40 protein-coding genes, 3 tRNA genes and 1 pseudogene (1 of these 44 running past the window's edge) are annotated in these 42,106 nt (G+C 64.0%); 25 read left to right on the top strand and 19 right to left on the bottom strand.

Features of this window, described 5'->3' with window-relative positions; all coding sequences use genetic code 11:
* Window positions 1-63, bottom strand: a pseudogene (locus ASG03_RS21980) (GTP-binding protein); the annotation flags it as partial.
* 422 nt (window positions 64-485) lie between these two features.
* On the opposite strand from ASG03_RS21980, the gene ASG03_RS11280 reads away from it, so the two are divergent.
* Complete coding sequence (locus ASG03_RS11280; protein WP_062693608.1) at window positions 486-1,067, top strand: hypothetical protein; 582 nt, start codon at window positions 486-488, stop codon at window positions 1,065-1,067.
* A 77-nt stretch (window positions 1,068-1,144) separates the two neighbouring features.
* Window positions 1,145-1,354, top strand: a complete 210-nt coding sequence (locus tag ASG03_RS21470) for a hypothetical protein (RefSeq protein ID WP_156381809.1) — start codon at window positions 1,145-1,147, stop codon at window positions 1,352-1,354.
* A 135-nt stretch (window positions 1,355-1,489) separates the two neighbouring features.
* On the opposite strand, the gene ASG03_RS11275 is transcribed toward ASG03_RS21470, so the two are convergent.
* Both ASG03_RS11275 and ASG03_RS11270 read right to left on the bottom strand, forming a co-directional pair.
* Window positions 1,490-1,563, bottom strand: a tRNA-Gly gene (locus ASG03_RS11275).
* A 24-nt stretch (window positions 1,564-1,587) separates the two neighbouring features.
* Window positions 1,588-1,672 (bottom strand) — tRNA-Tyr (locus ASG03_RS11270).
* Between the two features lie 270 nt (window positions 1,673-1,942).
* Between ASG03_RS11270 and ASG03_RS11265 the strand changes: the two genes are divergently transcribed.
* The 7 genes from ASG03_RS11265 (at window position 1,943) to ASG03_RS11235 (ending at window position 6,676) form a co-directional block, all read left to right on the top strand.
* Window positions 1,943-2,845 (top strand): TrmH family RNA methyltransferase, encoded by a 903-nt coding sequence (locus ASG03_RS11265; protein ID WP_062471841.1) that lies wholly within the window; start codon window positions 1,943-1,945, stop codon window positions 2,843-2,845.
* Window positions 2,846-2,911: 66 nt separating this feature from the next.
* Window positions 2,912-2,987: transfer RNA gene (locus ASG03_RS11260), tRNA-Thr, on the top strand.
* 213 nt (window positions 2,988-3,200) lie between these two features.
* Window positions 3,201-3,467 carry a hypothetical protein gene (locus ASG03_RS11255; protein WP_062468301.1) on the top strand — a complete coding sequence of 89 codons (267 nt, stop codon included), beginning with the start codon at window positions 3,201-3,203 and terminating at the stop codon, window positions 3,465-3,467.
* 197 nt (window positions 3,468-3,664) lie between these two features.
* Window positions 3,665-4,006 (top strand): hypothetical protein, encoded by a 342-nt coding sequence (locus ASG03_RS11250; protein ID WP_062468303.1) that lies wholly within the window; start codon window positions 3,665-3,667, stop codon window positions 4,004-4,006.
* A gap of 189 nt (window positions 4,007-4,195) precedes the next feature.
* The gene (locus tag ASG03_RS11245) at window positions 4,196-5,059 is read left to right on the top strand and encodes an SDR family oxidoreductase (protein WP_164490743.1); all 864 of its coding nucleotides are present in this window, start codon (window positions 4,196-4,198) and stop codon (window positions 5,057-5,059) included.
* 268 nt (window positions 5,060-5,327) lie between these two features.
* Entirely contained in the window at window positions 5,328-6,101 is a 774-nt protein-coding gene (locus tag ASG03_RS11240) for an NAD kinase (RefSeq protein ID WP_062693606.1), read from the top strand.
* An 80-nt stretch (window positions 6,102-6,181) separates the two neighbouring features.
* Window positions 6,182-6,676: a hypothetical protein gene (locus ASG03_RS11235; protein WP_062693636.1), complete on the top strand. Its 495-nt coding sequence runs from the start codon at window positions 6,182-6,184 to the stop codon at window positions 6,674-6,676.
* Between the two features lie 164 nt (window positions 6,677-6,840).
* Here ASG03_RS11235 and prfB read toward each other — a convergent pair.
* The 3 genes from prfB to ASG03_RS11220 all read right to left on the bottom strand — a co-directional run bounded on the left by prfB (window position 6,841) and on the right by ASG03_RS11220 (window position 12,246).
* Window positions 6,841-7,972 (bottom strand): peptide chain release factor 2 gene (gene prfB, locus ASG03_RS11230; RefSeq protein ID WP_162241378.1). Its coding sequence is split into 2 segments (ribosomal slippage): window positions 6,841-7,902 and window positions 7,904-7,972, totalling 1,131 coding nucleotides; the frame shifts between segments, so codons are not numbered across the junction.
* 109 nt (window positions 7,973-8,081) lie between these two features.
* Window positions 8,082-10,535 (bottom strand): penicillin-binding protein 1A, encoded by a 2,454-nt coding sequence (locus tag ASG03_RS11225; protein ID WP_062468309.1) that lies wholly within the window; start codon window positions 10,533-10,535, stop codon window positions 8,082-8,084.
* 475 nt (window positions 10,536-11,010) lie between these two features.
* A complete protein-coding gene (locus tag ASG03_RS11220) occupies window positions 11,011-12,246 on the bottom strand; it encodes an N-acetylmuramoyl-L-alanine amidase (RefSeq protein ID WP_062471852.1) in 1,236 nt (411 codons plus the stop codon).
* An 802-nt stretch (window positions 12,247-13,048) separates the two neighbouring features.
* Between ASG03_RS11220 and ASG03_RS11215 the strand changes: the two genes are divergently transcribed.
* Window positions 13,049-16,195 (top strand): ribonuclease E/G, encoded by a 3,147-nt coding sequence (locus ASG03_RS11215; protein ID WP_062693605.1) that lies wholly within the window; start codon window positions 13,049-13,051, stop codon window positions 16,193-16,195.
* Between the two features lie 169 nt (window positions 16,196-16,364).
* On the opposite strand, the gene ASG03_RS11210 is transcribed toward ASG03_RS11215, so the two are convergent.
* Entirely contained in the window at window positions 16,365-17,525 is a 1,161-nt protein-coding gene (locus ASG03_RS11210; protein ID WP_062693604.1) for a pyridoxal phosphate-dependent aminotransferase, read from the bottom strand.
* Window positions 17,526-17,796: 271 nt separating this feature from the next.
* On the opposite strand from ASG03_RS11210, the gene ASG03_RS11205 reads away from it, so the two are divergent.
* The 5 genes from ASG03_RS11205 to aat all read left to right on the top strand — a co-directional run bounded on the left by ASG03_RS11205 (window position 17,797) and on the right by aat (window position 21,657).
* Complete coding sequence (locus tag ASG03_RS11205; RefSeq protein WP_443216602.1) at window positions 17,797-18,525, top strand: DsbA family protein; 729 nt, start codon at window positions 17,797-17,799, stop codon at window positions 18,523-18,525.
* A gap of 127 nt (window positions 18,526-18,652) precedes the next feature.
* On the top strand, window positions 18,653-19,096 hold the full coding sequence (gene aroQ, locus ASG03_RS11200; protein ID WP_062468317.1) for a type II 3-dehydroquinate dehydratase: 444 nt from the start codon (window positions 18,653-18,655) through the stop codon (window positions 19,094-19,096).
* 18 nt (window positions 19,097-19,114) lie between these two features.
* Window positions 19,115-19,570, top strand: a complete 456-nt coding sequence (accB, locus tag ASG03_RS11195) for an acetyl-CoA carboxylase biotin carboxyl carrier protein (RefSeq protein WP_062693602.1) — start codon at window positions 19,115-19,117, stop codon at window positions 19,568-19,570.
* Between the two features lie 4 nt (window positions 19,571-19,574).
* Window positions 19,575-20,924 (top strand): acetyl-CoA carboxylase biotin carboxylase subunit, encoded by a 1,350-nt coding sequence (accC, locus tag ASG03_RS11190; RefSeq protein ID WP_062468320.1) that lies wholly within the window; start codon window positions 19,575-19,577, stop codon window positions 20,922-20,924.
* Window positions 20,925-21,042: 118 nt separating this feature from the next.
* Window positions 21,043-21,657, top strand: a complete 615-nt coding sequence (gene aat, locus ASG03_RS11185) for a leucyl/phenylalanyl-tRNA--protein transferase (protein ID WP_062693601.1) — start codon at window positions 21,043-21,045, stop codon at window positions 21,655-21,657.
* A 72-nt stretch (window positions 21,658-21,729) separates the two neighbouring features.
* On the opposite strand, the gene ASG03_RS11180 is transcribed toward aat, so the two are convergent.
* The 5 genes from ASG03_RS11180 to ASG03_RS11160 form a co-directional block, all read right to left on the bottom strand.
* Entirely contained in the window at window positions 21,730-22,182 is a 453-nt protein-coding gene (locus tag ASG03_RS11180; protein WP_062693635.1) for a DUF2155 domain-containing protein, read from the bottom strand.
* A gap of 280 nt (window positions 22,183-22,462) precedes the next feature.
* A complete protein-coding gene (locus ASG03_RS11175; protein WP_062468324.1) occupies window positions 22,463-22,858 on the bottom strand; it encodes an NADH:ubiquinone oxidoreductase subunit NDUFA12 in 396 nt (131 codons plus the stop codon).
* A gap of 136 nt (window positions 22,859-22,994) precedes the next feature.
* Window positions 22,995-23,489 carry a GNAT family N-acetyltransferase gene (locus tag ASG03_RS11170; RefSeq protein WP_062693600.1) on the bottom strand — a complete coding sequence of 165 codons (495 nt, stop codon included), beginning with the start codon at window positions 23,487-23,489 and terminating at the stop codon, window positions 22,995-22,997.
* A gap of 3 nt (window positions 23,490-23,492) precedes the next feature.
* Window positions 23,493-24,995, bottom strand: a complete 1,503-nt coding sequence (gatB, locus tag ASG03_RS11165) for an Asp-tRNA(Asn)/Glu-tRNA(Gln) amidotransferase subunit GatB (protein ID WP_062693599.1) — start codon at window positions 24,993-24,995, stop codon at window positions 23,493-23,495.
* 113 nt (window positions 24,996-25,108) lie between these two features.
* The gene (locus ASG03_RS11160) at window positions 25,109-25,687 is read right to left on the bottom strand and encodes a GNAT family N-acetyltransferase (protein ID WP_062693598.1); all 579 of its coding nucleotides are present in this window, start codon (window positions 25,685-25,687) and stop codon (window positions 25,109-25,111) included.
* Between the two features lie 180 nt (window positions 25,688-25,867).
* Between ASG03_RS11160 and ASG03_RS11155 the strand changes: the two genes are divergently transcribed.
* The 3 genes from ASG03_RS11155 to ASG03_RS11145 are packed head-to-tail and all read left to right on the top strand — an operon-like array spanning window position 25,868 to window position 28,510.
* Window positions 25,868-26,680, top strand: coding sequence for a glycosyltransferase family 2 protein (locus tag ASG03_RS11155; RefSeq protein ID WP_156381807.1), 813 nt, complete (start codon window positions 25,868-25,870; stop codon window positions 26,678-26,680).
* Window positions 26,623-26,961, top strand: a complete 339-nt coding sequence (locus tag ASG03_RS11150; protein ID WP_062693597.1) for a lipid-A-disaccharide synthase N-terminal domain-containing protein — start codon at window positions 26,623-26,625, stop codon at window positions 26,959-26,961. The genes ASG03_RS11155 and ASG03_RS11150 overlap by 58 nt, the downstream gene beginning before the upstream one ends.
* 13 nt (window positions 26,962-26,974) lie before the next feature.
* Window positions 26,975-28,510, top strand: coding sequence for an ArnT family glycosyltransferase (locus ASG03_RS11145; protein ID WP_062693596.1), 1,536 nt, complete (start codon window positions 26,975-26,977; stop codon window positions 28,508-28,510).
* 19 nt (window positions 28,511-28,529) lie between these two features.
* Here ASG03_RS11145 and gatA read toward each other — a convergent pair whose 3' ends face one another.
* The 3 genes from gatA to ASG03_RS11130 form a co-directional block, all read right to left on the bottom strand.
* Window positions 28,530-30,011, bottom strand: coding sequence for an Asp-tRNA(Asn)/Glu-tRNA(Gln) amidotransferase subunit GatA (gene gatA / locus ASG03_RS11140; RefSeq protein ID WP_062693595.1), 1,482 nt, complete (start codon window positions 30,009-30,011; stop codon window positions 28,530-28,532).
* Window positions 30,012-30,077: 66 nt separating this feature from the next.
* Complete coding sequence (gene gatC, locus ASG03_RS11135; protein WP_062468338.1) at window positions 30,078-30,365, bottom strand: Asp-tRNA(Asn)/Glu-tRNA(Gln) amidotransferase subunit GatC; 288 nt, start codon at window positions 30,363-30,365, stop codon at window positions 30,078-30,080.
* A gap of 99 nt (window positions 30,366-30,464) precedes the next feature.
* Window positions 30,465-31,169 carry a metal-dependent hydrolase gene (locus ASG03_RS11130; protein ID WP_062468339.1) on the bottom strand — a complete coding sequence of 235 codons (705 nt, stop codon included), beginning with the start codon at window positions 31,167-31,169 and terminating at the stop codon, window positions 30,465-30,467.
* A gap of 131 nt (window positions 31,170-31,300) precedes the next feature.
* Between ASG03_RS11130 and ruvX the strand changes: the two genes are divergently transcribed.
* Window positions 31,301-31,792 (top strand): Holliday junction resolvase RuvX, encoded by a 492-nt coding sequence (gene ruvX / locus ASG03_RS11125; protein ID WP_062693594.1) that lies wholly within the window; start codon window positions 31,301-31,303, stop codon window positions 31,790-31,792.
* On the opposite strand, the gene ASG03_RS11120 is transcribed toward ruvX, so the two are convergent.
* The 3 genes from ASG03_RS11120 to ASG03_RS11115 form a co-directional block, all read right to left on the bottom strand.
* Window positions 31,732-32,067 carry a DUF6105 family protein gene (locus tag ASG03_RS11120; RefSeq protein WP_062693593.1) on the bottom strand — a complete coding sequence of 112 codons (336 nt, stop codon included), beginning with the start codon at window positions 32,065-32,067 and terminating at the stop codon, window positions 31,732-31,734. The genes ruvX and ASG03_RS11120 overlap by 61 nt on opposite strands.
* Window positions 32,068-32,116: 49 nt before the next feature.
* The gene (locus ASG03_RS21465; RefSeq protein WP_156381806.1) at window positions 32,117-32,269 is read right to left on the bottom strand and encodes a hypothetical protein; all 153 of its coding nucleotides are present in this window, start codon (window positions 32,267-32,269) and stop codon (window positions 32,117-32,119) included.
* 171 nt (window positions 32,270-32,440) lie between these two features.
* On the bottom strand, window positions 32,441-34,090 hold the full coding sequence (locus ASG03_RS11115) for an acyl-CoA dehydrogenase family protein (RefSeq protein ID WP_062693592.1): 1,650 nt from the start codon (window positions 34,088-34,090) through the stop codon (window positions 32,441-32,443).
* 221 nt (window positions 34,091-34,311) lie between these two features.
* Here ASG03_RS11115 and ASG03_RS11110 point away from each other — a divergent pair, with 221 nt between their 5' ends.
* Genes ASG03_RS11110 through dprA form a run of 4 tightly spaced genes read left to right on the top strand, consistent with a single transcriptional unit; the run spans window position 34,312 to window position 38,368 of the window.
* Window positions 34,312-35,271, top strand: coding sequence for an aspartate carbamoyltransferase catalytic subunit (locus ASG03_RS11110; RefSeq protein WP_062468347.1), 960 nt, complete (start codon window positions 34,312-34,314; stop codon window positions 35,269-35,271).
* On the top strand, window positions 35,268-36,554 hold the full coding sequence (locus ASG03_RS11105; protein WP_062693591.1) for a dihydroorotase: 1,287 nt from the start codon (window positions 35,268-35,270) through the stop codon (window positions 36,552-36,554). Before ASG03_RS11110 ends, ASG03_RS11105 begins: the two co-directional genes overlap by 4 nt.
* A 23-nt stretch (window positions 36,555-36,577) precedes the next feature.
* Window positions 36,578-37,192, top strand: coding sequence for a glycerol-3-phosphate 1-O-acyltransferase PlsY (gene plsY, locus ASG03_RS11100; protein WP_062693590.1), 615 nt, complete (start codon window positions 36,578-36,580; stop codon window positions 37,190-37,192).
* Window positions 37,193-37,198: 6 nt separating this feature from the next.
* A complete protein-coding gene (gene dprA / locus ASG03_RS11095) occupies window positions 37,199-38,368 on the top strand; it encodes a DNA-processing protein DprA (protein WP_062693589.1) in 1,170 nt (389 codons plus the stop codon).
* Here dprA and ASG03_RS11090 read toward each other — a convergent pair.
* Window positions 38,297-38,554: a hypothetical protein gene (locus tag ASG03_RS11090; RefSeq protein WP_062693588.1), complete on the bottom strand. Its 258-nt coding sequence runs from the start codon at window positions 38,552-38,554 to the stop codon at window positions 38,297-38,299. The two genes, dprA and ASG03_RS11090, sit on opposite strands and share 72 nt — an antisense overlap.
* A 407-nt stretch (window positions 38,555-38,961) precedes the next feature.
* Between ASG03_RS11090 and topA the strand changes: the two genes are divergently transcribed.
* On the top strand, window positions 38,962-41,670 hold the full coding sequence (gene topA, locus ASG03_RS11085) for a type I DNA topoisomerase (protein ID WP_062693634.1): 2,709 nt from the start codon (window positions 38,962-38,964) through the stop codon (window positions 41,668-41,670).
* Between the two features lie 27 nt (window positions 41,671-41,697).
* Window positions 41,698-42,106, top strand: partial view of a ribonuclease R gene (gene rnr / locus ASG03_RS11080; RefSeq protein WP_082475701.1) — the start only. The gene runs 1,940 nt beyond the window's last position; only the first 409 of its 2,349 coding nucleotides appear in the window; its start codon is at window positions 41,698-41,700; its stop codon lies off the right edge, out of view.

The following is a 42,106-nucleotide window of genomic DNA, read 5'->3' as shown; positions in this document are numbered from 1 at the left end:
GACGTGACCGATCGTTCCGATGTTCACGTGCGGCTTGTTGCGTTCAAACTTGCTCTTTGCCATGGGTATGTTTTCCTGTGATCAATGAGATACGGCCCGGCAGGCCAGTGTGCCGCCGGCCGGTTTGGGGAGGCGTTTAAGGGTTTCGCAAGAATTGCGCAAGGCCTATTTGCGCGGGAGGGACAGGCCGTCGTCTCACCCGCGAGATGCGGGCTTTCGACGCTGCAAATGGGAGTGCCCCGCGGCAATTGCAAGACGGTCGCGCATGCCGGACGATCGCCTCAAACGCGCGGCTGAGCGTGGAGGTAGCCGCGACACGCATCACCCGCTGCCGGATCTCAACCCCAGCCTTGAAAAGCTTGCGGTCATGCTCGATCACCATTTCCAAAAGTTCTTAGCCTGTCGTTCTTCCGCCATCACGCAGAAGTCCCAGTTGCTCTTTTGTGACGTGGTCATAACACACGTCTCCACCGAGGAGACCATCAATGCCGAAGCCACCGCATCCCGCCGACATCGCCGATTGCGCCAAGGTCGAGACCGTAATCTACTTCAACGTCCATCTTCGCACCGGCCCGACCGAGAAGGTAAACCGCGAGGCGCCGACGCTGCGAGGCGCGATCAAGATCGCCGATGAGATCGTCGCTGGATCGAACAAGCCCGCGATGATCTACGCAATCACCCCCGAACGCTTCACGGTCCTTGTCCCGAAGGACATGATCGAGGCTGCACGGAATGAAAGCACGATAGAAAGCGATACTGCCAGACCGGCAGCGAAAGCGCAGGAAGCCGATCCGGCCGTCCCGGCGGTACCGAGGCCCAAGGGGAAGCGTGCGGCGACCGTAGAAGCCGCACAGCGCGGCGAGCTGCCGGCGGCCCCTGATTCCTCGGCCGAGACGCACAAGCGCTTCCGCGCGAAGCTCGCCCGCCTCGTCGATATGGCCGAAGCCGGGGATATCGCCGGTCTCAAGGATGAGCCGATTAATCCGGTATCGAGCAGCCCGAAAGCCATGCTGCGCTATCGTGAGCTCTGCCTTGGGGCGTTGCTTGCGTGGTCGCCGTCGCAATAGTCAAAAATTCCCGTTTCCTTCAATGCGGTCCAGGCTGACTTGTGCGAGGATTGGCTTCTTTGACCGTGAGGAAACCAATGAGTGCTGTCGAGCTATTAAAATCGGAACATTTTCCCGACCGCCGCCTGTACCGCCGTATCGGCAAATCGCTGCCATCGCGTGTCGAGACGCGAGGATGGACCAGTGTCGGTATCTTCGAGGAAGCCGCCCTGCCCGCCTGGGTGCGTACAAATCTCGACGGTCGAGACTTCGCTGCTTTCGAGTGGTCTGTAGAAACCATTGAATGAGGAGGCCCAACCGACAAGTGCCTTCGCCATGTCGCATTGGATCGCATCCTATGTCGGGCACGCTGGCCAGCCGGTTGGCTAGCGCGTAACCTACAAAGTATTTCGGCTATGGAGACACAGACTTAGCGAGGAAAATGGAGCGGGTAGCGGGAATCGAACCCGCGTATTCAGCTTGGAAGGCTGCTGCTCTACCATTGAGCTATACCCGCGGGGTCTTGATCCGTGCGACAGAATGGTGGAGGGAGTTGGATTTGAACCAACGTAGGCTGAGCCAACGGATTTACAGTCCGTCCCCTTTAACCACTCGGGCATCCCTCCAGTATTCCGTCGGGATCAAGCGACCAGTCCGATCTTCGGAAGCGGCTGTTTGTGCCGCCCCTTGATCTGCGCCGGGTATATGACCGCCCCGTTTCCTCCTGTCAACACAACGTTGGCAGTTTTTTCAAAAGTGGGAAATCGTCCACAGCAAGGCGCATCGTCTACCGATGCATGCGCAGGCATTCCTCATGCGAGGTCTCCACTGACGCGCCGCGGGCGCTGGCGGGGAAAATGGTTTCCCTGCCGGCCCGCGCTCGATATAAGGCCCGCATGAGCAAAGATCCTTCCGGCGACAAGAGCGCCAAAGACACCCATTACGCAACCCTGCGCCGCGCCCATCGCGACCAGAAGCGCGAGCGCGGAGAAATCCCGACGCCGCCGGAGGACCGTCGCCGACAGATGGCGGATGCCAAGGGCGCAAAGGGCGGGAAGGCCGCATGGCAGGCGCCGCCGCTTGCGCCCGACCAGGTCCAGCTCTACGGCATCCATACGGTCAAGGCTGCACTTGCCAATCCGGAGCGCAAGATCGTCAGCCTTTCGGCGACCCTCAACGCGCTCGTCCGTCTTGAGATCGAGAACACCGATGCCCTGCCCTTCCCGGTGGACATCGTCTCTCCCCAGATGCTCGACAAGATCCTCGGGCCGGACGCCATCCACCAGGGCGTCATGCTGGAAACAAAGCCTTTGCCGGTCCGCCGCCTGTCCGCGCTGAAGGACAGCCCGCTGATTCTCGTCCTCGACCAGGTGACCGACCCGCACAATGTCGGCGCCGTGCTCCGTTCGGCGGTGGCATTCGACGCGGGTGCCGTCATCACGACGATGCGGCATAGCCCGACAGAGTCGGGCGTCATGGCCAAATCGGCGTCCGGCGCGATGGAGCTGATCCCCTACATCCAGATCACCAACCTCGCCGACGCGCTGGAAGAACTGCACGGCCTCGGCTTTCACTCGATCGGCCTTGATTCGGAAGGCCCGGCGCCGCTTGAAGAAACCTTCGTCGGCGACCGCGTTGCGCTGGTGCTGGGAGCCGAAGGCAAGGGCCTGCGCCAGAAGACCCGCGATACCGTCTCCGCGCTCGCACGCCTCGACATGCCCGGCGCCATCAAATCCCTCAATGTCTCCAACGCGGCAGCCATCGCGCTCTATGCCGCGCGCGCGCATCTCAAACGCTAGCCCGGGCCTCGCGCCCGCGCATTTCCGCTTTACACGCCGGAGGAATCTGCTAATTCCTCCGCTGCTGCCCTTATAGCTCAGTTGGTAGAGCACCTGATTTGTAATCAGGGGGTCCCGGGTTCGAGTCCTGGTGGGGGCACCAACACACCGTCAGATTTGTCACCACTACAGCCGCTGAGCAGCCGAGAGCCCTCTCGTGCCGGCGTTTACTCACGTCGTCGCCATTGCCGGCATGGTGGGCCACAGGGCCAAACTTCTATCTCGCTTCTGCCTTACAGAAGGCATCCTTCCGGTTGTCCGCAAGCTTCGCTTCAGCCAGAGCGCTTAAGCTCACCTGCACAATCGGGAGAGACGGGTGGCATCGGACGATATCTGGCGGACAGCTTGGGCCATTGTTGCCGAGCACATGACACGGGGCGAGACGGATCCGACCAAGATGGTCGCGGACGGCATCCGGCGCGAGCGTGCGCACTGGCTCGGGACAGGCAATCTTGGAATCCATGTGCCCGAGGCGGACCATGCGCAGGATAAGGCGGCGCAAGACGACCTTACGATCGATCGTCCGGCCCGCGATGGCAGGGTGTACGACGAGAGAGCGGAATGCGGGATCGGCAGCAACTGAGCATCGGCACCCTCCCCGGCTCAACGTCCCCTTCTGGATCCTGTCGGCACGTGCAGGCTGCGCGAGCGTCCCGGCGACATCGTGGATCCCGTTGACCCTTACACCCGCCCCTGTGCTCTTGCGCCTCCGTCGACCCCTGTTAGGTTGTCGCGGTTGCGGTGCTGCAGACTCACTGTTCTGACATCTCTGGGAGGCAAATGATGAAAAACGGGTATCGCATCGGTGCGGTGTTGCTGGCTGCGGTGCTGATGGCCGGCTGCGGACCGACAAAGCCGCAGTTTCAGGTTGCCGTCGAGACGATGAAGGGCAGCAAGCGGGCACGGGACAAGGTCACGGCCGACTGCATCGCCGGGTTTACGCAGACGGGCGTCCAGGGCGCCGCGTTGGTTCTCGACGTGCCGGAGAAGGATGCCAAGCGGGTTGCGTGCCAGCGCATGGTCGCTGCCATCACGGCCGGTCGCCTGGATTACGAGGATCTCCAGTCGATGATTGCCAAGCGGCCGACGGCGAAGGTCGTGCGGGTGATGCAGAACCGCTGACGCCGGCAGCAGGAGCAGACGTAGCGGCGCAGAGGTGCCGGCACTCGTCGATGCCGCTCTGCCCGCCGCATCGACCGGACCGAGGAACGGGTCTCCCGGCCCGGCGTCCGGCCGCCGCGCAAGCGCACGCCGGTCGGGAACGATGTGGGGATGTCGTCGTTAGCGTCGGAACGCTTGAAGGAGACCTCCATGTCCGATGCCCACCGACCGACCCCGCCCCATCCCGAACAGCAACAGGCACCGCCCGGGCTGACGCGCCTGATGGATCCCCTGCCGGACCACGGCGAGAAGACCTACAAGGGCAATCATCTTCTCAAGGATAAGGTTGCTCTCATTACGGGCGGCGATTCGGGCATCGGACGGGCGGTGGCCATTGCCTACGCCCGTGAAGGCGCCGACATCGTCATTTCCTATCTCAATGAAGACGAGGATGCGGAAGAGACCGCCAAATGGGTTCGCGAGGCCGGGCGCAAATGCGTGGTGGTCCGCGGCGATATCCAGTCGGAAGAACACTGCATCGCTCTGGTCGACCAGACCGTCCGCGATCTCGGCCGCATCGACATCCTCGTCAACAATGCCGCATTCCAGCGAACCTATGCGGATATTGCCGATATCACGGCTGACGAGTGGGATACGACCTTCCGCACCAACATTTACGCGTCGTTCTTTCTCTCGAAAGCCGCCGTTCCGCATATGAAGCCCGGCAGCTCGATCGTGAACACGACGTCGATCCAGTCCAAACAGCCCTCGCCGCAGCTTCTGGCCTATGCCTCCACCAAGGGCGCGATCCTGAATTTCACGGCCGGTCTTGCCGAAATGCTGGCCGAGAAGGGAATCCGCGTCAATGCGGTGGCGCCGGGTCCCATCTGGACACCTCTCATTCCCTCGACGATGCCTCCGGAAAAGGCGGCGCAGTTTGGCAAACAGACCCTGATCGGTCGCGCCGGACAGCCGGCGGAGCTCGCGGGCGCGTATGTGCTCCTTGCGTCCGAACTCGGCAGCTACATGACGGGCGCGGTCGTGCCGGTGACCGGCGGCGAGATCATGATCTAGTCGGTCGCCGACGATCGAGATAAGAACAAGCGCTCGCCGTTTCTCGAAGCGCTTGAGACAAGACGCCGCGTGCCCCAAGGCGCGCGGCGTTTTCGATGAGGTGTCAGCACGACCTTTTCAACACGAGTGTCGTTTGATTCCGGCGGTCGTAAGCGCCGGTTTCTTTTCGCTATCTCTTTCATACAGCGGGATTTTATGCATGATGACGCTCGGCCGGCCTCGGCCCCGGCCGCCTCGGCGGCGTGTCCAGACAATGGCAAGGCACCCTATGCTACGCACCTTCGAGACGATCGCCTTTGCCCCATCGCAGGCAGAGGAAGCGCAGAGAGCGGCGGCAGAACTGACGGCTATCTATGGCAATGCGGATCTGGAAGCGGCCGACGTGATCGTGGCGCTCGGGGGCGACGGCTTCATGCTCCAGACGCTTCACCAGACCATGAACACCGGCAAGCTCGTCTACGGCATGAACCGTGGCTCCGTCGGGTTTCTGATGAACCGCTACAGCACGGCAAATCTGCGGGAGCGGCTGGAAAATGCCGTGGAAAACGCCTTTCGTCCGCTCGAAATGCAGACGCGCGACAGCGAGGGCCGCAGCTTCAGTGCCCTTGCGATCAACGAGGTCTATCTGTTCCGGCAATCCTATCAGGCCGCCAAGCTGAAGATCACCGTCGACGGACGGGTGCGTCTGGAAGAGCTGATCTGCGACGGCATTCTTCTTTCCACACCTGCCGGATCCACGGCCTACAATCTCTCCGCCCACGGCCCCATCCTGCCGCTCGAGGCGCCGCTTCTGGCCCTGACGCCGGTCAGTCCGTTCCGCCCGCGGCGCTGGCGCGGGGCTCTGCTGCCCAACAAGGTGACGGTGGAAATCGAGATCCTGGAAACGGACAAGCGGCCGGTCAATGCCGTGGCCGATCATGTCGAAGTCAAATCGGTCGTGTCGGTTCGTATCGCCGAGTCCGAGGAAATGACGGCACGCATCCTTTCGGATCCCGACTACTCCTGGTCCGACCGCATTCTGGCCGAGCAGTTTTCCAACTGATTCGATTCGCGAAGAATTTTATGGCAGGCTTACGCAGTGGGAGGGAATCAGGTGCAGGACACGATGGTCGTATGATGCAGGTGTGGAGGATCGGTCTTGTTGCCGCCGCTGTCACGGTTGGTTCGCTCAACGCACATGCCGAGGACGTGCTTCCCGCCAATGTGACCTTCGTCACGAGCTCCGGCTTTTGGGAGGACAGTGGTGAGGGATCGGGTAGCTCCAATCCCGCTGAGAACGCGAAGCCGCCAGCAGCGGCGGCCGCGACCGCACAAAAAGGCTATTATAAGCTGATCGCCCTTCGCCAGACGGACGGCACGGCGCATGTCGTGCTGCAACAGGTCGCCCTCGATCCGGCAGGGCCGCGAATCGTCTCGTCGACGGAGCTGGACGAATTTTCCCGGATGAAGGCGTTCGTGACCGACATCCGGCCGGAAACCTCCGATGGCGTGACCCAGCAGCCCGGATTGTTCGCGACCGTCTATCTGCGCACGGATCCGGCCGCGACCGATATCGAAACCTGGACGGTGCTGATCGACGAATTCGGCGATATCCGCATCGAGCGCGAATCGAATTAGTGCAGGTCGCCCGAAAGGGTGCAGTGGGTTCGGGAAACGACACGCATAAGAACAAGACCTTAAAGCAAGTTGCGTAAAACCTTTTTCGCGCAACGCTTTAGGCGCGCTGTCTGCTCCTCGGCTCGGCCGAGAAGACGCGGCTGCGCTTTCGCGCAGCCGTCCGTTCAGTTCAGATCATCGACCGCCGCATCCGCGCCGCCGTTCACGCGATGGGCAAGCGCTGCTTCCATGAAATCGTTGAGTGCGCCGTCCAGAACGTCGGACGGTGCCGTGCTTTCGACGCCCGTTCGCAGATCCTTCACCAGCTGATATGGCTGGAGAACATAGGAGCGGATCTGGTGGCCCCAGCCGATCTCGGTCTTCGACGCGGCTTCGGCATTGGCTGCCTCCTCGCGCTTCTTCAGCTCGGACTCGTAGAGCCGGGCGCGCAGCATGTCCCAGGCCTTCGCCTTGTTCTTGTGCTGCGAGCGCTCCTGCTGGCACTGCACCACGATGCCCGAGGGCATATGGGTGATCCGGACAGCCGAGTCGGTCGTGTTGACGTGCTGTCCACCAGCGCCGGACGAGCGATAGGTATCGATGCGGCAATCGCTCTCGTTGATGTCGATCTGGATCGAGTCGTCGACCACCGGGTAGACCCACACGGACGAGAACGATGTGTGTCGGCGGGCGTTGCTGTCGTAGGGCGAGATGCGGACGAGGCGGTGAACGCCGGACTCGGTCTTCATCCAGCCATAGGCGTTGTGACCCTTGACGAGAAGCGTTGCGGACTTGATGCCCGCTTCTTCCCCATCATGGATTTCCATGAGTTCGACCTTGTAGCCCTGACGTTCCGCCCAGCGCGTGTACATGCGCAAGAGCATGTTCGCCCAATCCTGGCTCTCGGTTCCACCGGCGCCCGAGTGCACCTCGAGATAGGTATCGTTGCTGTCGGCTTCGCCCGACAGCATGGCCTCGACCTGGCGGCGCGCGGCTTCCGTGCGCAGGCCCTTCAGCGTTTCCTCGGCATCGCGGATGATGTCGGCATCACCCTCTTCCTCGCCGAGTTCGATGAGTTCGATGCTGTCCTTCAGCTGCTGCTCGAAGGCGCGAACGCTGTTGATGCCTTCATCGAGGCTCTGCCGCTCGCGCATCAGCTTCTGGGCTTCGGCCGCATCGTTCCACAAGCTCGGATCTTCCGCCTTGTTGTTCAACCAGTCCAGTCGTCTTACCGCCTGATCCCAGTCAAAGATGCCTCCTCAGCAGGCTTACGGCCTGCTTGATCTCGTCGACGATGTTCTCGATTTCGTTACGCATTGTCTCTTTTCTTCAATGTCTTGGTCTTGATCGTGCGGAAGTGCCTGCTCGTGAAATAGCGACGCCCGCCGCCGATGTAAAGGCAGCGGGCGCATCGCAATCGGGGATGCTAGAACAGGCCGTTCGAGCCGGACGTGACGGCCTGGTTCGCCTGGGGCGAGGTCCGCAGGATCTCTTCCGGCGGCACATAGGCATCGGCACCGCCGATGACGGAGAAGGTATCGGCCGGGCCCGTGCCCGGCTTGAAGGCTTCGATGATCGTGTCGGGATCGCCTTCGGCCGCGGCCATGCCGGTCTTGCGGTTGACGGGCACCAGGCTCATGCCTTCCGGCGGAATGAACTTGGTCGGACGCGTGCCTGCAAGCGCGGCCTGCATGAACTCGTTGAAGACAGGAGCTGCGAGGCTGCCGCCTGTGCCGCCGCGCCCGAGGGGCGCAGGGTTGTCGAAGCCGAGATAGAGGCCGGCCACCAGATCGGGCGTAAAGCCGACAAACCAAGCATCCTTCTCGTCGTTCGTCGTTCCGGTCTTGCCGGCCACGGGGCGGTCGAGCGTGACCTTGCCGGCGGCGGTTCCCCGCTGCACGACGCCCTCCATCATCGACGTGATCTGGTAGGCCGTCATCGGATCGAGCACCTGCTCGCGGTTGTCGGTCAGGGTCGGCTCGTCCTGCTCCTGCCAGTCCGCGGCATTGCAGGTTTCGCAGGTCCGTTCCTCATGGCGGAAGATGGTCTTGCCGTAACGGTCCTGAATGCGGTCGATCAACGACGGCTTGATCTGCTTGCCGCCATTGGCAATGACCGAATAGGCCGACACCATGCGCATGACGGTGGTCTCGCCCGAGCCGAGCGACATGGCGAGCACAGGCAGCATCTTGTCGTAGATGCCGAAACGCTCGGCATATTCGGCGACGATGTTCATGCCCATGTCGTTGGCCAGCCGCACGGTCATCAGGTTGCGCGATTTCTCGATGCCGAGGCGCAGCGTCGACGGACCGGCCGAGCCGCCGCCGTAGTTTTCCGGACGCCAGACCTGGCCGCCCGTCACGAGCTCGAAGGGTGCGTCGAGAATAACGGACGCAGGCGTATAGCCATTGTCGAGTGCCGCCGCATAGACGAACGGCTTGAACGACGAGCCTGGCTGGCGCATGGCCTGCGTTGCGCGGTTGAACTCCGACTGGCCGTAGGAGAAGCCGCCGACCATGGCGAGAACGCGGCCGGTCTGCGGGTCCATGGCCACAAGGCCGCCCTGCACCTTCGGCGGCTGGCGCAGGCGGTAGTCGCCGTCCGTTTCCAGGGGTTCGACATAGATGACATCGCCCGGGCCGACCACGCCTTCCGGCGAACGCGCCGTGCGGCGATTGCCGTCGGACGAGCGATAGGCCCACTGCATGTTCTTGGCCGAGATGCGCCCGGTCACACGGTCCGGGCCGACCTTGCCGGCGCCGTCCTTAGAGGGCTGAATGCCGATCTCGGCGCCCTTTTCGTCCACCGCGAGCACCACGGCGAGCTTCCACTCCGGTACGTCGGAGAGCGCGTCGAGCTTGCCGAGCGCAATGCCCCAATCGCCGCCGATCTCGATGCTCTTCAGCGGGCCGTGAAAGCCGCGACGTTCATCGTAATTGACCAGACCATCCTGCAGGGCCTTGCGCGCCTCGACCTGGATCTTGGGGTCGAGAGACGTGCGAACGGACAGGCCACCTTCGTACAGCGCATTGTCGCCGTAGCGCTGAATGATCTGGCGCCGGACTTCTTCGGCAAAGTAGTCCGACGCGAACAGATGCGAGCCCCCGCGGCGCACGGCAACGCCGAGCGGCTGGGTCTTGGCCTCGTCGCCATCGGCCCGCGTGACGTAACCGTTCTCCACCATCCGGTCGATCACCCAGTTGCGGCGTTCGAGCGCGGCAGCCTCGTGGCGGAAGGGATGGTAGTTGGACGGGCCCTTGGGCAGCGCAGCGAGATAGGCGGTTTCGGCAATCGTCAGCTCGGTGACCGACTTGTCGAAGTAGGTCAGAGCCGCACCGGCGATGCCGTAGGAGTTCAGCCCGAAAAAGATCTCGTTCAGATACAGCTCGAGAATTCGGTCCTTCGAATAGGCCTGCTCGATGCGGAAAGAGAGAATGGCTTCCTTGATCTTGCGGTCGATCGTCTGGTCAGCCGAGAGAAGGAAGTTCTTGGCGACCTGCTGAGTGATCGTCGAGGCACCGACGGGACGGCGACCGGAGCCCATGTTCTGCACGTTGACAAGGATCGCGCGGCCGAGACCCATGAGGTCGACGCCGGGATGCTGGTAGAAGTTCTTGTCTTCGGCCGAAATGAAGGCCGCTTTGACGCGGTCGGGAATGGCCTGGATCGGCAGATAGAGACGACGTTCACGGGCATATTCCGCCATGAGCTCGCCATTGCCCGCATGGACGCGGGTTGTCACAGGGGGCGCGTAGGTCGCCAGCACCTCGTAATCCGGAAGATCCTTGTTCAGGTTTCCGAGATAGAGTGCCGCTGCCGCCGCCGCGATCAGCACGAGGAAGGCGCCGGCGCCGAAGAAGTATCCAATCAGTCTGATCATCGGTTGGCTACCGGTCCCTTCGTCGTCGCTATCAAATGAAAGGCAGCGTTCCCGCCGCACCTTTCTGCATGTCGTCCGTCACGGTGCAGGACACCGGTGACGATGTTGACGCCGTGACCTGTGCGCCCGCCTCACATCCGTCAGGAACGAAGGTCACGCCCGGCCTCAGATCCGAACCGAGACGGCGCGGGTACCGCCCGCTTTTCCGGCTTCGGGCGCGCGGCATGTCCAGCCCGCCCGGCGATTCCACATCGTCGCGTATGTATGAGGGATAGCGACGGGAATGTGAGGAAAATAGGGCTCTTGGCGCAGTTTAGCCTGTTGCCCACGTGGATGTCACCGCGCCTGTGGCCCGGGCGACACGAAAATATGTAAGTCATCCTGAATTTTAAGGGTACATCCGGTCGGTGCCTCGGCCTGGCCAGCGTCGGCTTTCCGAGATATCGCCTTGCTGCACACGGGTCTCAGGGGATATTCAGCCGCCGTCGGCACGTGCGCCGCCGCGATACTGTCGCACGGCGGCGGCGATGCGCTCGGAGACCTTTTTGCGCCAGACCGGATCGACCAGCAGCTTCTCGTCCTCCTTGTTGGACATGAAGCCGAGTTCGAGCAGGATGGACGGCACGTCCGCAGCCCGCAGAACCTGAAAGCCGGCAAAGCGGTGAGGGTTGTTGATCAGGTTGATCTGCCCCTCGAAGGACGAGACGATGGAGCGCGCAAGGTTGACCGAGAAGGCCTGCGTCTCGCGCCGCGTGAGGTCGATGAGGATATCGGCGACCTCAGCGGGCTCGTCCGCCAATGGCACACCGGCGAGCTGGTCCGACAGGTTCTCGCGTTCGGCAAGGCTTTGCGCCAGATGGTCCGACGCCTTGTCCGAGATCGTGTAGACGGTGGCGCCGCGGATGTCGTGCTGCTTCAACGTGTCGGCATGGAGCGAGATGAAGAGCTTCGCCTGCTTCTGGCGGGCAATCAGGACACGCTCGGAGAGCGAAAGGAATTCGTCGTCGTCGCGCGTCAGCACGGCTTTGATGCCGGGTTCGCGGTTGAGCGTATCGGCAAGCTCCCGCGCGAAGGCAAGCGTCACCGCCTTTTCCTCCATCTTGGTGTCGACGCCGACGGCACCGGTGTCGATGCCGCCGTGGCCTGCATCCACGGCGATGATGAAGTCGCTCGAGGGGGCCGGAGCCTCTTCGACACGCGCGGCCTTCGTCGCGGCGACGCTGCCCGTCCAGGTTTGCTCGGTCAGGAGTTGCGCAAAGCGTTTCCGGTCGATCCGCTCGGCATCCAGCACGAGGCGGAAGCTCTTGCCGCCGTCATCGGTCTTGACGTCCGCGACCGTAATCTCGACCGGTTTGATTGCGGTGAGGACGATACGGGCGCTGCTGGCACCCATGGCGCCGAACCGGATATCTTTGAACAGCCCTCGCGCCTGCGCGTCCTCCGGCTTCACCCCGAAGGAGGTTTCCGGGAGATCCACGATGACCCGGGGCGGATTGTCGACGTAGTGGACGAAGATATCGGGCTTGCGGTCGAAATCGACGACGACGCGGGTCCGCGCGTCATCACCGGCAATGCGCAGACCATAGGCCAGAAGCGGTCCCTGCCCGGTCGCCGGCTCCGCCTGAACGGGCCCCGCCAACCACAGGGTCGCGGCGACAGCACTCAGCAGCGACAGGACCCTGCCGGCGCGGCGCTGCCGATCCGAGGCGATCTTGCGCGTCTTCGCCCTCGTTGCCGTTTCCTGCCGCGCCGTCTCCGTCAAAACCGTCCCCTCGTGATAACCTCTTGCGCCCCTGCATCGGTACGCGTCCTGAACTGCGCTTTGCCAAGGCGGGCGGACGAAGCGGATCGATGGGTCTCGACCGATCCGCATCCTTGCCGCACGGAGGTTAACCAAAACTTACCGCCAAAAAGGCAGACAGGCCCACGCGTTAGGATCAGCGGCGCCGCCGCGTCAAAACGAGACAAGCAAATCCATCAATATTAAGGCGGAAGGGCTTTTCTCTTGCCATTGTGACATGAAAACCATAAACGTTGCACAGGTAAAAAGTGTTGACGGGATAGATTCCACGACCGGGCAGCCAAGGGAGTAACCCTGGCGCCAGAGCATGATTGGACAGCGGACTACGCGCTTCCAGCGATCATGTCCTCGCAGCAAGCGTGTCTCATCCGCCGTCGCTTCACTTTTCACCGCATTCCGAATCGAGAACAGTCCGGCGGTGGCCGGAAGATACGGTGTCTGACACCACGCCCTGCAAAGGGCACACTCATCGGGCCACACGGCCTATGACTTTGGCATTCCTTGTTTGGTATCTCATGTCGACGCAGCAGGATCGGTCAGAAGCGAAAAGCGCCGGAAACGGAACGCTTGCCTCTGCCGTCCGGCTGTTTGCCCATGTCTGGTATCCATCGGGAATTTATCTATCCGGCGAACGCCGTGACCTGCGTGGGGAACCGCCTCCGGGACGTCCTTTTCCTGCCCTGTCACGCTCACGCCGAGGAGCACAACCTACATGGCAGAGAAAATGCTTATCGACGCGTCTCACGCTGAGGAGACGCGGGTCGTTGTCGTACGTGGCAACCGCATAGAAGAGTTCGACTTCGAGTCGGAACACAAGAAACAGATCCGCGGCAACATCTACCTGGCGAAGGTAACGCGCGTCGAACCCTCGCTTCAGGCCGCCTTTGTCGATTATGGCGGCAATCGCCACGGCTTCCTGGCTTTCGCCGAAATCCACCCGGACTATTACCAGATCCCGTTGGCCGACCGCCAGGCGCTGCTGCGCGCCGAGGCGGAAGAAGCGCGCCGCGACGACGATATCGAGCATGTCGAAACCGGGACGGATCTCGACTCGGACGATGATGCGTCGGACGACGAGACCGCAGGCGCCGCGGACGATCTCTCGCCCGCAACGGCCGTTGAAGCCGTCGCTTCCGAAGCTGAAGCGCCGGTCGAGACTGTCGCTGTGACGTCGTCGCCGGACGTGGCCGACGGCGCTGCCGCCGAGGCTATCGAAGGTGGCGCTGCAAGCGAGATCTCCGAAGAAGCCGCGGCCGTCGAAGAGGCGCCCAAGGCCAAGCCGAAGCGCGCGCGCCGCTCCAAGAAGACAGTGGCCGCCGAAGCCGCCGAGGCGGAAGCCTCTGCCGCGACCGCCGACGACACGACCCCCGACGACACGGCCACCGACGACAGCGCAGCCGGCGAGACCGACGAGGGCCGCGGCCCCAACGGCGAAATGGCCGCGATGGTTGATACGGACACGATTTCCGAAGCGCCGAGCCGCCGCCGCGGTCACGACGACGATGATGACGACGGTCATCACGAGGAAAAGGAAGTCATCGAGTCGGTCGGTGCCGAAGATGCGATGGAAGAGGTTCCGGATCGCAAGGATCGTCGCCCGCGCAAGCAGTACCGGATCCAGGAAGTCATCAAGCGTCGCCAGATCCTGCTTGTCCAGGTCGCCAAGGAAGAACGCGGTAACAAGGGTGCAGCGCTCACGACCTACCTGTCGCTCGCCGGCCGCTACTCGGTTCTCATGCCGAACACGGCACGAGGCGGCGGCATTTCCCGCAAGATCACCAACCTGCCGGATCGCAAGCGCCTCAAGGAAATCGCCCGCGCGCTCGACGTTCCCCAGGGCATGGGCGTCATCCTGCGCACGGCCGGTGCCAACCGCACCAAGGTCGAGGTCAAGCGCGACTTCGAATATCTGATGCGTCTCTGGGAAAATGTCCGGACCCTGACGCTCGCGTCCACCGCCCCCTGCCTCGTCTATGAGGAAGGCTCCCTGATCAAGCGGTCGATCCGCGACCTCTACAACAAGGATATCAGCGAGATCGTCGTTTCCGGCGAGGAAGGCTATCGCGAAGCGAAGGCCTTCATGAAGATGCTCATGCCGAGCCACGCCAAGGTGGTTCAGCCGTATCGCGACGTGCATCCGATCTTCTCGCGCTCCGGCATCGAGGCACAGCTCGACCGCATGCTGCAGCCGCAGGTGACCCTGAAGTCGGGCGGCTACATCATCATCAACCAGACGGAAGCGCTGGTCGCGATCGACGTCAACTCGGGCCGTTCGACCCGCGAGCACTCGATCGAGGATACCGCGCTCCAGACCAACCTTGAAGCCGCCGAAGAGGTTGCCCGCCAGCTTCGCCTGCGCGACCTTGCCGGTCTCGTCGTCGTCGACTTCATCGACATGGAAGAGAAGCGCAACAACCGCGCCGTCGAGAAGCGCCTCAAGGACCATCTGAAGAACGACAGAGCCCGCATCCAGGTCGGTCGGATCTCGCATTTCGGCCTTCTGGAAATGTCGCGCCAGCGCATCCGCGCATCGGTTCTCGAATCAACCACCCAGGTCTGCCCGCACTGCGCGGGAACCGGCCATGTGCGGTCGCAGTCGTCGATCGCCCTTCATGTCCTGCGCGGCGTCGAGGAATATCTCCTCAAGAACACGACGCATGACATCACCGTGCGCGCGACGCCGGACATTGCGCTCTATCTGCTCAACTACAAGCGCTCGACGATCACCGACTACGAGGCGCGCTTCGGTGTCGCCATCGTGGTGGAAGCCGATGCGCATGTCGGCGGGCTGCACTTCGCCATCGATCGCGGCGAAGCTGTCGAGAACCCGGTGAAGATCGAACAGATCCTCCAGTTCGAAGCTCCGATCGAGGACGAGGACGATGATGTCATCATCGAAGACGATATCGAGGACGACGAAGAAATTCTGATCGAGGCGAAGCCCGAACGGGCCGAGCGTCCGGATCGTGCCGAGCGCGAGAACGGCGACGATCAGAACGGTCGCAAGCGCAAGCGTCGTCGTCGCCGTCGTGGCGGCCGTGACGGCGATGCCGAGGCATCGGCGGACGCTGCCGGCTCGGATGTCGCATCCGACGACGACGCCGACGAGGGGGACGACGAGGACGAGGCGGATGACGCCGTGTCTGCGGATCAGACCGAGGGCGCGAGCGGCGAAGATCGCCAGAAGCGCAAGCGTCGCCGTCGCGGCAAGCGCGGTGGTCGCCGCAACAAGGATGGCGAGATCGAAGCGGGTTCGGACGAGGCTGCAGCGGCGGATGCCGGTGATGCCGGTGCTGCTGGGGCCGACAGCCTCTCGCAGGTCGATGCCGTCGACAACGCCGACGCTTCGGAAGAGACCGCAGCCGAAGGCCAGGTGGTCGCAGCGCAAGCCGACGATCTTGCCGGCGACGCGGTTGCCGAGACCGAAGATCGGGCTCCGGCTCCCAAGCGCAGCCGGCGCCGTCGCTCGCCTCAGGACCTCGTGACGGATGTCGTCGTTCAGCCCGAGGCCGCAGGCGACGCTGTCTCGACCGACGACGCAGCCCAGGCTGCCGTCGAAGCCACGCCGGATGCCGTCGTGAGCGAACAGGCACCCGCCTCCGAAGAGGCTCGCACCGAAGAGGCATCCGCCTCGCTCGGCGAGAGCGACGAGGCCCATGTGGCTGTAGACACCGCTGGCGAGAGCCCGTCGGTTGCTGAGCCCGAGACGTCGGACGACAAGCCTGCGCGCAACAATCGGAACATCGAGACGATCGCCAGCGAGCCGCTGGTTCGCTCCTCCGCTGCGTCCCCTGACGAGACGACAGAAGAGGCAAAGCCCAAGAAGGGCGGCTGGTGGCAGAAGCGCGGCTTCCTTTGATCCGCTGACCGGACGAACAGACAGAAAGGCCAGCCGGAGCGATTCGGCTGGCCTTTTTCGTTGGGCATGATCGAAGCTTGCGTCCGGCAACGCGGCGCGACACGGCTCAGACATTGATTCAAGCCGCTCCCGATCTGAATCCGCCTATGCGCGGAAGGTGTTGATAGCCCTAGCTTTTCAGCCAGCCTGCCATGCGCTCGACCGCCGTCTCGATGTCGGCCGGAGCGCCGGCATAGGAAAAGCGCATGGCGCGATGGCCTTCGATCGGATCGAAATCGCGCCCGGGCGTGGCGGCTACGTTGATGTCCGCAAGCATGCGGTGAGCAAAGGCCATGCTGTCATTGGTAAAGCGGCTCGCGTCAACATAGGCATAGAAGGCCCCGTCCATCGGAGAGGCGATGGCGAACCCCAGTTCCGGGAGCCGCTTCAGGAGGAGCGCACGGTTGACCGCATAGCTTTCCTTGTAGACCTCCAGCTCGACGGAGGCGCCGAGCGCAGCTTCTGCGGCAATCTGCGAAAGTTCCGGCGGCGAGATGTAAAGGCTCTGGGCGATGCGCTCGAAACCGCGCACCTTGTCCTCCGGCAGAACCATCCAGCCGATCCGCCATCCGGTCATGCAATAGTATTTCGAAAAGGAGTTGATGACGATGGCATCCTCCGTCACGGCCAGCGCCGTCGTCTCCTCTCCGACGAAGGTCAAGCCGTGGTAAATTTCATCAGAAATGAACGCGATCTTCCGGTCCGCGCAGTAGTCGGCGAGCGCCTGCAACTGCGCTCGCCCTGTCACCGTTCCCGTCGGGTTTGCCGGGCTGGCGAGGAGCACGCCGTGGATCGGCCCCCCGATTCGCTTTTCGGCCTCGGCCAGCCCGTCCGGCGTCAGCGTAAAGCCGTTCGACGCATCGGCATCGACCTCGACGACGTCCAGCCCGAGAGCCGCGAGAATGTTGCGATAAGCCGGATAGCCTGGCCGCGCGATGGCCACGCGGTCGCCGGGATCGAACAAGGCGAGGAAGGCGAGATTGAATCCGGCTGACGAACCCGTCGTGACGGCGATGCGCCGCGGATCCACCGAGACGCCGTAGTGCCGCTGGTAGTGCCCGGCGATCGCCGCTCGCAGGGAGAGGGTACCGAGCGCGTCCGTGTAGCCCAGCCGCCCGTGCTCGAGCGCTGCGCGTGCCGCGTCCAGCGCCGCCTTGGGAGCGGGATGGCTCGGCTGCCCCACAGCCATGGAGATCACGGGGTAGCCTGCATCGCGGCGACGCGTCGCTTCCGCCAGAATATCCATGGCATGGAAGGGCTCCACGGCACTGCGGCGGGAAAGCGTTGTCATGGCGGGATCCTCATTGCAATCGCCGCCCCGGGATGCGTGATGCGCAGGTCGCAGGGCGGGTCGTTTCTTGTGGAAGGCATTGCCCCAACCGCGCCGGCTTCACAAGGGCCGGGCGTCACGAGGTCCCTGCTCTCGACCTTTTGTTGTCCCCTCGGCTGTCCCTGTGCTATCGCACGAGGACGAAAGAGCGGCCTTTCCTGGATATGGGCCGTTCCGCATCAGCGAGGACCGAATGACCATCTCCCTACGCCGTCTCTTTGCCGCATCGCTGATGCTCGCTTCCACCACCGTCAGTTTTGCTCTTCCTGCGATGGCGCTTGATGACAAGCAGAAAGCCGAATTCGGGGCCTTCATCCGCGAATATCTGGTGGCCAATCCCGAGGTCATGCTCGAGGTGCAGGAAGCGCTGAAGGCCAAACAGGCCGCCGCGGCACAGCAGGTCGCCGAATCGGCAATCAGCGCGAATAAGGACGCGATCTTCCATTCGAAGTACGATGTTTCGCTCGGCAATCCCCAGGGCGACGTCACGATCGTCGAGTTCTACGATTACAATTGCGGTTATTGCAAACGCGCCCTGCCGGACATGCAGGCGATCCTTGATGCCGACAAGAATGTTCGCTTCGTCCTGAAGGAACTGCCGATTCTCGGTCAGGAATCGCTCGACGCGCACCGGGTCAGCTCGGCCTTTCGCAAGCTGGCGCCGGAAAAATACGGCGACTTCCACAAGGCGCTTCTCGGCGGCGAAGAGCGCGCGACGGAAGAAACGGCCATCGCCGTTGCCGAACGGCTCGGCGTCAAGGAGGCCGACATCCGCGCCCAGATGGTGGATCCGAGCCAGGACGACGAGGTCCGCCAGGCCTACACGCTTGCCAACGCTCTGGGCGTGACCGGTACGCCATCCTATGTCATTGGCAACGAGGCGATCTTCGGGGCTGTCGGTGCCGATGAACTGGCCTCCAAGATCGCCAACATGCGCCGCTGCGGCAAGACAGCCTGTTGACGGGAAACGCCTGCCTTGTGGACAAGGCGGACGCCCGGCGCCTGCAGCCTTGCGGCGGTCCCAAAAGGCTTTTTTTCGGCAGCCCAACCGTCTATAGCTGGCGGCACGACGCGAGGATGCTTGTGACATGCCAACGATTTTCGTCCTGAACGGCCCCAATCTCAACATGTTGGGCAAGCGCGAACCTGGCATCTATGGCGGCCAGACGCTCGCCGATATCGAAACGATGTGCGTCGAGGAAGGTCACAAGCTCGGGCTGACCGTCGATTTCCGCCAGACCAACCACGAGGGCGTGCTGGTCGACTGGTTCCACGAAGCCGGCAGCAGCGCCGCCGGAATCGCGGTGAATGCCGGTGCCTATACCCACACCTCGATCGCCCTTCACGATGCGACACGCGCGATCGGCATCCCCGTGGTCGAACTGCATCTCTCCAATGTCCATGCGCGCGAGGAATTTCGCCACAAATCCATGCTTGCCCCAGCGGCGAAAGGCGTGATCTGCGGCTTTGGCGCGCATAGTTACATTCTGGCGCTCAATGCGCTAAGTACGCTCCTTCATACATCGAAATAAAAAGAACAAGAGGCTCTCATGGCTGACAAGAAGACCGGCATCGATCAGGCACTGATCCGCGATCTCGCCAATATCCTGAACGAGACCGACCTCACGGAGATCGAGATCGAGCAGGAAGACCTGCGCATTCGCGTGTCGCGCGCGGGAACGCCGCAATATGTCTCCGCGCCGGTCCCGGCCGCCGCACCCATCGCGGTCGCGGCATCGTCGGCGGCTCCCGAGGCCGCTGCCCGCACATCCAAGAACGCGCTGACGGCGCCGATGGTCGGCACAGCCTACCTGTCGCCGGCCCCCGGCTCGCGTCCCTTCGTCGAGGTCGGCGCCACGGTGAAGGAGGGCCAGACCGTCCTCATCATCGAAGCCATGAAGACGATGAACCAGATCCCTGCGCCGCGCTCCGGCAAGGTCGTCGAGATCCTCGTGGAAGACGGCGCGCCGGTTGAGTACGGTGAAGCGCTCGTGGTCATCGAGTAAGCCCATGCCCCTCATCTCCAAGGTTCTCATCGCCAATCGCGGCGAAATCGCGCTCCGTGTCCTTCGCGCCTGCAAGGAACTCGGAATCGCAACCGTTGCCGTGCACTCCACGGCTGACGCCGACGCCATGCATGTGCGCCTGGCGGATGAAAGCGTCTGCATCGGCCCGCCGCCTTCGCGCGACAGCTACCTGAACATCCACCAGATCGTGGCCGCCTGCGAGATCACCGGGGCGGACGCTGTCCATCCCGGCTACGGCTTCCTGTCGGAAAATGCCAAGTTCGCGGATATTCTCGACGCGCACGGCATCACCTTCATCGGGCCGACCGCCGATCATATCCGCATCATGGGCGACAAGATCACCGCCAAGGAAACGGCCAAGGCGCTCGGGATTCCGGTTGTGCCCGGCTCGACCGGCGAGGTGCGCCCGGAAAATGCCCTGCAGATCGCCCGCGAGATCGGTTTCCCCGTGCTCATCAAGGCGACGGCCGGCGGCGGTGGCCGTGGCATGAAGGTCGCGCGGAACGAGGACGAGGTCGAGGAAGCCGTGTCGACGGCACGCTCCGAAGCGGCGGCCGCGTTCGGCAACGATGCCGTCTACATGGAGAAGTACCTCGGCAAGCCGCGCCACATCGAGATCCAGGTGGTCGGCGATGGCGAGGGCAACGCCATCCATCTCGGCGAGCGCGACTGCTCGCTGCAGCGGCGGCACCAGAAGGTCTGGGAAGAAGCCAATTCGCCGGCACTCAACGTCGAGCAGCGCATGAAGATCGGCGAGATCTGCGCCGATGCCATGCGCAAGCTGAAATATCGCGGCGCTGGCACCGTCGAGTTCCTGTACGAGAACGGCGAGTTCTACTTCATCGAGATGAACACGCGTCTCCAGGTGGAGCATCCGATCACCGAGGCCATCACCGGCATCGATCTCGTCCACGAGCAGATCCGCGTTGCTTCCGGCGCCGGCCTGTCCGTCACCCAGGACGAAATCACCTTCCAGGGCCACGCCATCGAGTGCCGCATCAATGCCGAGGATCCGCGCACCTTCGTGCCCTCGCCCGGCACGATCACGCATTTCCATGCGCCGGGCGGTCTCGGCGTCCGGGTCGATTCCGGCGCCTATCAGGGCTACCGGATCCCGCCCTACTACGACAGCCTCATCGGCAAGCTGATCGTGCATGGTCGAACGCGCGTCGAATGCATGATGCGTCTGCGCCGGGTGCTCGACGAGTTCGTCATCGACGGCATCAAGACGACGTTGCCGCTGTTTCAGGACCTGATCAACAATCAGGACATCGCGAACGGCGACTACGACATTCACTGGCTGGAACACTACCTGGCCCAGCCCGGAGAATGAGAACCTGCCGGAGCGTTGACGCCCTTCTGCGCCAGCGCTCCGGCCCTCACGTTCCTGCCCGTTGCCGGCTGACGCGTTTGTCGGGCGGCGGACAGATGGGCGCAAACCGAGGCAGAACATGAAGGGTAGCCGCGCCAAGCAACCGGACATCACCCCCGAGCTCTTGCTGCGCGCCTATTCGATCGGCCTGTTCCCGATGGCCGACTCGGCAGATGATCCCGAGCTCTTCTGGGTTGAACCCGAGGTCCGCGGCATCATCCCGCTCGACGATTTTCACGTTTCCCGCAGCCTTGCCAAGGCAATCCGTCGCTCATCCTTTACCGTCCGGCGCAACACGGCGTTCGAGGCCGTCATGCGAGGATGCGCCGCGCCGGCGCCGGATCGACCCACGACCTGGATCAACGGCACGATCCGCGGCCTGTACACGGCCCTCCACCGGATGGGTCATGCGCATTCCGTCGAAGCATGGGACGGGGACGATCTGGTCGGCGGGCTCTACGGCGTTTCGCTCGGTGCGGCGTTCTTCGGCGAAAGCATGTTCTCGCGCCGCACCGACGCGTCGAAGATGTGCCTTGTCCACCTCGTCCAGCATCTGCGCGACCGCGGGTTCGTCCTGCTCGACACGCAGTTCACGACGGAGCACCTGAAGACGTTCGGCGCAATCGACGTGCCGAAGGCCGACTATGCTACCCTGCTCGCACAGGCCGTCGCGCAGCCCCATGTGCGGTTCTGACGGCGCGTTCTAGTATTCTTGGCATCATCTGGAACGATGAGGCCGAAGCCTTGCGGAGGCCTTGGAGCGGGATTACCGCGTGTTCGACGCGCTGTCCGGGGGCGGCAGGTCGGACTTGGCCTTGCAGCTCTGCAGCCAGACGTCGTAGACCGGGTGCTCGACAGCGTTCAGACCGGGACTGTCGGCAAACATCCAGCCGGTGAAGATGCGACGGATCTTGCGGTCGAGCGTGATTTCCTCGACCTCGACGAAGGACGTCGTCTTCTGGGCTTCCGTATCATCGCGGCTGTAGCAGACGCGCGGCGTCACCTGCAGCGCGCCAAACTGCACGGTCTCGCCGATATAGACGTCAAAGGTGGTGATGCGACCGGTGATCTTGTCGATCCCGGAGAAGACGGCCACGGGATTGGCCAGCCGTGCGGCCTCTGTCGGAAGCGCGCTCGCAGCGAAAGCGGAGACGGCGACGAGGAGCGGCAGGATCGCGCGGGCGTAAGATTTGCGGCAGATCGCGACATTGCGGTTCATCGACACGGTGCGGATCTTCCTGTTCACTGCAATTTCCGTTCTCTGCCCCGTCGGCATCCCGCTGGCGTGTCCGGTCGCCCGAAGGTCGACCGCATCATCCCGGCGACACGTCCCGCTCCGTCCTCACAGGCGCAGCGGGATATTGGGTGCCAGACCCCGATGGTCGGGACGGACCCTCGAACGCGCAGCGCAATCGTCACCTGTCGCGTCTCGCAGTCGGTCTAGAGGACAATCATGGCCGCGACATGTTCGTTCGGGACGGTCTGCGACCGCCGGACGCTTAAGAGCGCGGCGTCCAGGCGTCGTAGTCTCCGGTCACGCGCGGGCGCTCGCCGGCATTGGCCAGCGATCCCGGCGGACGATAGGCCTGGGCCGTGCCGGTCATGTTGACACGGTGCGGCTTCTGCCATTCGCGGGCAGCGTAGCTCTCGTCGGCCGGGGAAATATCCGTGCGGTGATGCATCCAGCCGTGCCAGCCCGGCGGAATCGCCGTCGCCTCAGCATAGCCGTTATACATGACCCAGCGGCGGGTCCGGCCCTCGGAGTCTTTGCCGCCTTCGTAATAGGTGTTGCCGAGCTCGTCCTGCCCGACCTTCTTGCCGAAGCGCCAGGTGTGGAACCGGGTCCCGATCGTCGAGCCGTTCCACCAGGTGAAAATCTGCAGAAAAGTCTTCATCGAACCGTCCTTGGACCGGCGCACGAAAGCCGTGCGCGGATGCCTTATGATTGCTTCTGCTTATGGCCTGCCGAGCCGGTCTTGTCCAGCCTGCGGGTGCTGCGCCGTGCGCCGTCGACCGCCGGCGGGATGTGCCCTATCGGGCGTCGTCCAGCACCTTTTCCATCTCGACCGTCGGCATGCCCCAGGCGTCCGATCCCGGGCCGATTTCGGTGAACCCATGGGCTGCGTAGAACGCGATGGCCGGCGCATTGTCGCTGACGACCTCCACCCGCATGTGTCCGGCATAGGGAAAACACGTTTCGAGTTCGGCAAAGAGATCGCGCGCCAGGCCTTGGCGCTGGTAGGCCGGGAGCACGTAGAGCTGGTGGAGGACGGCCGTCTCGTGCAGCGTCGGCGACATCGCGGCATAGGCCATTCCGCCGATGCGTTTGCCGTCGTCGGCCACGACGAACTCGCTGTTCTTGCGCGCGAGGTTTGCCTTGAGGACAGGAACCGCGTGCCACTTGGCCGTCATCTCGGCCACCTTGTCGGCGCCATAGGTGGCGTCGTAGGTCGCATGCGCCGTTTCGCTGAGAAGCGTGCTGATGGCCGCCAGATCGCGGTCCGTGGCTGAGCGGACGAAGAACATCCCCTAGTCCTCGAGCCCGAGCTTTGCCTTCACCAGCGACTGCACGGCCTGGGGGTTCGCCTTGCCGCCTGTCGCCTTCATCACCTGGCCGACGAACCAGCCGGCAAGCGACGGTTTGGCCTGAACCTTCGCCACCTGATCCGGATTGGCGGCGATGATGTCGTCCACAGCCTTTTCGATCGCACCGGTATCGGTGACCTGCTTCATGCCACGGGCCTCGACGATCTCGGCCGGGTCGCCGCCTTCGTTGAAGACGATCTCGAACAGGTCCTTGGCGAGCTTGCCCGAGATGACCTCGGACTTGATCAGGTCGAGAATGCCGCCGAGCTGGGTCGGGGAAACGGGAGTCTCTTCAATGCCTTTGCCGGCTTTGTTGAGCGCACCCAGCAAGTCGTTGATGACCCAGTTGGCCGCCGCCTTTCCGTCGCGGCCTGCGGCCACGGCTTCGAAGTAGTCGGCGATCGCCTTTTCCGACACGAGGACGGAGGCGTCGTAGATCGACAGGCCGAGATCGCGCACGAAGCGCTCCTTCTTGTCGTCGGGCAGTTCCGGCAGGTCTGCCTTCAGCGCCGCGACAAAGGCCTCGTCGAATTCAAGCGGCAGGAGATCGGGATCCGGGAAGTAACGGTAATCATGCGCATCTTCCTTGGAGCGCATGGACCGCGTCTCGCCCTTGCCGGGGTCGAAGAGGCGCGTCTCCTGATCGATCTTGCCACCGTCCTCGAGGATCGCAATCTGGCGACGGGCCTCGTATTCGATGGCCTGGCCGATGAAGCGGATCGAGTTGACGTTCTTGATCTCGCAGCGCGTACCGAATTCGGCGCCCGGGCGGCGCACCGAAACGTTCACGTCGGCGCGCATCGAGCCTTCGTCCATGTTGCCGTCACAGGTTCCGAGATAGCGCACGATCGAGCGCAGCTTCGTCATGTAGGCCTTGGCCTCGTCGGACGAGCGCATGTCCGGCTTCGACACGATCTCCATCAGGGCGACGCCCGATCGGTTGAGATCGACATAGGACATGGTCGGGTGCTGGTCGTGCATCGACTTGCCCGCGTCCTGCTCGAGGTGCAGACGTTCGATCCCGACCTCGATGTCCTCGAAATTGCCCTGACGGTCCGGGCCGAGCGAAATCACGATCTTGCCCTCGCCGACGATCGGATCCTTGAACTGCGAGATCTGGTAGCCCTGTGGAAGGTCGGGGTAGAAATAGTTCTTCCGGTCAAAGATCGAGCGGTGGTTGATCTGCGCCTTCAGGCCAAGCCCCGTGCGGACGGCCTGGCGAACGCATTCCTCGTTGATGACGGGCAGCATGCCGGGCATCGCCGCATCGACCAGGGAAACATTGGCATTGGCCGCATTGCCGAATGTCGTGGACGCTCCCGAGAAAAGCTTCGAGTTGCTCGTCACCTGGGCGTGCACCTCCATGCCGACGATCACTTCCCAGTCGCCAGTGGCACCGGGGATGAAGCGCTTCGGATCGGGGGTACGGACGTCGACAAGGGTCATGACAGCTCTCGGTTCTTTCGCAGGCGGGCAGCCCGTTCGGTAAAACATCTATACCGGCGTTGCAAGGCTCGCAGCGTCGACAGCGTGCCGCACCTGCCGACATTCGCGGGCGATCACACGCCCGCTCCCGAGGCGCCGTAGACACCGTCCTCGGTCTCGTCGGCGCAGATCAGCGACTTTCTCAGGCCGATCTGCTCGACATCACGGTCGAGGCGCGCTGCGTAGCGCGTCGAAAGCCAGGCGACGTGGAAGCCGCGCTTGGCAAAGAAGGCCAGGGCAGCCGCATTGTCCACATGGGTTGCGGTCTCCGCCACCTCCGTCCCTTCCGAGAGAATGTCGATCTCGAGCTTGTCCATCAGGCGGGCGCCCACCCCTTTTCGCTGGAAATCCGGGTGGATCCAGAAGTCGGTGATCACGCCGTCCGGGCGTTCGCAGGCGGCCCAGCCGATCACCAGTCCGTCGGTTTCGGCCACGTGGATGCGGTGCCAGCGCGACCGCGCAAAGGCAAGGAAGGCAAAATGGGCGACCTCCTGCATGGACACGTTTTCCGCCGATCCGGCATCGACGCCCGCAATGGCGCTTTCCCAGGCGGCAAGCCCGATATCGGCCAGCAGCGAAGCTTCGTCTTCCCGCGCAGCCCGGATCGTCGTCACGACCACATTCCCCTCTTCGAAAGCGTGCAAGACTGCCATGGGCCGTGGCCGAACTCAAGGCAACGGCCACGGGCAAGGGGCAGACGGCTGCCGGACGGAGGGCAAAGCACAGACGGCATCTCTGACACAAAAGCTTTATGAAACGGATCTAATGTAGCGCGCATGCGTCGGCCCCAGGACCGGCACCCAATTTCGCTCCTTGGTGATATCGAGACGTTCATGCGGGCTCCACCCTCTTCTGCGCTGCCTCTGGTCGCCAGCATCGTTGTCCCCATGAAGAACGAGGCGGAGAACGTCGAGCTTCTCGTCAACGAAATCGAACAGGCATGCCGCGACGTCTGCATCGAGGCCATCTTCGTCGATGACGGCTCGACCGACGCGACGCGCGCGCGCATCCTGGCCGCCATGGCAAGCCGACCCTGGCTGAGGCTTGTCGTCCATGGCCGTTCCGGCGGACAGTCGGCGGCCGTCCATTCCGGCGTCCTCGCCGCCCGCGCGGCGCTTGTCTGCACGCTCGATGGCGATGGTCAGAATCCCCCGTCCGAGATCCCGCATCTCCTGGCACCCTTTCTCGTTCCCGGTCGTCCGGAGATGCTGGGGCTCGTCGCGGGACAGCGGGTCAATCGGGCCGACACGCTCTCCAAGCGCATCGCCTCGCGCATCGCCAACGCGATCCGTGCCCGTGTCCTCTCCGACGCGACAAGGGACACGGGGTGCGGTCTGAAAGCGTTTCGGCGCGATGTCTTCCTCGAACTCCCCTACTTCAACCACATGCACCGGTACCTGCCGGCTCTGGTCGCGGCGCAGGGGTTTACGCTTGCGCATGTCGATGTTGCACATCGATCGCGTCATGCCGGGGTCTCCAACTACACCAACCTGCAACGCGCGCTGGTCGGGCTCCATGATCTCGTCGGCGTCGCCTGGCTGATCCGGCGCCGCAAGATCGTCCGGCCGGAGGAACAAGGCGTCCGTTCATGCATGACATTCTCGTCTTCTTCGGAATCGAGTCCCCGACGGATCTCGCTTGGCTGATCGTCGGGCTGTTCGCGCAGACCATGTTCTCGCTGCGCTTCATCATCCAGTGGCTGCGTTCCGAAAAGGCAAAGCGCTCGGTCATCCCCCATGCCTTCTGGTGGTTCTCCCTGTTTGGCGGCCTGACGCTGCTTGCCTACGGCCTGCATCGTCGCGAACCCGTGCTGATTCTCGGACAGGTCATGGGGGTGGCGATCTATGCGCGCAACATCGTCCTCATCCATCGCAGCCGCGGCGATCACGGCGGGCAGACCGGGCCGGCGCTGGGCGCGAACCCCTGACGCGCCTGTCCCGATGACGTCGAGCCGCGTCGTTCTCCTGATCCTTGCGCTCACGGCCTATCGGATCCTGCTGCTTGCCTTCGACCGGACCGATCTGTTCGTCGACGAGGCGCAGTATTGGATGTGGTCGCAGCATCTGGACTTCGGCTATTATTCCAAGCCGCCGATGATCGCCTGGGTGATCCATCTGACGACCGCGCTCGGCGGCTCGGACAGCCGCTTCTGGATCCGCCTTTCCTCGCCGCTGCTGCACGGCGCCACCGCCCTCGCCCTCATGCACTTTGCCCGGACCGTCACGCGATCGGCCCGGATCGCCGCTTGGTCGGGCGCAAGTTTCGTGACCTTGCCGGGCGTCGCACTTTCATCGGTGTTCGTGTCGACCGATACGAGCCTTCTGCTCTTCTACGCGCTCGCCGCGCTCGCAACGGCCCGCCTGAGCACCCTCCATGCCGTGCGCGCCGACGTCGACATTCGCATGGGCATAGGCAGGGACATGGACAGGTCGGGCGAACGCGCGGACCCGGCCCCAGGCCGCCCCCCGGCCACCATGATCGCCCCGGGCATGATCTCCGCGCTCGGGCTGGGTCTCGCCATCGGGCTCGGTCTTCTGTCGAAATACGCGATGCTCTATTTCCCGGTCACCGCGGCTCTTGCCGCCCATGTCGTCCGTCGATCACGGTTGCGCTGGCAGCACGCCGCCATCGCCACGCTGGTGGCTTTCATGACGGTTCTTCCCAACCTCGTGTGGAATGCCCGGCATGGCGGCGCGACCTTCCGGCATACGTCGGACAATATCGGCTGGAGCGGGTTTCATCTGCATGTCGATCGCGCGGCCGGCTTCTTCGCCGCGCAGTTCGGCGTGGTGGGCCCGGTCATCTTCGGCGCGATGATCGCAGCGCTGATCCTGACGCTGCGCGGTCGCGGCACAGCCACCGACCGCCAGCTCGTGATCCTCTCATGGCCTATCATCGGACTGCTCGTCGTGCAGGCTTTGATGTCGCGCGCCTATGCAAACTGGGCGGCGACGGCCTATGTGGCCGGCGTGGTCCTCGCCGTCTGCCATCTCGACGCCACCTGGAAAAGAGGGTTGTGGATCAGTCTCGCCCTCAATGGCGCGGTTGCCGTCGCGCTGCCCCTCCTCTGCGCCTTCCCGGAAACGCATCTTCCCGGTCAGCCGCCGATCCTCAACCGGTATCTCGGGCGAAGCGCGCTCAGCCTGTCGCTGGCGGATCAGGCCCGGGCGGAGGGTTTGACGACGATCGTCGCCGAGGACCGCGATATCCTCGCGGATCTCGTCTACACTTTGCGCGGTTCGGAGATTGCGGTCCGTGCGCGGCCGACGGGCCAGCCGCTGCGCAACAGCTACGAGCAGGACCGGACCTACGCGCCTCTTCAGGATGGCCTGCGGGTCCTCCTGGTGACGGCCGAGCCCTTCGCCTGCATGGCCGGGACGGTCAAGCTGCTGGCGACCATCCAGCCGCAGACAGGCTTCCTGCAGGGCCGCGCGCTCACATCCTACGCCGCCGACGGCAGGTGCCTGCGGCCCTGACGTCGCCGGTGCTTGATGCCTACCACCACTTCGTGGGCGAAAAGCGGCCGGCAGCCTGCTCGATGACATGCGCCGTCTTGAACAGCGTTTCCTCCTCGAAGGGCCTGCCGATCAGCTGCAGGCCGAGTGGCAGGCCCTTGCCGTCGAGACCCGCGGGAACGGCGATGCCCGGCAGTCCCGCCATGTTCACCGTCACCGTGAAGATGTCGTTGAGGTACATCTTGACCGGATCGGCTGCGAGCGCCTCGTCGGCAATGCCGAAGGCGGAGGACGGCGTGGCTGGCGTCAGGATCGCATCGACGCCCGCGTGAAAGGCCGTCTCGAAATCGCGCTTAATCAGCGTGCGCACCTTCTGGGCACGCAGGTAATAGGCGTCGTAATAGCCGGCCGAGAGCACATAGGTGCCGATCATGATCCGGCGCTTGACCTCCTGGCCGAAGCCGGCGGCGCGGGTCTGTTCGTACATGTCGGCAATGTCCTTGCCGTCGACACGCAGCCCATAGCGCACACCGTCATAGCGCGCCAAGTTGGAGGACGCCTCGGCCGGCGCGACGATGTAGTAGGCCGGCAGCGCGTACTTCGTGTGCGGCAGCGAGATGTCGACGATCTCGGCACCGGCGTCCTTGAGCCAGGCGATACCCTGACGCCACAGCGTCTCGATGTCCTCCGGCATGCCCTCGACGCGATACTCGGCGGGAATGCCGATCTTCATGCCCTTCAAGGACTGGCCGATCGCCTTCTCGTAATCCGGGACGGGCAGATCGACCGACGTCGTGTCCTTGGCATCGACGCTCGCCATCGATTTCAGAAGGATCGCGGCATCGCGGACGTCACGCGCGATCGGGCCGGCCTGGTCGAGCGAGGACGCGAAGGCAACGATGCCCCAGCGCGAGCAGCGGCCATAGGTCGGCTTGATTCCGACCGTGCCCGTAAAGGCCGCCGGCTGGCGGATGGAGCCGCCGGTATCGGTGGCCGTGGCGCCCGCGCACAGAAAGGCCGCGACAGCCGCGGCCGACCCGCCGGAGGAGCCGCCCGGCACCAGATCCAGGTTGGATCCCTCGGCACGCCAGGGGTTCTTGACCGGGCCGTAATAGGAGCTCTCGTTCGACGAGCCCATGGCGAATTCGTCCATGTTGAGCTTGCCAAGCATGACGGCGCCGTCGTTCCAGAGATTCTGGGTTACCGTCGACTCGTAGCGCGGCTCGAACCCGTCGAGAATGTGGCTGCAGGCCTGCGTGTGCACGCCTTCGGTGCCGAACAGGTCCTTGATTCCGAGCGGAATTCCCTCCAGCGCACCGGCCTTGCCGGCGGCGAGGCGCTCGTCGGACGCCTTCGCCATCGCCCGGGCCTTCTCGGGCGTCACCGTGACAAAGGCGTTCAAGGCGCCGTTCGCCGCATCGATGGCGGCGAGATAGGCATCGGTCAGTTCCACGGCCGTGATGTCGCGGGCGGCCAGCCGGTCGCGCGCTTCGGCAATGGTGAGGTGGGTGAGTTCGGTCATGGCGGACGGGACTTTCGAAAACGACAGGCGGGCGAAACGATCTTCAGCGTGGTCTGGACGGACGGTCTATTCGACGACCTTCGGCACGAGGAAGAAGTTGCGGTCGGAATTGGGCGCATTGGCCACGATGTCGTCGGCCTTGTCGCCGTCGGTCACCACATCCTCGCGCTTCTTCATCGCCATCGGCGTCACGGAGGTCATCGGCTCGACGCCGGACACATCGACCTCGCCGAGCTGTTCGACGAAGCCGAGGATCGCATTGAGCTCACCGGTCATGCGGTTGGCATCGTCTTCGCTGACGGCGATGCGGGCAAGGTGTGCGACGCGCTTGACGGTGGCGAGATCGACGGACATAGCGGACTCCGGGCCTGACGGGAAATGATCCCCCGCTATACTGACCACGACGGACGCGCGCAACGGGGGATTCAGGCCAAGTCCGCCTCGGCGCCCCGATCAGACGGTCACGACGCCACCGACGGCGGGGACTTCGACCTTCGTGCTGGCGGGCTCCATCGCGGCAATGAAGAGGTCCGGGGTCTGGTCGACGATCGGAAAGGAACCATAGTGGCAGGGGAGCACGGTGGTGAATTTGAAGTAGCGCTGGCAAGCGAGCGCAGCCACGGCGCCGCCCATGGTGAAGCGGTCACCGATCGGGACGAGACCGATGTCGGGCTGATGAAGTTCGTGGATCAGGGCCATGTCTGAAAAGATGTCGGTGTCGCCCATGTGGTAGAGCGTCGGTGCGTCCTCGAAATGCAGCACCAGGCCGTTGGCGTTGCCGAGCGCGTGCGAAACGCCGTCTTCGGTGATCTGCGCGGAGGAGTGCAGCGCGTTGACGAAGGTGGTGGAGAAGCCCTTGAGGTGGATCGTTCCGCCCGTATTGCCCATTTCGAGGGCAGACACACCGCGCGATCCGATCCAGCTTGCGAGATCCGCATTGGCGACGACCGTCGCGCCGGTTTCCTTGGCAAGGGCAATGGTGTCCCCGACGTGGTCGCCGTGCCCATGCGTGAGCAGGATGTAGTCGAGGCCGGCCGCCGCGTCCTTGCGGGTCGATTCGTCGAAGGATGGATTGCCCGTGAAGAACGGGTCGATCAGGATCCTGGCTTTTGCCGTTTCGATGTGGAAAGCGGAATGGCCGAGCCATTTGATCTTCATGACATATCTCCTGTCATCTGTAGCATGCGCGCCCTGACCGGCCGCGCGAAAAAGCGCGCTGGCGAAATCGGCGCCCGCGGAGCATATGGAACACCGACGGGCAAAGACAAAGGCCGACGGAAAGGATTTCCATGAGCGTGATGACCATCGAGGAGCTGGCACTTGCACTGCCACCGCGCGGGGCGATTGCCGGGCTCGACCTGGGCACGAAGACGATCGGCCTTTCCGTATCCGATCTCGGACGGGGGTTGGCAACGCCGCGAACGGTCATCAAGCGCATCAAGTTTACCCCCGACGCGGATGCTCTTCTGGCCTTCGCCGACAGGGAAAAGATCATCGCCTTCATTATCGGGCTGCCGGTCAACATGGACGGATCGCAGGGGCCGCGCGCGCAGGCGACGCGCGCTTTCGTGCGCAACATGGAGCAGAAGACCGCCCTGCCCTTCGTCTACTGGGACGAGCGGCTGTCCACGGTCGCCGCCGAGCGGACGTTGATCGAGATGGACGTCTCCCGCGCCAAGCGCGCGGACCGGATCGATTCGGCGGCTGCGTCCTTCATTCTTCAGGGCGCACTCGACAGGTTGGCGTCGCTCGTCCGGGCGGCTGCACCGAGAGACGACTGAGCCTTGCGCTGCCGGTACCAGGCGATGATCGCCTTGCGCTTGCGCAGCGCCAGCAGACCGAAGACCACGAAGCTGTCGAAGATCATGGCGCGCGCAACAAGCGGCGGAATGGCCTTTGGATCGATCCCGAGTACGTTGCCGTAGAGCTGGAACACGAGATCATTCGCCTCGCGCGACAACATGAAGATGCCGAAATTGATGTCGTTGTAAGAGAGCGTGTACCAGCTCGTCAGGAACAGGACGGGGCCGCCCCAGAGGATGAGAAGCCATTTCATGTCCGGTTTCCTTCCGTGGCCGTTGTCGCGTTCACGTCCGCTCGCCCCCTCATGACGCTGCACCGCGCATGCGCCGCCCGCTGACGGCAGCGAGGGCGCGACTGGCGACGACGCAGACGAGAAGGACCAGTGCCGGTACGGCCACGTCCATCGTGACGGCTGCAAAGATCGACATGGGAATGAACGTCAGGACTGCGCGCATTATGCGGGCTCCGTGCGGCTTCGATCCGCAACACATGGGCCGTTAACCTTGACGAGGCAACGTCAACCTTTCGTTAAGGTTAATGCGGGGGAGTGCCAAGGAACGTGCGCGAAGCACGCCGCCTCGGGCGGCTTCTGCGCAGCATCGCGCCCGCGCTGCGGGCGAAGCCGACTAGCTGGAGGCGGGGTAGAGCAGATCGACGATGATCGCGCTGTCGAACCGCGAATCGAGCATGCCATAGGTGGAGCGCCAGCCGGCGGCGAGCCGCGACTCCATGAAGGCGTCCGCGATTCGGCCGGCGCCGAGCCGATAGAGTTCGGCCGCGGCAGCGGCCAGGGCCAGCTGTTCGACCAGCAGGCGCGCCGCCCCTTCGTCGCGTTCGCAAAGCAGGATCGCGGCGCGCAGCACATCGATGGTCTTTCGCGCGGCCGGACCGAGGTCGCGGCCGATGATCTCGAACAGGGCCTCGAACAGTTCGCGACCGCGCTTGAGAACGCGCAGCACGTCGAGGGCCATCACATTGCCCGAGCCCTCCCAGATCGCATTCACCGGTGCCTCCCGGTAGTGGCGCGCGATCGGGCGCTCCTCGACATAGCCATTGCCGCCGAGGCACTCCATGGCCTCCGCGATCAGGGTCGGGGCCGTCTTGCACACCCAGTATTTGACGACCGGCGTCATGATGCGGGCGTAGGCCGCCTCCTCCGCGCTGTCGCGCGCACGGTCGAACGCATCGGCCAGCCGGAACGACAGCGCGCTGGCCGCCGCCACGTCGAGGGCCATGTCGGCGAGGACGCGCGTCATCATCGGCTGGGCCACGAGCGGGCGACCGAGCATCATGCGTCCGCGGGTATGGTGCACGGCTTCCGCAAGGCTCGCCCGCATCATGCCGGCCGAGGACAAGGCGCAATCGAGCCGCGTCAGCGTGACCATGTCGAGAATCGTCGTGATGCCGGCGTCCGGCGCGCCCAGAATGAAGCCGAAGGTTTCGGAGAACTCTACTTCGGCGGAGGCGTTCGAACGATTGCCGAGCTTGTCCTTCAATCGCTGGAACCGGAGGCCGTTGGCCGATCCGTCTTCCAGCAGACGGGGAACAAGGAAGCAGCCGAGACCTTCGCGCGTCTGGGCCAGCATGACGAAGGCGTCGCTCATCGGCGCGGACATGAACCACTTGTGGCCGGACAGCCGGTAGATCCCCTCGCCCACCCGCTCGGCCGTGGAGACATTGGCGCGCACATCCGTCCCGCCCTGCTTTTCCGTCATGCCCATGCCGACGGTCACGGCGGACTTCTGCAGGAAAGGGCGATTGGACGCGTCGTACTTCCGCTGCAGGATCTTGGGCGCCCACTCCTTCTGCACCATCGGCGTTGCCGCCATGACCGCGAGCGAGGCGCTCGTCATCGTCAGCGGGCAGAGATGCCCGCTCTCGAGCTGCGCGGTCAGGTAGAAGCGGATAGCACGGGCCTTGTGCGCATGGCCGCGTTCGTCGGTCAGGTTCTCCCAGATGGACGCGTGCAGGCCGGCCGCCATCGAGCGCCGCATCAGGGCATGCCAGGCGGGGTGGAAATCGACCACGTCCAGCCGTTCGCCGCGTGGTCCGTGCGTGCGCAGCTGCGGCACGCCCTGGTTTGCCATGCGTGCAAGGTCCTGCGCCTCGGGCGACGTCACATAGCGCCCGAGCCCGTCAAAATCGTCGCGCAACGTCTTCGGCAGTCCGCTTGCGACATCGGTCAGCAGCGGGTCGGAGCGATAGGCATTGACACCCGACCAGGGTTTTGGCTGGTTGAGGTCGTCAGGGGTCGCATCGGGTCGAGTCACGGTCATGATCCGGTTCTAGCCGAAGTCCCGTGGGTTAGGAACAGCACCGGCCACGCCCTCCCGCAAAATCGAATGCGGCCGTGACGGACGCCGTTCTCCCACCGCGAGAAGCGCGTGCGCGAACGGAAGGTCGGCTTTGTCCTCAGCTGTTCGCGCGCGCTGCCTTGCCGCCCTCCTGCCGAGGCTCTATAGAGCGCGACAACGCGACCATCTGAGGCGGGCTTCCCATGGATTTCTTTCCGCATCGCCATCTTCTCGGCATCAAGGGCCTGAACGAGCGCGATATCACCGGACTTCTGGACCTGGCGGACGAGGCGGTGAAAATCTCCCGCCAGCGTGAGAAGAAGACCTCGACGCTCCGGGGCCTGACGCAGATCAATCTGTTCTTCGAAGCCTCGACCCGGACGCAATCCTCTTTCGAGCTTGCCGGAAAGCGCCTCGGCGCGGATGTCATGAACATGTCGGTCGGCAATTCGTCGGTGAAGAAGGGCGAGACGCTGATCGACACCGCCATGACGCTGAACGCGATGCATCCCGACGTGCTGGTCGTTCGCCATTCGTCGGCCGGTGCCGCCGCCCTTCTGGCGCAGAAGGTATCCTGCTCGGTCATCAACGCCGGCGACGGACAGCACGAGCATCCCACCCAGGCGCTGCTCGATGCGCTGACCATCCGCAGGGCCAAGGGCAAGCTGTCGCGCATCATCGTGGCCATTTGCGGCGACGTGCTCCATTCGCGCGTCGCGCGCTCCAACATTCTTCTGCTGAACCAGATGGGTGCACGCGTGCGCGTCGTCGCGCCCGCAACGCTGCTGCCGGCCGGCATCGCCGAAATGGGGGCGGAGGTCTACCACTCGATGGAAGAAGGCCTGAAGGACGCGGACGTCGTGATGATGCTGCGGCTGCAGCGCGAGCGGATGGCCGGGGCCTTCGTGCCGTCGGTCCGCGAATATTTCCGCTATTACGGCCTCGATGCGCAAAAGCTTAAGGCGGCCAAGGACGACGCGCTCGTCATGCATCCCGGCCCCATGAACCGCGGCGTCGAAATCGCATCCGAAATCGCCGATGGCCCGCAGAGCGTGATCGAACAGCAGGTCGAGATGGGCGTTGCCGTCCGCATGGCCGTCATGGAGGCGTTGCTCGTCTCCCAGCATCAGGGCGGCCTCAACAACCAGGGTTTCCGCGCATGACCGACCTCGTCCTGACCAACCTGCGCATCATCGACCCGTCGCGCAACCTCGATGAGACCGGCACGATCGTCATCCGCGACGGCGTTATCCTTGCTGCCGGCAGCGATGCGACCCGCCAGGGTCATCCGGAAGGCGCGACCGTACAGGATTGCCGGGGCCTGGTCGCCGTGCCCGGGCTGGTCGATGCCCGCGTGTTCGTCGGCGAACCCGGCGCCGAACATCGCGAGACGATCGCCTCGGCCGCGCAAGCCGCAGCCGTCGGGGGCATCACCTCGTTCATCGCCATGCCCGATACCGACCCCGTCATCGACGACATCGCGCTTGTCGAATTCGTCATGAAGACGGCCCGCGACAAGGCGGTCGTCAACGTCTATCCGGCCGCCGCGCTGACCAAGGGGTTGCATGGCACGGAGATGACCGAATTCGGCCTTCTCAGCGAGGCCGGCGCCGTGTGCTTCACCAACGGCCGGGCGGCCCTGCACGATACGCTGGTCCTGCGGCGGGCGATGACCTATGCCCGTGAATTCGGCATGGTGATCGCACTGGAGTCGCGCGACAAATATCTGGGTGCCGGCGGCGTCATGAACGAAGGGCTGCTGGCCAGCTGGCTCGGACTTTCGGGGGTACCGCGCGAGACGGAGATCATTCCCCTGGAACGCGACCTGCGCGTGGCCGGGCTGACCCGCGCCGCCTACCATGCGGCCAAGATTTCCCTGCCGGAGTCGGTCGATGCCATCACGCTGGCCAGATCGCGCGGCGTCAACGTGACCTCGGGCATCTCGATCAACCATCTGTCCCTCAACGAGAACGACATCGGGGAATACAGGACCTTCTTCAAGGTGACGCCGCCGCTGCGGGGCGAGGACGACCGGAAGGCCATGGTTCAGGCCCTGGCCGACGGGCGGATCGACATCATCGTGTCCTCGCATGATCCGCAGGACGTCGACACCAAGCGCCTGCCCTTCGCCGATGCCGCCGACGGCGCGATCGGTCTCGAAACGATGCTGGCTGCCGCCCTTAGGCTGTATCATAGCGGCGAAGTGCCGCTGATCCGGCTGATCGATGCGCTGTCGACCCGGCCGGCGCAGATCTTCGGGCTGGATGCCGGCACGCTCAAGCCGGGCGCGCGGGCCGACATCACGCTGATCGATCTCGACGAACCCTGGGTGGTCGCAAAGGAGGCGATCGTTTCGCGCTCGAAAAACACGCCGTTCGAAAATGCCCGCTTTACGGGCCGCGCCGTTCGCACCTATGTTGCAGGAAAGTGCGTGCACAGCCTGTAGGGGGCTGACGCGAGGGGACATCGATGGACCTGTTCATGTGGCCGCTCCCGGCCCTGCCGACGCTCGGCTTCCTTCTGTTCGGCTACCTGCTCGGCTCGATCCCGTTCGGTCTGATCCTGACGCGGGCGGCCGGCCTTGGCGATGTCCGCAAGATCGGATCCGGCAATATCGGTGCGACGAACGTGCTGCGCACGGGCAACAAGAAGCTTGCGGCGGCAACCCTGCTTCTCGACGCGCTCAAGGGAACGCTGGCCGCAGCGGTCGGGGCCTATCTGCTCGGTCCGGACGCCGGCATCGCGGCCGGTTTCGGCGCGTTTCTCGGCCATCTCTTTCCGGTCTGGCTCGGCTTCAAGGGCGGCAAGGGCATCGCGACCTATATCGGCGTGCTCCTGGGTCTCGCGCCTGTCGTCGTCCTCGTCTTCGCCGCCTGCTGGCTGCTCGTCGCCAAGGTCACGCGCTATTCCTCGCTGTCGGCGCTGGTTGCCACCGTTGTGGTGTCGATCGTGCTCCTCGTCGCCGGTTATGGACGGATCGGCCTCCTGTTCGTCGCGCTGAGCCTCATCACCTGGATCAAGCATCGCGCCAACATCGAGCGTCTGATCGCAGGAACGGAAAGCCGAATCGGTCAGAAGGGATAGGCGCCGATGAGCGACAGCGCGAAGGCCCCCGGTGGCAAAGGTATCGCGCTGACGGATCGTCAAAGGATTGCCTGGCTCCGCCTGATCCGCTCCGACAATGTCGGCCCCGTCACCTTCCGCGACCTCATCAATCATGTCGGATCGGCCGAGACGGCGCTGGAAATGCTGCCCGAACTCTCGCGCCGGGGCGGATCGACCCGCGCCATCCGCATCGCGACGGTCGCAGAGGCCGAGCGGGAGCTGGCCACCGCCGCGCGTTGCGGTGCCCGATTCGTCGGTATCGGCGAACCTGACTATCCCGCTGCGCTGCGGCAGATCGACGGTGCACCCCCGCTCCTTGCCGTCAAGGGACATGCCGCGACCGGCACCACGCCGGCGCTGGGGATCGTCGGCGCGCGCAACGCCTCCATCAGCGGCGCCAAATTTGCGGCGATGCTGGCTCGCGACGTCGGGCGGGCGGGCTATGCGATCATCTCGGGGCTTGCCCGGGGGATCGATACCGCTGCCCATCGCGCGAGCCTCGACACCGGCACGATCGCGGTTCTGGCCGGCGGCATCGACATGCCCTACCCGCCCGAGAACGTTCCCCTCCTCGACGAGATCACGAACGGGCAAGGCCTCGCCATCAGCGAGATGCCGTTTGGCTGGGAACCGCGGGCGCGCGACTTTCCGCGCCGCAACCGGCTGATCGCCGGCGTGGCTCTCGGGCTCGCGGTGGTGGAGGCCGCGAGCCGATCCGGTTCTCTGATCACGGCACGCTACGCCGCCGATTTCGGGCGTCTCGTCTTCGCCGTTCCGGGATCCCCGCTCGATCCACGCTGTCACGGGACCAATGGCCTCCTGAAAGAGGGCGCGGTGGTCACGACCGAAGCACGCGACATTCTGGAAGCCCTCGCGCCGCTGAGCCGCATCGACCTTTTCGACCAGCCGCAGGCGCGCGAGGCGGAGGAGACGGACGTGGGCGCGGAGACCCTGCGGATGACCCCGCCGCCCGGCGAGCGCGAGCGCGAGACGATCGTCGATGCGCTGGGACCGACGCCGGTCGACATCGACGACATCATCCGGCACACCGGCTTTTCCGCCTCCGCGGTCTATCTCGTGCTTCTAGAGCTTGATCTTGCCAGCCGGCTTCACCGACACCCCGGCGGCCGCGTTTCCATCGATCCGCTTGGCTGACAAAGCGCGGCGTCCGGACATCAGGTCGCCCGCTTCCACATAGGCCATTTCCAGCAGGTAGCAGAGCATGTCCGCCCCCTTTTCATCCGCAACGCCCCGCAGCTCTCCCAGCATCTGACGGATATAGGCCAGGCTCTCGTCCGGAGGCGTCGCGGGAACTGCGGAGTCATTATATACGGGCACCATGAAACGTCCTAATGGGCTTGGCCTTGCTCTCGAGACGGCAGCAGACAGCCCGAGCGGCGGCGGCCGTCAGGCCGTCACCACCGCGCGTTCATCGATGCGCCTTCTCGTCTCCGGCAGACGATAACCCAAATATTCCTAATTGCAATAATAACATTATCCCCCTTAGGTTGTGGCGCGTTGTATTCGGTCGGGATCGCCCGGGGTCGGCACCTTGTCGCAGGGACATCATCAAACCCCTATAAATGAAAGGGTTTCAGATCGTCTGCCTGTTCATGCAAACTGGCTAATTTCATGCTCACCACTTGACCGCGAGGAAATCCCCCTCCATGTCGAGGCTTCAAAAGTTCCCGGCGTGACGGCCGAGGGAAGTCTGTCACCCTCCTCAATGGTTGCTGAATCCTATGACCATGAATGTCGTCGTCGTTGAATCGCCGGCCAAAGCAAAGACCATCAACAAGTATCTCGGCCCCGGCTACACGGTCCTGGCCTCGTTCGGTCACGTCCGCGACCTTCCGGCCAAGGACGGATCGGTCAAGCCCGACGAAGACTTCGCCATGCTCTGGGAGGTGGACACCGCGTCCGCCAAGCGCATGAACGACATCGGCACCGCGCTCAAGAGCGCAGACGGTCTTATTCTGGCGACCGACCCGGATCGCGAAGGCGAGGCGATTTCCTGGCACGTGCTCGATCTTCTGCGCAAGAAGAAGCTGATCGGCGACAAGCCCGTGAGCCGGGTCGTCTTCAACGCCATCACCAAGAAGGCGGTTCTCGACGCCATGGCCAATCCGCGGGACATCGACGTGCCCCTGGTGGATGCCTATCTGGCGCGCCGCGCGCTCGATTATCTCGTCGGTTTCAACCTGTCGCCGGTCCTGTGGCGCAAGCTGCCGGGCGCCCGCTCGGCCGGCCGCGTCCAGTCGGTCGCGCTGCGGCTCGTCTGCGACCGCGAGTCGGAGATCGAACGCTTCGTCTCGGAAGAATACTGGAACCTGTCGGCCGTCCTCAAGACGCCGCGGGGCGACGATTTCGAGGCGCGTCTCGTGGCCGCCGACGGCAAGCGCCTTCAGGCGCGCTCGGTCGCCAATGGCGAACAGGCCAACGATCTGAAGGCCCTGCTCGAAGGCGCATCCTATGTCGTCGATACGGTCGAGGCGAAACCCGTCAAGCGCAATCCCTCGCCACCCTTCACCACATCGACGCTGCAGCAGGCGGCCTCCTCCAAGCTCGGTTTTTCCGCGTCGCGCACCATGCAGGTGGCCCAGCGGCTTTACGAGGGCATCGACCTTGGCGGCGAGACCGTCGGTCTGATCACCTATATGCGAACCGACGGCGTACAGATGGCGGCAGAAGCGATCGACGCCGCCCGCAGCGCCATCGGCGACCAGTTCGGAGCACGGTATGTGCCCGAGAAGCCCCGTCTCTATTCGACCAAGGCGAAAAACGCGCAGGAAGCGCACGAAGCCGTGCGCCCGACCGACTTCACCCGGACGCCCGACCAGTTGCGCCGGTTTCTCGACGCCGACCAGTTACGTCTCTACGACCTGATCTGGAAACGCGGCATCGCCAGCCAGATGGCTTCGGCCGAGATCGAACGCACGACCGTGGAAATCCTGGCCGAGAACGGAGGCCGCAAGGCCGGACTTCGGGCCGTGGGTTCCGTCATCCGCTTCGACGGCTTCATCGCCGCCTATACAGATCAGAAGGAAGACGGCGAACAGAGTGACGATGCCGAGGACGAAGGACGCCTGCCCGAGATCAAGGCGCGCGAAAACGTCGCCAAGCAGACGGTCAATGCGAGCCAGCATTTCACCGAGCCGCCGCCACGCTATTCGGAAGCGAGCCTGATCAAGCGCATGGAAGAGCTCGGCATCGGCCGGCCCTCGACCTATGCCTCGACGCTGGCGACCCTGCGCGACCGCGAATACGTCGTGATCGACAAGCGCAAGCTGATCCCCGAGGCGAAGGGACGTCTTGTCACGGCTTTCCTCGAGAGCTTTTTCCACCGCTACGTGGAGTATGACTTCACCGCGTCGCTCGAAGAAAAGCTCGACCGGATCTCGGCGGGCGAACTCAACTGGAAGGACGTGCTTCGCGACTTCTGGAAGGATTTCTTCGCGCAGATCGAGGACACCAAGGAACTGCGTGTCACCAATGTTCTCGATGCGCTGAACGAGGAACTTGCGCCGCTCGTCTTCCCCAAACGCGAAGACGGCAGCGATCCGCGGATCTGTCAGGTCTGCGGCACCGGCAAGCTGTCGCTGAAACTGGGCAAGTACGGCGCCTTCGTCGGCTGCTCGAACTATCCGGAGTGCAACTTCACGCGCCAGCTGTCCTCGGACGGCGATGCGGAAGCGCAGGCCTCGAACGAGCCGCAGGCGCTTGGCAAGGATCCGCATACGGACGAGGAGATCACGCTGCGCAACGGCCGTTTCGGCCCCTATGTCCAGCGCGGAGACGGCAAGGAAGCCAAGCGCTCCAGCCTGCCCAAGGGCTGGACGCCGGCGAGCATCGACCACGAGAAGGCGCTGGCCCTTCTCTCGCTCCCCCGCGACATCGGGCAGCATCCGGAAACCGGCAAGATGATCTCGTCCGGCCTCGGCCGCTACGGGCCCTTCATCCTGCATGACGGGAAATACGCGAATGTCGAGACCATCGAGGACGTCTTCTCGATCGGCTTGAACCGGGCCGTCTCCGTGCTCGCCGACAAGGCGTCGAAAGGTCCGGCCGGACGCGGCGCGGCCGTCGCGGCGCTGAAGGAGCTCGGCGAACATCCGGATGGCGGCGCCATCACGGTGCGCGACGGACGCTACGGCCCCTATGTCAACTGGGGCAAGGTCAATGCGACCCTGCCGAAGGGCAAGGATCCGGCCTCGGTCACGCTGGAGGAGGCCTTGCCGCTTTTGGCAGAACGTGCCGGCAAGACGAAACCTGTGAAGGCCAAGGCCGTTAAGGCAAAGACGGCAAAACCGACCAAGGCGAAAGCTACGGCAGACGGCGGCGAGACGGTTGCCAAGCCGCGCGCCGCGGCAAAGGCCAAGCCGGCCGCGAAGACGACAAAAGCAAAGGCTGCCGCAAAACCCAAGACGGCGGCAGCCGCCAAGGCACAGAAGGGATAGACCGTGAGCAAATCGCCTCGCATCGGCATGAGACGGACCGCAAAGCCCTCGGTCCGGCTGGCCCGTGCGGGCACGGCCCTGCCGCCCGCAGATGATGCGCCGATCATTCATGGCGCCGTGCCGCCGCGCGACGTGCTCATGCGGTTCATCGCGGAAAACCCCGACAAGGCCTCCAAGCGCGAGATCTCGCGCGCCTTCGGTCTGAAGGGCGAGGCGCGCATCGAGCTGAAGGCGGCTCTGCGCGATCTCGAGGACGACGGGCTGCTGGAAAAGAAGCGCAAGGCGCTCGTCCGGCCGGGCGCCCTGCCTCCGGTGGCGGTTCTCGATATCACGATCCGGGACAAGGATGGCGAACTCGTCGCCCGCCCCGCCGAATGGCCGGACGATGCGGGCGTCGCACCCGCCGTCCTCATCCGCCAGTCAAGCGTCGCGAAGG

Origin of the sequence: Rhizobium sp. Leaf341 (assembly GCF_001424325.1) — a bacterium.
GTDB lineage: Bacteria > Pseudomonadota > Alphaproteobacteria > Rhizobiales > Rhizobiaceae > Ferranicluibacter.
Note: the sequence above shows the minus strand (reverse complement) of the source record. Positions and strands in the feature narration are given on the sequence as shown.

What these genes read in the sequence shown, in the direction of transcription:
- accB (WP_062693602.1), top strand. Translation starts at nt 19,115, where the DNA reads ATGGCTGACAAGAAGACCGGCATCGATCAGGCACTGATCCGCGATCTC.
- ASG03_RS11105 (WP_062693591.1), top strand. Translation starts at nt 35,268, where the DNA reads ATGACCGACCTCGTCCTGACCAACCTGCGCATCATCGACCCGTCGCGC.
- ASG03_RS11215 (WP_062693605.1), top strand. Translation starts at nt 13,049, where the DNA reads ATGGCAGAGAAAATGCTTATCGACGCGTCTCACGCTGAGGAGACGCGG.
- ASG03_RS11155 (WP_156381807.1), top strand. Translation starts at nt 25,868, where the DNA reads ATGCGGGCTCCACCCTCTTCTGCGCTGCCTCTGGTCGCCAGCATCGTT.
- gatB (WP_062693599.1), bottom strand. Translation starts at nt 24,995, where the DNA reads ATGACCCTTGTCGACGTCCGTACCCCCGATCCGAAGCGCTTCATCCCC.
- ASG03_RS11245 (WP_164490743.1), top strand. Translation starts at nt 4,196, where the DNA reads ATGTCCGATGCCCACCGACCGACCCCGCCCCATCCCGAACAGCAACAG.
- ASG03_RS11280 (WP_062693608.1), top strand. Translation starts at nt 486, where the DNA reads ATGCCGAAGCCACCGCATCCCGCCGACATCGCCGATTGCGCCAAGGTC.
- ASG03_RS11110 (WP_062468347.1), top strand. Translation starts at nt 34,312, where the DNA reads ATGGATTTCTTTCCGCATCGCCATCTTCTCGGCATCAAGGGCCTGAAC.
- ruvX (WP_062693594.1), top strand. Translation starts at nt 31,301, where the DNA reads ATGAGCGTGATGACCATCGAGGAGCTGGCACTTGCACTGCCACCGCGC.
- ASG03_RS11170 (WP_062693600.1), bottom strand. Translation starts at nt 23,489, where the DNA reads ATGTTCTTCGTCCGCTCAGCCACGGACCGCGATCTGGCGGCCATCAGC.
- ASG03_RS11210 (WP_062693604.1), bottom strand. Translation starts at nt 17,525, where the DNA reads ATGACAACGCTTTCCCGCCGCAGTGCCGTGGAGCCCTTCCATGCCATG.
- aat (WP_062693601.1), top strand. Translation starts at nt 21,043, where the DNA reads ATGAAGGGTAGCCGCGCCAAGCAACCGGACATCACCCCCGAGCTCTTG.
- ASG03_RS11180 (WP_062693635.1), bottom strand. Translation starts at nt 22,182, where the DNA reads ATGAACCGCAATGTCGCGATCTGCCGCAAATCTTACGCCCGCGCGATC.
- gatC (WP_062468338.1), bottom strand. Translation starts at nt 30,365, where the DNA reads ATGTCCGTCGATCTCGCCACCGTCAAGCGCGTCGCACACCTTGCCCGC.
- ASG03_RS21470 (WP_156381809.1), top strand. Translation starts at nt 1,145, where the DNA reads ATGAGTGCTGTCGAGCTATTAAAATCGGAACATTTTCCCGACCGCCGC.
- ASG03_RS11120 (WP_062693593.1), bottom strand. Translation starts at nt 32,067, where the DNA reads ATGAAATGGCTTCTCATCCTCTGGGGCGGCCCCGTCCTGTTCCTGACG.
- gatA (WP_062693595.1), bottom strand. Translation starts at nt 30,011, where the DNA reads ATGACCGAACTCACCCACCTCACCATTGCCGAAGCGCGCGACCGGCTG.
- ASG03_RS11130 (WP_062468339.1), bottom strand. Translation starts at nt 31,169, where the DNA reads ATGAAGATCAAATGGCTCGGCCATTCCGCTTTCCACATCGAAACGGCA.
- topA (WP_062693634.1), top strand. Translation starts at nt 38,962, where the DNA reads ATGAATGTCGTCGTCGTTGAATCGCCGGCCAAAGCAAAGACCATCAAC.
- ASG03_RS11225 (WP_062468309.1), bottom strand. Translation starts at nt 10,535, where the DNA reads ATGATCAGACTGATTGGATACTTCTTCGGCGCCGGCGCCTTCCTCGTG.
- ASG03_RS21465 (WP_156381806.1), bottom strand. Translation starts at nt 32,269, where the DNA reads ATGCGCGCAGTCCTGACGTTCATTCCCATGTCGATCTTTGCAGCCGTC.
- ASG03_RS11205 (WP_443216602.1), top strand. Translation starts at nt 17,797, where the DNA reads ATGCTCGCTTCCACCACCGTCAGTTTTGCTCTTCCTGCGATGGCGCTT.
- ASG03_RS11240 (WP_062693606.1), top strand. Translation starts at nt 5,328, where the DNA reads ATGCTACGCACCTTCGAGACGATCGCCTTTGCCCCATCGCAGGCAGAG.
- ASG03_RS11160 (WP_062693598.1), bottom strand. Translation starts at nt 25,687, where the DNA reads ATGGCAGTCTTGCACGCTTTCGAAGAGGGGAATGTGGTCGTGACGACG.
- ASG03_RS11175 (WP_062468324.1), bottom strand. Translation starts at nt 22,858, where the DNA reads ATGAAGACTTTTCTGCAGATTTTCACCTGGTGGAACGGCTCGACGATC.
- ASG03_RS11145 (WP_062693596.1), top strand. Translation starts at nt 26,975, where the DNA reads ATGACGTCGAGCCGCGTCGTTCTCCTGATCCTTGCGCTCACGGCCTAT.
- ASG03_RS11090 (WP_062693588.1), bottom strand. Translation starts at nt 38,554, where the DNA reads ATGGTGCCCGTATATAATGACTCCGCAGTTCCCGCGACGCCTCCGGAC.
- dprA (WP_062693589.1), top strand. Translation starts at nt 37,199, where the DNA reads ATGAGCGACAGCGCGAAGGCCCCCGGTGGCAAAGGTATCGCGCTGACG.
- ASG03_RS11150 (WP_062693597.1), top strand. Translation starts at nt 26,623, where the DNA reads ATGCATGACATTCTCGTCTTCTTCGGAATCGAGTCCCCGACGGATCTC.
- aroQ (WP_062468317.1), top strand. Translation starts at nt 18,653, where the DNA reads ATGCCAACGATTTTCGTCCTGAACGGCCCCAATCTCAACATGTTGGGC.
- ASG03_RS11250 (WP_062468303.1), top strand. Translation starts at nt 3,665, where the DNA reads ATGATGAAAAACGGGTATCGCATCGGTGCGGTGTTGCTGGCTGCGGTG.
- ASG03_RS11115 (WP_062693592.1), bottom strand. Translation starts at nt 34,090, where the DNA reads ATGACCGTGACTCGACCCGATGCGACCCCTGACGACCTCAACCAGCCA.
- accC (WP_062468320.1), top strand. Translation starts at nt 19,575, where the DNA reads ATGCCCCTCATCTCCAAGGTTCTCATCGCCAATCGCGGCGAAATCGCG.
- plsY (WP_062693590.1), top strand. Translation starts at nt 36,578, where the DNA reads ATGGACCTGTTCATGTGGCCGCTCCCGGCCCTGCCGACGCTCGGCTTC.
- ASG03_RS11265 (WP_062471841.1), top strand. Translation starts at nt 1,943, where the DNA reads ATGAGCAAAGATCCTTCCGGCGACAAGAGCGCCAAAGACACCCATTAC.